This window comes from Roseateles sp. GW835-FHT13E02 (assembly GCF_058794035.1).
Genome location: NZ_JBXAGJ010000012.1, coordinates 57,672 through 113,235, shown reverse-complemented (window position 1 = coordinate 113,235; position 55,564 = coordinate 57,672). Strand labels below are relative to the sequence as shown.

General features: G+C 67.2%; 49 protein-coding genes and 1 tRNA gene (2 of these 50 only partly in view). 30 read left to right on the top strand and 20 right to left on the bottom strand.

Features of this window, described 5'->3' with window-relative positions; translation table 11 throughout:
• Nucleotides 1-637 carry the 3' portion of an RtcB family protein gene (locus AC1Q6P_RS13490; RefSeq protein ID WP_492664425.1) on the top strand. It extends 590 nt beyond the left edge of the window, so 637 of the gene's 1,227 nt are visible here — the last part of the coding sequence; its start codon lies beyond the left edge, outside the window; its stop codon occupies nucleotides 635-637.
• Nucleotides 638-959: 322 nt separating this feature from the next.
• On the top strand, nucleotides 960-1,601 hold the full coding sequence (locus AC1Q6P_RS13485; RefSeq protein ID WP_492664367.1) for an MBL fold metallo-hydrolase: 642 nt from the start codon (nucleotides 960-962) through the stop codon (nucleotides 1,599-1,601).
• A gap of 11 nt (nucleotides 1,602-1,612) precedes the next feature.
• Here the strand turns inward: AC1Q6P_RS13485 and AC1Q6P_RS13480 are convergent, their stop codons facing one another.
• Entirely contained in the window at nucleotides 1,613-1,939 is a 327-nt protein-coding gene (locus AC1Q6P_RS13480; RefSeq protein ID WP_492664366.1) for a DnaJ family domain-containing protein, read from the bottom strand.
• A 337-nt stretch (nucleotides 1,940-2,276) separates the two neighbouring features.
• Between AC1Q6P_RS13480 and AC1Q6P_RS13475 the strand changes: the two genes are divergently transcribed.
• Both AC1Q6P_RS13475 and AC1Q6P_RS13470 read left to right on the top strand, forming a co-directional pair.
• On the top strand, nucleotides 2,277-2,840 hold the full coding sequence (locus tag AC1Q6P_RS13475) for a PEP-CTERM sorting domain-containing protein (RefSeq protein ID WP_492664365.1): 564 nt from the start codon (nucleotides 2,277-2,279) through the stop codon (nucleotides 2,838-2,840).
• Between the two features lie 200 nt (nucleotides 2,841-3,040).
• Nucleotides 3,041-3,706 (top strand): MlaC/ttg2D family ABC transporter substrate-binding protein, encoded by a 666-nt coding sequence (locus AC1Q6P_RS13470; RefSeq protein ID WP_492664364.1) that lies wholly within the window; start codon nucleotides 3,041-3,043, stop codon nucleotides 3,704-3,706.
• A 2-nt stretch (nucleotides 3,707-3,708) separates the two neighbouring features.
• Here AC1Q6P_RS13470 and AC1Q6P_RS13465 read toward each other — a convergent pair whose 3' ends face one another.
• Nucleotides 3,709-4,302 carry an NADPH-dependent FMN reductase gene (locus tag AC1Q6P_RS13465; RefSeq protein WP_492664363.1) on the bottom strand — a complete coding sequence of 198 codons (594 nt, stop codon included), beginning with the start codon at nucleotides 4,300-4,302 and terminating at the stop codon, nucleotides 3,709-3,711.
• The gene (locus AC1Q6P_RS13460; protein ID WP_492664362.1) at nucleotides 4,299-5,078 is read right to left on the bottom strand and encodes an arylamine N-acetyltransferase family protein; all 780 of its coding nucleotides are present in this window, start codon (nucleotides 5,076-5,078) and stop codon (nucleotides 4,299-4,301) included. The genes AC1Q6P_RS13465 and AC1Q6P_RS13460 overlap by 4 nt, the downstream gene beginning before the upstream one ends.
• A gap of 154 nt (nucleotides 5,079-5,232) precedes the next feature.
• On the opposite strand from AC1Q6P_RS13460, the gene recC reads away from it, so the two are divergent.
• From recC to AC1Q6P_RS13435, 5 genes are read left to right on the top strand one after another with little or no spacing between them, the layout of a single operon-like run.
• Complete coding sequence (gene recC / locus AC1Q6P_RS13455; protein WP_492664361.1) at nucleotides 5,233-8,874, top strand: exodeoxyribonuclease V subunit gamma; 3,642 nt, start codon at nucleotides 5,233-5,235, stop codon at nucleotides 8,872-8,874.
• Entirely contained in the window at nucleotides 8,871-12,662 is a 3,792-nt protein-coding gene (recB, locus tag AC1Q6P_RS13450) for an exodeoxyribonuclease V subunit beta (RefSeq protein WP_492664360.1), read from the top strand. The genes recC and recB overlap by 4 nt, the downstream gene beginning before the upstream one ends.
• A gap of 2 nt (nucleotides 12,663-12,664) precedes the next feature.
• Nucleotides 12,665-14,638 (top strand): exodeoxyribonuclease V subunit alpha, encoded by a 1,974-nt coding sequence (gene recD, locus AC1Q6P_RS13445; protein ID WP_492664359.1) that lies wholly within the window; start codon nucleotides 12,665-12,667, stop codon nucleotides 14,636-14,638.
• Nucleotides 14,639-14,674: 36 nt separating this feature from the next.
• On the top strand, nucleotides 14,675-15,826 hold the full coding sequence (locus tag AC1Q6P_RS13440) for a metallophosphoesterase family protein (protein ID WP_492664358.1): 1,152 nt from the start codon (nucleotides 14,675-14,677) through the stop codon (nucleotides 15,824-15,826).
• Complete coding sequence (locus tag AC1Q6P_RS13435) at nucleotides 15,823-18,495, top strand: AAA family ATPase (protein WP_492664357.1); 2,673 nt, start codon at nucleotides 15,823-15,825, stop codon at nucleotides 18,493-18,495. Before AC1Q6P_RS13440 ends, AC1Q6P_RS13435 begins: the two co-directional genes overlap by 4 nt.
• 192 nt (nucleotides 18,496-18,687) lie before the next feature.
• Here AC1Q6P_RS13435 and AC1Q6P_RS13430 read toward each other — a convergent pair.
• Nucleotides 18,688-18,764: transfer RNA gene (locus AC1Q6P_RS13430), tRNA-Pro, on the bottom strand.
• 53 nt (nucleotides 18,765-18,817) lie between these two features.
• Nucleotides 18,818-19,747, bottom strand: coding sequence for an octaprenyl diphosphate synthase (ispB, locus tag AC1Q6P_RS13425; RefSeq protein ID WP_271010032.1), 930 nt, complete (start codon nucleotides 19,745-19,747; stop codon nucleotides 18,818-18,820).
• A gap of 377 nt (nucleotides 19,748-20,124) precedes the next feature.
• On the opposite strand from ispB, the gene rplU reads away from it, so the two are divergent.
• The 4 genes from rplU to proB all read left to right on the top strand — a co-directional run bounded on the left by rplU (nucleotide 20,125) and on the right by proB (nucleotide 23,131).
• Nucleotides 20,125-20,436: a 50S ribosomal protein L21 gene (gene rplU, locus AC1Q6P_RS13420; RefSeq protein WP_102767905.1), complete on the top strand. Its 312-nt coding sequence runs from the start codon at nucleotides 20,125-20,127 to the stop codon at nucleotides 20,434-20,436.
• A gap of 49 nt (nucleotides 20,437-20,485) precedes the next feature.
• On the top strand, nucleotides 20,486-20,743 hold the full coding sequence (gene rpmA / locus AC1Q6P_RS13415) for a 50S ribosomal protein L27 (RefSeq protein ID WP_102767904.1): 258 nt from the start codon (nucleotides 20,486-20,488) through the stop codon (nucleotides 20,741-20,743).
• A gap of 178 nt (nucleotides 20,744-20,921) precedes the next feature.
• Complete coding sequence (obgE, locus tag AC1Q6P_RS13410) at nucleotides 20,922-22,016, top strand: GTPase ObgE (RefSeq protein WP_102767903.1); 1,095 nt, start codon at nucleotides 20,922-20,924, stop codon at nucleotides 22,014-22,016.
• A complete protein-coding gene (gene proB / locus AC1Q6P_RS13405) occupies nucleotides 22,013-23,131 on the top strand; it encodes a glutamate 5-kinase (RefSeq protein WP_102767902.1) in 1,119 nt (372 codons plus the stop codon). Before obgE ends, proB begins: the two co-directional genes overlap by 4 nt.
• 125 nt (nucleotides 23,132-23,256) lie before the next feature.
• Here proB and AC1Q6P_RS13400 read toward each other — a convergent pair whose 3' ends face one another.
• Nucleotides 23,257-23,925: an RNA pyrophosphohydrolase gene (locus tag AC1Q6P_RS13400; RefSeq protein ID WP_492664356.1), complete on the bottom strand. Its 669-nt coding sequence runs from the start codon at nucleotides 23,923-23,925 to the stop codon at nucleotides 23,257-23,259.
• Nucleotides 23,926-24,089: 164 nt separating this feature from the next.
• On the opposite strand from AC1Q6P_RS13400, the gene AC1Q6P_RS13395 reads away from it, so the two are divergent.
• The 3 genes from AC1Q6P_RS13395 to AC1Q6P_RS13385 are packed head-to-tail and all read left to right on the top strand — an operon-like array spanning nucleotide 24,090 to nucleotide 27,671.
• Nucleotides 24,090-25,832 carry a proline--tRNA ligase gene (locus AC1Q6P_RS13395; protein ID WP_492664355.1) on the top strand — a complete coding sequence of 581 codons (1,743 nt, stop codon included), beginning with the start codon at nucleotides 24,090-24,092 and terminating at the stop codon, nucleotides 25,830-25,832.
• Between the two features lie 35 nt (nucleotides 25,833-25,867).
• Nucleotides 25,868-26,998 (top strand): DUF418 domain-containing protein, encoded by a 1,131-nt coding sequence (locus AC1Q6P_RS13390; protein WP_492703216.1) that lies wholly within the window; start codon nucleotides 25,868-25,870, stop codon nucleotides 26,996-26,998.
• A 34-nt stretch (nucleotides 26,999-27,032) separates the two neighbouring features.
• Nucleotides 27,033-27,671 carry a lytic transglycosylase domain-containing protein gene (locus AC1Q6P_RS13385; protein WP_492664353.1) on the top strand — a complete coding sequence of 213 codons (639 nt, stop codon included), beginning with the start codon at nucleotides 27,033-27,035 and terminating at the stop codon, nucleotides 27,669-27,671.
• Nucleotides 27,672-27,697: 26 nt separating this feature from the next.
• On the opposite strand, the gene AC1Q6P_RS13380 is transcribed toward AC1Q6P_RS13385, so the two are convergent.
• From AC1Q6P_RS13380 to hemA, 6 genes are all read right to left on the bottom strand, one after another.
• Nucleotides 27,698-28,267: a UbiX family flavin prenyltransferase gene (locus AC1Q6P_RS13380; protein WP_492664352.1), complete on the bottom strand. Its 570-nt coding sequence runs from the start codon at nucleotides 28,265-28,267 to the stop codon at nucleotides 27,698-27,700.
• A gap of 35 nt (nucleotides 28,268-28,302) precedes the next feature.
• Nucleotides 28,303-28,617, bottom strand: a complete 315-nt coding sequence (grxD, locus tag AC1Q6P_RS13375; protein ID WP_102767897.1) for a Grx4 family monothiol glutaredoxin — start codon at nucleotides 28,615-28,617, stop codon at nucleotides 28,303-28,305.
• 61 nt (nucleotides 28,618-28,678) lie between these two features.
• Nucleotides 28,679-29,314 carry a hypothetical protein gene (locus AC1Q6P_RS13370; RefSeq protein WP_492664351.1) on the bottom strand — a complete coding sequence of 212 codons (636 nt, stop codon included), beginning with the start codon at nucleotides 29,312-29,314 and terminating at the stop codon, nucleotides 28,679-28,681.
• 77 nt (nucleotides 29,315-29,391) lie between these two features.
• On the bottom strand, nucleotides 29,392-30,228 hold the full coding sequence (prmC, locus tag AC1Q6P_RS13365; protein WP_492664350.1) for a peptide chain release factor N(5)-glutamine methyltransferase: 837 nt from the start codon (nucleotides 30,226-30,228) through the stop codon (nucleotides 29,392-29,394).
• The gene (prfA, locus tag AC1Q6P_RS13360; protein ID WP_102767894.1) at nucleotides 30,225-31,310 is read right to left on the bottom strand and encodes a peptide chain release factor 1; all 1,086 of its coding nucleotides are present in this window, start codon (nucleotides 31,308-31,310) and stop codon (nucleotides 30,225-30,227) included. The genes prmC and prfA overlap by 4 nt, the downstream gene beginning before the upstream one ends.
• Before the next feature lie 77 nt (nucleotides 31,311-31,387).
• Nucleotides 31,388-32,698, bottom strand: coding sequence for a glutamyl-tRNA reductase (hemA, locus tag AC1Q6P_RS13355; RefSeq protein WP_492664349.1), 1,311 nt, complete (start codon nucleotides 32,696-32,698; stop codon nucleotides 31,388-31,390).
• Between the two features lie 125 nt (nucleotides 32,699-32,823).
• On the opposite strand from hemA, the gene AC1Q6P_RS13350 reads away from it, so the two are divergent.
• On the top strand, nucleotides 32,824-33,102 hold the full coding sequence (locus AC1Q6P_RS13350; RefSeq protein ID WP_263516974.1) for a hypothetical protein: 279 nt from the start codon (nucleotides 32,824-32,826) through the stop codon (nucleotides 33,100-33,102).
• Here AC1Q6P_RS13350 and miaB read toward each other — a convergent pair.
• The 4 genes from miaB to AC1Q6P_RS13330 form a co-directional block, all read right to left on the bottom strand.
• Nucleotides 33,086-34,462, bottom strand: a complete 1,377-nt coding sequence (miaB, locus tag AC1Q6P_RS13345) for a tRNA (N6-isopentenyl adenosine(37)-C2)-methylthiotransferase MiaB (protein ID WP_492664348.1) — start codon at nucleotides 34,460-34,462, stop codon at nucleotides 33,086-33,088. The two genes, AC1Q6P_RS13350 and miaB, sit on opposite strands and share 17 nt — an antisense overlap.
• A gap of 87 nt (nucleotides 34,463-34,549) precedes the next feature.
• Nucleotides 34,550-34,951 (bottom strand): hypothetical protein, encoded by a 402-nt coding sequence (locus AC1Q6P_RS13340; RefSeq protein ID WP_492664347.1) that lies wholly within the window; start codon nucleotides 34,949-34,951, stop codon nucleotides 34,550-34,552.
• Between the two features lie 150 nt (nucleotides 34,952-35,101).
• Entirely contained in the window at nucleotides 35,102-36,472 is a 1,371-nt protein-coding gene (locus AC1Q6P_RS13335; RefSeq protein WP_492664346.1) for a L,D-transpeptidase family protein, read from the bottom strand.
• Between the two features lie 78 nt (nucleotides 36,473-36,550).
• Entirely contained in the window at nucleotides 36,551-37,717 is a 1,167-nt protein-coding gene (locus tag AC1Q6P_RS13330) for a YybH family protein (RefSeq protein ID WP_492664345.1), read from the bottom strand.
• 184 nt (nucleotides 37,718-37,901) lie between these two features.
• On the opposite strand from AC1Q6P_RS13330, the gene AC1Q6P_RS13325 reads away from it, so the two are divergent.
• On the top strand, nucleotides 37,902-38,837 hold the full coding sequence (locus AC1Q6P_RS13325) for a type IV pilus assembly protein FimV (protein ID WP_492664344.1): 936 nt from the start codon (nucleotides 37,902-37,904) through the stop codon (nucleotides 38,835-38,837).
• 2 nt (nucleotides 38,838-38,839) lie between these two features.
• On the opposite strand, the gene arsH is transcribed toward AC1Q6P_RS13325, so the two are convergent.
• The 4 genes from arsH to AC1Q6P_RS13305 are packed head-to-tail and all read right to left on the bottom strand — an operon-like array spanning nucleotide 38,840 to nucleotide 41,146.
• On the bottom strand, nucleotides 38,840-39,574 hold the full coding sequence (gene arsH, locus AC1Q6P_RS13320; RefSeq protein WP_492664343.1) for an arsenical resistance protein ArsH: 735 nt from the start codon (nucleotides 39,572-39,574) through the stop codon (nucleotides 38,840-38,842).
• Complete coding sequence (locus AC1Q6P_RS13315; protein WP_492664342.1) at nucleotides 39,571-40,248, bottom strand: aquaporin; 678 nt, start codon at nucleotides 40,246-40,248, stop codon at nucleotides 39,571-39,573. Before AC1Q6P_RS13315 ends, arsH begins: the two co-directional genes overlap by 4 nt.
• A gap of 21 nt (nucleotides 40,249-40,269) precedes the next feature.
• A complete protein-coding gene (locus AC1Q6P_RS13310; protein ID WP_492664341.1) occupies nucleotides 40,270-40,776 on the bottom strand; it encodes an arsenate reductase ArsC in 507 nt (168 codons plus the stop codon).
• A 46-nt stretch (nucleotides 40,777-40,822) separates the two neighbouring features.
• Nucleotides 40,823-41,146, bottom strand: coding sequence for an ArsR/SmtB family transcription factor (locus tag AC1Q6P_RS13305; RefSeq protein ID WP_492664340.1), 324 nt, complete (start codon nucleotides 41,144-41,146; stop codon nucleotides 40,823-40,825).
• Between the two features lie 94 nt (nucleotides 41,147-41,240).
• Here AC1Q6P_RS13305 and AC1Q6P_RS13300 point away from each other — a divergent pair, with 94 nt between their 5' ends.
• The 12 genes from AC1Q6P_RS13300 to AC1Q6P_RS13245 form a co-directional block, all read left to right on the top strand.
• A complete protein-coding gene (locus tag AC1Q6P_RS13300; RefSeq protein ID WP_492664339.1) occupies nucleotides 41,241-43,553 on the top strand; it encodes a heavy metal translocating P-type ATPase in 2,313 nt (770 codons plus the stop codon).
• Nucleotides 43,554-43,625: 72 nt separating this feature from the next.
• Complete coding sequence (locus AC1Q6P_RS13295; RefSeq protein ID WP_492664338.1) at nucleotides 43,626-44,000, top strand: hypothetical protein; 375 nt, start codon at nucleotides 43,626-43,628, stop codon at nucleotides 43,998-44,000.
• 298 nt (nucleotides 44,001-44,298) lie between these two features.
• A complete protein-coding gene (locus AC1Q6P_RS13290; protein ID WP_492664337.1) occupies nucleotides 44,299-45,480 on the top strand; it encodes a TolC family protein in 1,182 nt (393 codons plus the stop codon).
• Nucleotides 45,477-46,784 carry an efflux RND transporter periplasmic adaptor subunit gene (locus AC1Q6P_RS13285; protein WP_492664336.1) on the top strand — a complete coding sequence of 436 codons (1,308 nt, stop codon included), beginning with the start codon at nucleotides 45,477-45,479 and terminating at the stop codon, nucleotides 46,782-46,784. Before AC1Q6P_RS13290 ends, AC1Q6P_RS13285 begins: the two co-directional genes overlap by 4 nt.
• Before the next feature lie 33 nt (nucleotides 46,785-46,817).
• Nucleotides 46,818-50,015: an efflux RND transporter permease subunit gene (locus tag AC1Q6P_RS13280; RefSeq protein WP_492664335.1), complete on the top strand. Its 3,198-nt coding sequence runs from the start codon at nucleotides 46,818-46,820 to the stop codon at nucleotides 50,013-50,015.
• Between the two features lie 514 nt (nucleotides 50,016-50,529).
• Nucleotides 50,530-52,008, top strand: a complete 1,479-nt coding sequence (locus AC1Q6P_RS13275; RefSeq protein ID WP_492664334.1) for a tyrosine-type recombinase/integrase — start codon at nucleotides 50,530-50,532, stop codon at nucleotides 52,006-52,008.
• Nucleotides 52,009-52,234: 226 nt separating this feature from the next.
• Nucleotides 52,235-52,834, top strand: coding sequence for a hypothetical protein (locus AC1Q6P_RS13270; RefSeq protein WP_492664333.1), 600 nt, complete (start codon nucleotides 52,235-52,237; stop codon nucleotides 52,832-52,834).
• Nucleotides 52,835-52,930: 96 nt separating this feature from the next.
• On the top strand, nucleotides 52,931-53,146 hold the full coding sequence (locus tag AC1Q6P_RS13265) for a DNA-binding protein (RefSeq protein ID WP_492664332.1): 216 nt from the start codon (nucleotides 52,931-52,933) through the stop codon (nucleotides 53,144-53,146).
• Complete coding sequence (locus AC1Q6P_RS13260) at nucleotides 53,143-53,514, top strand: hypothetical protein (protein ID WP_492664331.1); 372 nt, start codon at nucleotides 53,143-53,145, stop codon at nucleotides 53,512-53,514. The genes AC1Q6P_RS13265 and AC1Q6P_RS13260 overlap by 4 nt, the downstream gene beginning before the upstream one ends.
• A gap of 191 nt (nucleotides 53,515-53,705) precedes the next feature.
• The gene (gene mobV / locus AC1Q6P_RS13255; RefSeq protein ID WP_492664330.1) at nucleotides 53,706-54,647 is read left to right on the top strand and encodes a MobV family relaxase; all 942 of its coding nucleotides are present in this window, start codon (nucleotides 53,706-53,708) and stop codon (nucleotides 54,645-54,647) included.
• Between the two features lie 442 nt (nucleotides 54,648-55,089).
• Nucleotides 55,090-55,305, top strand: coding sequence for a hypothetical protein (locus AC1Q6P_RS13250; RefSeq protein ID WP_492664329.1), 216 nt, complete (start codon nucleotides 55,090-55,092; stop codon nucleotides 55,303-55,305).
• A gap of 101 nt (nucleotides 55,306-55,406) precedes the next feature.
• Nucleotides 55,407-55,564 carry the start of a type I restriction-modification system subunit M gene (locus AC1Q6P_RS13245; protein WP_492664328.1) on the top strand. Its footprint extends 1,684 nt past the window's final position, so the window shows 158 of its 1,842 coding nt (coding positions 1-158); the start codon lies at nucleotides 55,407-55,409; the stop codon falls past the right edge of the window.

Below are 55,564 nucleotides of genomic sequence, written 5' to 3'. Positions count from 1 at the left end.
TGCCATCGGCACCATGTTCATCGAACTGGCCAAGAAGGACGCGATGCGCCACCAGGCCAACCTGCCGGATCGCGACCTTGCTTACTTCGAGGAAGGCAGTCGCTACTTCGGCGACTACGTGCGCGCTGTGAGCTGGGCCCAGAAGTACGCGGCGATGAACCGCGAGGTCATGATGCGCCGCGTGATCGAAGCAGCGAAGACGGTGCTGCACAAGAGCTTCCAGAGCCATATCGAGGCGGTGAACTGCCACCACAACTATGTGCAGCGCGAGCAGCACTTCGGCGAAGACGTGTTCGTCACCCGCAAGGGCGCAGTGAGTGCCAAGGCTGGCCAACTGGGCATCATCCCAGGCAGCATGGGCGCACGCAGCTTCATTGTGCGTGGCAAGGGCAATCCGGAGTCTTTCGAATCCTGCTCACATGGCGCCGGCCGTGTCATGAGCCGTGGCGATGCCAAACGCAGCTTCACCCTGGCCGACCATCGTGCCGCCACTGAAGGTGTGGAATGCCGCAAGGACAAAGACGTACTTGACGAGACGCCGGCGGCCTACAAGGACATCGACGCCGTCATGGCCGCGCAAGCGGACCTGGTCGACGTGGTGCATACCCTGAAGCAGGTGGTTTGTGTGAAGGGCTGAACTTCTGGGTTGATCGATACCACCATACCGATGCAAAGGTCGCTCAACCCGCGCTCGGCCTCAGTCGGGCATGCGCCCTGGAATCGTTCGATGCTGCAGGGCGGTTTTGCGCTGGTTGGAGCCGGTTAACCAGTGGCCACGCTGAATGTGGCCTCAGCCGGCATCCATCACCGCAGCTGCCCCTCCCACACAGCTCCCCGCCCGCGTTCCCCAAGCGCGACAGCTCACTTCGAAACTTTGACTTCACGCCGTTCGCTGCCGCCCCCTGAGACTTCGATAATTTGCCAGTCACTTCGAAACTTTGTTCTCAGCCTCCTTCATCATGACCCTGCGCTACCAAATCATTCCCGTCACAGCGTTCCAGCAGAACTGTTCCCTGGTCTGGTGTGACGAGACGCTGGAGGCGGCGGCGATCGACCCTGGCGGCGATCTCGCGCGCATCCGGGCGGTGGTGCAGCAGCAGGGGGTGACGCTCCAGGCGATCTGGTTGACCCATGCACACATCGACCATGCCGGCGGCACGGGGCAGCTCTCGCGTGAGCTGCAGCTGCCCATCATCGGGCCGCATCCGGGCGATCAGTTCTGGATCGATGGGCTGCCGCAGCAGAGCCAGATGTTCGGTTTCCCCGCCGCCGAGCCCTTCACGCCGACACGCTGGCTGGCCGACGGCGATACCGTGCAGATCGGCCGGCAGACCTTGAACGTGCGCCATTGCCCGGGTCACACGCCGGGCCATGTGGTGTTCCATTCACCCGAGATTGCGCGCGCCTTTGTGGGCGATGTGCTGTTTGCCGGCAGCATCGGCCGCACGGATTTTCCCGGTGGAGACCACGCCACCTTGCTCGCCTCGATTCGCGAGCGACTCTGGCCCATGGGTGACGAGACCGTGTTCATCCCTGGCCACGGGCCGGAGAGCAGCTTCGGCGCCGAGCGGCGCAGCAACCCGCATGTGCGGGATCGCTGAGGCGTCTCAGCTCATAGCTGGCCGTGGACGCGCAGTGACTCCAGCCGCAGGCTCAGGCTTTGCTCCAGCTGGCTGAGCTGGGTCTGCAGATCGCGTCGCAGGGCCTCGTCTTCGCAGCTGGCGATGCGGGCTTGCAGCGCCGCCTTGTCGCGAAACAGGCCCACCTCGGCCGGCGCGTGGCCTGCGTTCTTCAGGATCTTGAAGCTCATGCGCAGGCTCTCCGGCGTGGCCTGCCAGGCCTCGTCCTCGGGCAAGGGTTGCCCAAAGCCTTGGGCTGATTGCAGTTCGCCCGACTTCAGTGCTGCTTGCAGGTGCTGGGCAATTTCCTCGTCACGCATGACTTGACCCTTCAGCTCTCGCTGGGTGACTGGCTTGGCAACAGGCCTTGCCAGCGCCCAGTGTAGAAGAAGACAAGACTTCGGGCGGGCGACATGCGCCCCGCGGCCGCGCTGCGTCGGCGCGTGAATAAACCCAGCCACCGAGTTGCGGGGGGTGTGGGCAGGCCAGGCGCCGGCAAAATCCGCATCCGGTCAAACCCGCATCCGGCGATGGGCGGCGCACCGTCCGGGGCTTGGGCTCAAGCCCTCTGCCGGAACCGCGGGGACCCAGAACAAGCCTGTGCCCGATCGAGCATGGCATCGATGCAGTCCACCCCTGAGGGAGAAAGAACCCACCATGTCCACGTCGAAATCCATCCTCCGCAAGACCTTGATCGGCGCCGCAGCGGCGCTGACGCTGATCTCTGCCCAAGCCGGCCCGGTGAGCCTGAGTTATTCAGGCGTGGGCACCAGCAGCTGGTGGGCTTCAGCCAAGGCCACTGGCACCGGCACTTTTGAAACCAATTCGGGCAGCTACAGCGGCGCGATTGCCCTGGCCGATCTGAAGAGCTTCAGCTTTCAGCTGAAGATTGAGCTGAGCGGTGCCACGGAAACCTACACCTACCAGCTGAGCGATCTGGAGGACTTCACGGCCGAGGTGAGCGGTGGCAGCTTCACCAGCCTGACGCTGGATTCGAACCTTGTGCACGGCACCCCGAATGGCTGGCAAAGCCTGAGCATCCTGGGCTTGGGCGTCAACCAAGCCCGCAGCCACCATTTCGACATTCCCGGCCCCTTCACCATCGGTCAGCTGAGCGCGACCCTGGGCCCGGACAACCATGTGCCCGAGCCGGCGACCCTGGCCCTGACCCTGGCCGCCCTGGGTCTGGCGGGTGTGGCCGGGCGCCGTAAAAAGGCCTGATCCTCTCGGGAGAGGGGGCCACGGGCGCGCCTGACGCTGCCCGAGAGCGCGCCGCGCGGCACTGCCGCCGGCGCGCTCATGTTTTCGGCAGCTGGCTTTCAGAATCGGCAGACCGCCGAGCCGCTGAGCTTGGGTTTGATGGCCGCTCCGGCCCCATCCGCGCTGCTGCGGCTCGCTGCTCAAGAAGGAAACCGTTCGCCATGAAAGACTTTGCTGCCTCCTCCACCCTGGCCCGCCGTGGCCGCGCCGCCCTGGCCTCGGGCTTGCTGGCGCTGATGGCCATCAACCCGGGCCTGTCGCTGGCAGCGGACGCCAGCGCGCCCGACATCTTGATCCGTGAGCTCTCGCAAGAGACGGTGGAAGCCATCAAGGCCGACAAGGCCATCCAGGCCGGTGACTTGCAGCGCATCGTCAAGCTGGTCGACGAAAAAATCATGCCGCACGTGGACTTCGACAAGACCACGCGCAGCGCCCTGGGCCGCCACTGGAACCAGGCCACGCCCGAGCAGCGCGAGCGTCTGAAGACCGAGTTCAAGGGCTTGCTGCTGCGTGTGTACGCCGGTGCGCTCTCGCAGTTCAAGGATCAAACCATCCGCCAAGCGCCGCTGCGCCCGGGCGCCACGGAGGGCGGCCAGGTCGAGATCAAGACCCAGATCGTCGGCAAGGGCGAGCCGGTGCAGCTGAACTACAGCCTCGAGAAGTCGGAGGCCGGCGTCTGGAAGATCTGGGACTTCAATGTGCTCGGCGCCTCCATGGTGCAGACCTACCGCAATCCCTTTGCGCAGGAAGTCAATGCCAACGGCATCGAAGGCTTGATCAAGATGCTGGCCGAGAAGAACAAGAAGCCGCTGCCGGCCAAGGCCTGAACTCAGCGGGTCAGGGGACGGCTGGCCACAAAGCCGGCCAGTTCGCCCATCAGCCGGCGCAGGCGGCGCTGTGCCGCTTCATCGCGCAGCGCCAGTGCGTCATCAAAGTCGCCGTCGTCCAGGGTCAGGCGCGTCGGCGCCAGCCAGGCACGCAGCTCCTGCACGCAATGGGCCATGCCGCCCAGGGGTGAGCTGTCGGACAGGCTCACCAGGCCGACCGCACAGCCTTGCAGATAGGGCCGCGGGTCGCGGGCCAGCAGCTGCATGAAGTCCAGCGCGTTCTTGAAAACCCCGCTCATGGCGCCGTGGTAGGCCGGGCAGGTCCAGAGCATTGCGTCGGCGCTGCGGAATGCCGCGACCAGGCGCTGCAGCGAAGCCTGGTGTTCGGCCGGGTAGTCCGCCAGCGCCCAGTCGGGCCGGTACATGGGCAGCTGCAGCTCGCGCACATCGAGGGTTTCACAATTCAGCCCCAGTTCAGCCGCCATGGCCATGCCGGCGCGCAGGGCCGCTGCCGACAGAGAGGCGGCTCGCAGGCTGCCGCCTAGGCCGACGATCTTGCCGCGCGGTTGATGTGTGGCTGGTTGCGTGTCACTCATGCTTGGATTCCGAAATGGTCGAGCAAGGCCTGTTGACAGGCCGCTTCCGAAGGCAGCAGGCTTTCGGTCTTGAGGCCTTCGGCCGAGGTGAGGATCAGGCGCAGATCGCTGAGGCTGATGCGGCCGCCATCGTCGGTGGCCCGCGAGCAGATGCGCTTGCGCGTGAAGTGCGAGTCGGGCGAGCTTTGGTGGAAGCGGCACATCGGCTCGAAATCACTCAAGTCTCGTGCCTGCAAGTTGAAGCGGTATTCGTCGCTCCAGCTCGCGCAGGCCTCGTGCTCAGCGGGGAGTTGCTGCAGTGTGCGAACGCCGCCCAGCGCCTGAATGCGGTAGACATGGCGGCCCTGCCGGCTCGGCGCTGCCTTGGGTTCAAGCGGCAGCGGCTGCAGAAAGCAATCGCCGAAACCGACATCGACCAGATGGTCGCCCTCGTCCAGATGCACGGCGAGGCAGAGGTGGTCGAACTCCGGCCCAAACGTGCTGTCGGCTCCTGCCACCTGCGCTGAGAGCAAGCTGACCCGGTAGCCCAGCTCACGCAGCAGCGCCGCGAACAAGCCGTTCAGCTCGTAGCAAAAGCCACCGCGGCGCTGCTCGACGATCTTGCGGAACAAGGCGGTCTCTTCGAGGACGATGGCTTCGCCCCGATGGATGCTGAGGTTCTCAAACGGGATCTGGCGCAGATGGGCCCATTGCAAGGCGGCCAGGGTGGCGAGATCGGGCTGGCGGTCGCCGCAGTAGGCCAAGCGCTGCAGATAGGCGTCAACGTTCATGCTCATGGGACACCATTGTGCGCAAGTGCGGCGCCCTCGCCCAAGGTCATGGCCGCTGGGCATGGCGGACTCTTTTCCAGAGCCGACCCAGTTCTGTGCTTGAATTTGGCCCGGCGCGAGGAACGCCGACCTTCGGCCAGAACAAGACCCTATCCCTTCCATGAGCGCACTCCCATCCACCGACATCACCCCCGGCCTGCTGGTCCTGCACGGCAACCGTGCCGAGCTGCTGGGCGATGCGGTGTTCGAGTGGCTGCGCCGCAGCCCTTTGCGCCCGCTGGAAGAAGAAGTGCTGCTGGTGCAGAGCAATGGCGTGGCCGAGTGGCTGAAGATGCAGCTGGCCAGCCAACGCGGCATTTGTGCCGCCACCCGCGTGGAGCTGCCCGCCCGCTTCATGTGGCGCAGCTACCGCCAGCTGCTGGGCCGCGAGACGGTGCCGCCGCAGTCGCCGCTGGACAAGCTGCCGCTGACCTGGCGGCTGATGCGCTTGTTGCCCGAACTGCTGGAATCAGCGGCAAGGTCCGATCCGCAAGCGGCCGAGGTTTATGCGCCCCTGGCCGATTTTCTGCAGCGCGGTGGCCTGGACCGGCGCCTGCAGCTGGCCCAGCGCCTGGCTGATTTGTACGACCAGTACCAGATCTACCGCAGCGACTGGCTGGACGCTTGGGGCCTTGGCCAAGATGTGCTGCCTGCCCAGCTGGCCCCGGCGGGCGAACAGCCGGACCTGCGCCAGGCCCCGCCCCTGGCGCCCGATCAACGCTGGCAGGCCTGGCTCTGGCGCGCCTTGCTGCAGCCGCTCTCGGCGGCCGAGCGGGCCGGCACGCGGCCGGTGCTGCACCAGCGCTTCATGCAGGCCTTGCAGGATGAGCGCCAGCCGCCGCGCGGCCTGCCGCGCCGCCTGGTGCTGTTCGGCATGACCCATGTGCCGCAGCAGACCCTGCAGGCCCTGGCCGCGCTGGCTCGCCATTGCCAGGTCATCCTGGCCCTTCCCAACCCCTGCCGCTACCACTGGGCCGACATCATCGACGGCCGCGAGCTGCTGCGCCAACAGCTTCGCGAGCAGCGCCGCCGCCAGCCCCTGCGCCAGGGCCGCGATCTGGCCGAGCTGCCGCTGGAGGAGATGCATGCCCACGCCCACCCCTTGCTGGCCGCCTGGGGCCGCCAGGGCCGCGACTTCGTGCGCGCGCTCGATGCCTTTGATGATGCGGCGCAGACCCAGGCCCGCTTTCCCGCGGCCAAGATCGACCTCTTCGATGAAGCTGCCGCTGAAGGCGAGGGCGGCAGCCTGCTGCAGCAGGTGCAGGCCCGCATCCGTGACCTGGTGCCCCTGGCCGAACATGCCGGCTACGGCCGCAGTGCGCCCGAGCCGGCCCTGCTGCAGGACCGCTCCATCGTCTTCCACATCGCCCACGGTGCCCAGCGCGAGGTTGAGATCCTGCACGACCAGCTCTTGAGCCTGCTGGCCGCGCCGCCACCGCCGGGCCTGCCGAAGCTGCAGCCGCGCGACATCGTCGTCATGCTGCCTGATGTCGAGGGCTTTGCGCCGGCCATCCGCTCGGTCTTCGGCCAGTACGCGCGCAGCGATGCGCGCCACATTCCTTTCGACATTGCCGACTTGAGCGAGCGCGGCAACAACCCGCTGATGGTGGCGCTGGAGTGGCTGCTGCGACTGCCGCAGGCGCGCTGCACCGCCAGCGAGCTGCGCGATCTGCTCGATGTGCCGGGCCTGGCCCAGCGCTTCGGTCTGGAGCCGGCCGATCTGCCGCGCCTGGCGCAGTGGATCAGCGGCGCCGGCATCCGCTGGGGCCTGAACGCCGAGCAGCGCGCCAGCCTGGGCCTGGCGGCCTGCGGCGAGCAGAACAGCTGGGCCTTCGGCCTGCGCCGCATGCTGCTGGGCTTTGCCAGCGGCCAGGGCGAGGCCTTCCAGGGCATCGAGCCCTACGGAGAAATCGGCGGGCTGGAGGCGCATCTGGCCGGGTCGCTCGCCGATCTGCTCGGCGCCTTGCTGGACTGGCAGGCGCAGAGCGCCAGCCTGGCCACGCCGGCCGAATGGGCGGCGCGCGGCCGCGCCTTGCTGGAGACTTTCTTCGAAGCCAGCGACGAGCGCGAACGCCTGAGCCTGGCGGCGCTGAACGCCGGCCTCTCGGCCTGGCTGGAGGCCTGCGAGGCGGCCGGTTTCGTGGATCAGCCGGTGGACCTGGCCGTGGCCCGCGAAGCCTGGCTGGACGGGGTGGACGAGCCGGGCCTGAACAAGCGCTTCCGCGCCGGTGGCGTCACCTTCTGCACCTTGATGCCCATGCGCGCCGTGCCCTTCGAGGTGGTCTGCCTGCTCGGCATGAACGATGGCGACTACCCGCGCCGCAGCACGCGCAGCGATTTCGATTTGATGGGCCTGCCCGGCCAGCTGCGCCCGGGCGACCGCTCGCGTCGGCTGGACGACCGCCAGCTGCTGCTGGAGGCCTTGCTCTCGGCGCGGCGCCAGCTCTACATCAGCTGGAGCGGCCGCAGCGCGCGCGACAACAGCGAGCAGCCGCCCTCGGTGCTGGTCTCGCAGCTGCGCGACTACCTGGCCGCCGGTTGGGGTCAGGGCTTGCCCGAGGCGCTCAGCACCGAGCACCCGCTGCAGCCCTTCAGCCGCCGCTATTTCGAGCAGCCGGCCGACCCGCGCCGTTTCACGCATGCCCGCGAGTGGCGCGATGCGCATCTGCAGGCGGAGCCCTTGAGCAGCGAGCCCATCGGCATGGATGCTGCGGCCGAGGAGGAGCAAGCGCCGCTCAAGCTCGCCACCCTGGTCAGCTTTCTGCGCAACCCGGTGCGCGAGTTCTTCCGCCGCCGGCTCAATGTGCATTTCGAGGATGCGGAGGACGAGGCCGGCGAGGACGCCGAGGCCTTTGCGCTCGATGGCTTGCAGGACCACAGCCTGCTGGCCGGCTTGCTGGACCAGGTGCTCAATGCCCAGGAGCAGCGCCTGCAAAGCGCTGCGCCGCCACTCAATCAGGGTGATCTGGCCGCGCTGATCTGCCTGCAGGCCGCCCGCCTGCAGCGCGCCGGCCGCCTGCCCATGGCCGAGCTGGGCCGGCGTGAGGAGCAACGCCTGGCCGAGGAACTCCTGCCCATGCTCGACCGCTGGCTGCGCCTGCAGGCCGACTACCCCGATGCCGCGCCCAAGGCCCCGCTGCGCCTGGGCCCGCTGGACGATTGGCTCGACGGGCTGCAACAGGCCGGCGAAGGCCTGTTTGCCGAGCGCGTGTGGCTGCAGCTGCTGCCCAGCCGCCTGTGCGGCAAGGCCGCAGCCAAAGGCAAGCCGCCGGCGCTGCGCATGGAGCGCCTGATCGCCCCCTGGGTGCGCATGTTGGCGGCCAGCAGCTGCGGGTTCGACACCGTGCCCGGCGTGCTGGTCGGGCGCGATGCCTGGTTGCAGCTGCAGCCGCTGGGCCAGGAGGAGGCGCAGCCCCTGCTGGCCGATCTGATCGCCCTGTGGCAGCAAGGCATGCAAGAACCGCTGCCGCTGGCGCCCAAGACGGCGTTGGCTTTCCTCGATGCGGAGAAAGGCAAGCCGGCCGAGGTCTTCGAGGGCGGCAGATTTGCCTCGGCGGGGCGCCAGGCCATGCCGGGCGAGGGTGAGGAGATGAGCCTCACCCGCGTCTACCCGAGCTACGCCGCACTCAGCGCCGACGGCCGCTTTGCCGATCTGGCCCAGCGCCTCTTCGGCCCACTGCGGGCCTGGGCTGAGCAAGGTGTGGTGATGCAGCTGCATGAAGCCGTGCAGGGCGATGTGTCGAACCTGGAAGCCCAGCCATGAGCGAGACCGTGAACACGCCGGGCATTGCACTCGACCCCCTGAGCTTCCCGCTCTGGGGCAGCCGCCTGATCGAGGCCAGCGCCGGCACCGGCAAGACCTGGACGATTGCGGCCCTCTACCTGCGCCTGGTGCTGGGCCATGGCGGCGAGGAGGCGGCGTTTGAGCGCCCGCTGCAGCCGGCCGAGATTCTGGTGATGACCTTCACCCGCGCGGCCACGCGCGAGCTGTCCGACCGCATCCGCGCGCGCCTGCTGGAAGCGGCGCGGGTGTTCCGCGGCGAGATGGCCGCCCCCGATGGGCTGCTGCAAGCCCTGCTGGAGGCTTACCCGGAGGGCCCCGGCCGCCGCGCTGCCGCCTGGCGCCTGGCCGCCGCGGCCGAGGGCATGGACGAAGCGGCCGTGCACACCATCGACGCCTGGTGTCAGCGCATGCTGCGCGAGCATGCCTTCGACAGCGGCTGCCTGTTCGACGAAGAGCTGGTGGCCAACGAGCGCCTGCTGCTGGACGGCGCCACCCAGGACTACTGGCGCCAGCAGGTCTACCCGCTGGCCGGCGAACAGCTGGATGCCGTGTTCGAGGTCTGGCCCGGTGTGGCAGCGCTCGGCGCCGATGCCCAGGCCTTGATGGACCAGGAGTTGGACCAGGCGAGTGAGGGCGTCGGTTTTGAGCAGGCGCTGCCGGGCTCGCTGGGCGGCCTGGTCGAGCAGCTGCAAACTCGGCGGCGCGAAGCGCTGGCCTTGTTGAAGGACGGCTGGGTGGAGCGCGCCGAGGCCATGCAGTTGTGGCTGGACCTGCAGCTTGCGTCCAAGGACTGCGCTTTCAACAAAACCAAGCTGCACCAGCGCTACTACACGCCCTGGCTACAAACCTTGGCCGCCTGGGCGCAAGACCCGGCGCAGGAGTCCATGGATCTGAAGAAGGGCAGCACCCGCCTGCTGCCCTCGGGCCTGGAGGAAGCCTTGAAGCCTGGTGCTGCGCTGCCTGAACTGCCGCCCGAGTTCGCCGCCTTCGAAGAGTTGCTCGCCGGCCTGGCCGCCTTGCCCTCGGCCAGCGCGCCCCTGCGTCTGCATGCGGCCCTGCACATCCGCGATCGCCTGGCCGAGCTCAAGCGCCAGGACGGCAGCTTCGGTTTTGCCGACATGCTGCAGCGCCTGGACGAGGCCCTCGATGAAGCGCGGCATGGCGAGCACGCGCGCCGCCTGCGCGAGCGCATGCGGGCCCAGTACCCGGCGGCCTTGATTGATGAGTTCCAGGACACCTCGCCGCTGCAGACCCGCATCTTCGATCGGCTCTACCGCATCGCCGACAACGCGCGCGACAGCACGCTCTTGCTGATCGGTGACCCCAAGCAATCGATCTACGGTTTCCGTGGCGCCGATATTTACAGTTATCTGTACGTGCGCCGCCAGACTGAAGGGCGCCACTACCTGCTGGGCACCAACCACCGCTCGACGCAAGCCCTGGTTCAGGCCGTCAACACCGTGTTCGCGCGTGCCGAGGCCTTTGACGCCGGCGCCTTCTTGCTGGGCAGCGCGGGGCAGGCCAGCCCCTTGCCCTTCCAGCCCGTGGCGGCGCGTGGCCGGGGCGAGGTGTTCGTCAGCAGCCGCGGTGCTGTGCCGGCACTGCAGCTGTGGCTGGACCTGGATTTGCAAGACGGCCGTGCCAGCCAGCAGCGCTTTGGCGAGGTCTGCGCCGAGACCATCGTCGGCCTGCTCAACGATGAGAAAGCCGGTTTCTTGAATGAAACCCAGGGCAGCTTCCAGCGCCTGCGTCCGGCCGACATCGCCGTGCTGGTGCGCAATGCCCGCGAGGCCTCGGCCGTGCGCGAGGCCATGCGGCGCCGTGGCCTGGCCTCGGTCTATCTGTCGGACAAGGACTCGGTCTTCGCCAGCGATGAGGCCCGCGACCTGCTGGCCTGGCTGCGTGCCGTGGCTTCGCCGCTCGATGCCCGCCTGGTGCGCGCCGCCCTGGCCAGCCCCACCCTGGGCCTGAGCCTGGCCGAGCTGGCGGAACTGGCCCGCGACGACGAAGCCTTTGATCTGCGCAGCGAGCAGCTCAAGGCCTTGCACAGCGTCTGGCAGCAGCAAGGCGTCTTGAGCATGTTGCGCCAGACCCTGCACCGCCTGCAGCTGCCCAGCCGCTGGCTGGCCGCGGGCCTGACGTTGCAGGTCAGCGGTGAGCGCCGCCTGACCAATGTGCTGCACCTGGCCGAGCTCTTGCAGGCGGCCAGCAGCCAGCTGGATGGCGAGCAGGCCCTGATCCGCTGGCTGGCGGCCCAGATCGCCGAGCCCGGCAGCTCCGGCGGCGAGGAGCAGATCGTGCGCCTGGAGAGCGATGCCGATCTGGTCAAGGTGGTGACGGTGCACAAATCCAAGGGCCTGGAATACCCGCTGGTCTTCCTGCCCTTTGCCGCCAGCTTCCGCGTCGTGGACAAGCGCCGCGCGCGCTACGTCAAGCTGGAGCAGCAGCTGCATCTGGAGCCCGACGCCGAGCAGATCGCCGCCGCCGATCTGGAGCGTCAGCGCGAGGACCTGCGCCTGTTCTATGTGGCCCTGACCCGCGCCCGCCATGCCCTGTGGCTGGGCGTTTCGGCCCTGAAGGTGGGGCAGAGCGACGATTGCCAGGTGCACCGCAGCGCCCTGGGCTATGTGCTCGGTGGCGGTGTGCCGCAGACACCGGAGGAGCTCTGGACCTCGGCCGAGGATCTGGCCGCAGGCGATCCTGCGGGCATTCACTTGAACCGCCTGATCTACCGCCCGGACTGGCCCCGCAGCGCCCTGCAAGCGCGCGAGTCGGCGCCGCCGCTGCGCGAGGCCGAGGTGTACGAGGCCCAGTTCGAGCGCCGCTGGACTGTCAGCAGCTTCTCGGCCCTGGTGCGCGCGCTGAGCAGCGCCAAGGCGCCGGCGCTGGATGCCGGCCGCCTGATCAGCGACGCCGCCGCGCGTGACGACGAAGACCGCCTGGCTGACCCCGAGGCGGCGGCCCTGGCGGCGCTGGCACCAGCCGAAACCCAAACCGCAAGCAGCGTCAGCGTGCTGCCCGCCTGGCACCGCTTCCCGCGCGGCGCCTTTGCTGGCAATTTCCTGCACGATCAGCTGGAATGGTTGGCCGGTGAGGGCTTTGCCCTGGCCGAGTCCCCAGCTCTGCAAGCCCAGCTGCGGGCGCGCTGCGAGCGCCAGGGCTGGGGCAATTGGTCGGACGAGGTCTTGAGCTGGTTGAATCGCCTGCTGCAAACGCCGCTGCCGCCGCTGAGCGAGGGCGCTTCGCTCGCGCGCCTGGACGCGCTGCTGCCGGAAATGGAGTTCTGGTTCCCCAGCAGCGGGCTGAGCTCGCAGTCTATCGACGCGCTCTGCCGCCAGCATCTGCTCAGCGGCCGGCCGCGCCCGGCCCTGCCCGAGCGGGCGCTGCAGGGTTTGATGATGGGCTTTGCCGACCTGGTGTTCGAGCAGGGCGGGCGTTTCTGGGTGCTGGACTACAAGTCCAACGCCCTGGGTGAGCGCGATGCCGATTACGACCATGAGGCCCTGGAAGCCGCCATGGCCGAGCACCGTTATGACGTGCAGGCCGCCCTCTACCTGCTGGCCCTGCATCGCCTGCTGCGCCAGCGCCTGGGCGAGCATTACGACCCGGCCCAGCACCTGGGCGGCGCGCTTTATCTCTTCATGCGCGGCATGGACGGGCCCGAGGCCGGCTGCCTGTGGGTGCGGCCGCCTCTGGCGCTGCTGGAGGGGCTGGAGGCCTTGATCGACATGCAGCACCAGGAAGAAGAAAAAGAAGAAGAGGTATGACCATGGACCCGATCACGCCCTCCGCGCTGCAGCAGGAGTTGAAGACCTGGGTGCAGCACAAGTGGTTGCGCCGCCTGGACGCGGCCCTGGCCGGCTTCATGCACGAGCTGGACCCGCAGGCCGATGCGGCCGTTTTGCTGGCCGTGGCCTTGCTCAGCCATCTGGAAGGGCGCGGCCATGCCTGCCTGCCCCTGGCGCAGCTCTGCGAGGATGCGCCTGATCTGCTGGGCTGGGGCGCCGAGCCGGCGCAGCGGCTGGCGGAGCTGGATCTCCCGAAAACCCCGGCCGAGTGGACGCAGTGTTTGGCGGCCAGCCCCCTGGTCTGGCAGCCCGGCGCACCCGACAGCCACAGCCCGCTGGTGCTGCAAGGCCAGCGCCTCTATCTGCGCCGCTACTGGCAGTACGAGCAGCGTGTGGCCAGCCAGGTGCTGGCGCGCGTGGCCGCGACCGAGCGGCTCGACACCTTGGCCTTGCGTGCCTGGCTGGGCCGCTTGTTCCCCACACCGGCCGCGGGCCTGGACTGGCAGCAGCTGGCCTGCGCCGTGGCCTTGCGCAGCCGCCTGGCCGTCATCACCGGCGGCCCGGGCACGGGCAAGACCTACACGGCCGCGCGCCTGCTCGCTCTGCTGTTCGCGGTGCACCCGCAGCGGCGGACCCTGCGCGTGGCCCTGGCCGCGCCCACGGGCAAGGCGGCGGCGCGGCTCAAGCAGTCCATCGAGTCGGCGCTGCAAGGCCTGGCCGAGGCGCTGGCGCCGGACTTTGATCTGCGCGAGCTGGCCTCCCACATTGGCCCCGCGCGCACCCTGCATGCCTTGCTCGGCGCGCGGCCGGACACGCGCGCCTTCCGCGCCGATGCGGCCCATCCGCTGGAGCTGGATGTGCTGATCGTGGACGAGGCCTCCATGGTTCATCTGGAGATGATGGCGTCCTTGCTGGAGGCCCTGCCGCCCGGTGCGCGCTTGATCCTCTTGGGCGACAAGGACCAGCTCGCCTCGGTGGAGGCCGGCGCGGTGCTGGGCGATCTCTGCCGCGAGGCCGAGCGTGGCGGCTACAGCGCGGCCAGCGCGGCTTTTGCGCAGGCTGCGACGGGTCAGGTCTTGCCGGCCGAGTACTTGCAGGCCGAGCAACCTCAAGCCCTGGCCCAGGCCACGGTGATGCTGCGCGAAAGCCGGCGTTTTGGTGGGCCGATCGGCCAGCTGGCCCTGGCGGTCAACCGCGGGGATGTGGCGGCGGCTCAAGGCTTGATGGCGCAAGCAGAAGATCAGGCCTTGCTGCAGCTGCCCGCGCCCGAGCCGTCTGATGTCTTGCGCCTGACCCTGCAGGGGCGGCCCGGTGCGCCGGGCGGTTATGCCTCCTACCTGCAGGCCTTGCGCCAGCGCCCGCCGGCGGAGGCCGGCCTGCTGGCCTTTGAGGACTGGGCGCGTCGGGTACTGGGCGAATTCGAGCGCTTTCGCCTGCTCTGCGCCGTGCGGGCCGGCGTCTGGGGCACCGAGGGGATCAATCTGGCGGTGGAGCGGGCCCTGGCCGAGGCGGGCTTGCTCAGCCGGCGCGGCGAGTGGTACGAGGGCCGGCCCCTCATGGTCACGCGCAACGACCCCAGCGTCGGTGTGTTCAACGGCGACATCGGCATCGCGCTCAAGCCACACAAGCTGCTCGATGCCCAGGGCCTGATTCCCCTGCGCGCCTACTTCCTCGACGGCCCGCAGCTGCGCTCGGTCGGCGTGAGCCGGCTCAACGATGTGGAGACGGCGTTTGCGATGACGGTGCACAAATCCCAGGGCTCAGAGTTCGAACACACGGTGCTGGTGCTGCCCGAGCAAGGCGGTAGCCATCTGAGCCGCGAGCTGGTCTACACCGGCATCACCCGCGCCCGCAAGTTCTTCACCCTGGTCAGCCCCCAGGCCCAGACCTTCCACCAGGCCTTGCGCCAGCGCACCCGGCGGGCCAGTGGCTTGCTGGACTTGCTGGCTGTTTGAGTCTTCCTCACTGAAATTTTTTCACCCCCGCAGCCCATGCCCAGATTCCTGCACACCGCCGATTGGCAGATCGGCCGCTTGTTCAGCAGCTTCGATCCCGAGGATGCCTTGCCCTTGGCCGAGGCGCGCTTGGCGGCCGTGGAGCGGCTGGCTGCTTTGGCCTGCACGCATGGGGTCGATGCCGTGCTGGTGGCCGGTGATGTGTTCGATGCGCAGACGGTGTCGGAGCGCACGATTCGCCGCATGTTCAATGCCATGGCGGGTTTCAGTGGGCCCTGGGTGCTGATCTCGGGCAACCACGATGCGGCCCTGGCTGAAAGCGTGTGGACGCGTGCCCAGCGCCTGGGCGCGGTGCCGGCCCATGTGCATCTGGCCCTACGGCCCGAGCCCTTGCTGCTGGAAGCCTGCCGCACCGCCATCCTGCCGGCGCCGCTGAGCCAACGTCATACCTACGGGGACAGCACAGCCTGGTTCGAAGCGGCCGAAACACCGGCGGGCTGGCTGCGCCTGGGCCTGGCGCATGGCAGCGTGCAGGGCATCCTGGCCGAGTCCATGGTTGACGCGACCAACCCGATCGCGCCGGACCGCGCAGCGCGCGCGCGACTGGATTACCTGGCCCTCGGCGACTGGCATGGCGGCAAGCGCATCGAGGCTCGCTGCTGGTACAGCGGCACGCCAGAGCCCGATCGGTTCAAGGCCAATGACTCGGGCCAGGCCCTGTTGGTGGAGATCGACGCGCCAGGTGCGGAGCCGCGCGTGCAGGCGCTGCGCACGGCGCAGTTCGATTGGCTGGAGCTGAGTGCCAGCCTGCGCGTGGCCAGCGATCTGGACGGCTTGCTGCAGCGCCTGGAGGCCTTGCCGGCCCACACCGTGTTGAGCTTGCAGCTCGAAGGCCAGCTGGCGCTGGACCTGCATCAGCGCTTGAACGCCGCACTGGCCGTCTTGCGCGGGCGCCTGCGCCACCTGAGCGTGGAGGCCTCGGCCCTGAGCTTGGCGCCGACCAACGAGGACATCGCCGCCCTGCAGGCCGATGGCTATCTGGCCGAGGTCATTGCTGAGCTGCGCGAACTGGGGGCGGCCGGACGGGCGCCGAGCTCAGAGGAGCCGGGCGAGGCCGAGATCGCCCGCGAGGCCCTGGCCTTGCTGACCGCCACTCTGGCCCAGCGCCGCACGGAGTTGTCGGCATGAGCGCGCCTCTGCAACTGAGCCGCCTGCGCGTCGAGCAGCTGCGGCAGTTTCGGCAAGGTTTCGAGCTGGCGAACCTGCAGCCCGGCCTCAACATCTTTTGCGGCCCGAACGAGGCGGGCAAGAGCAGCCTGGTGCGTGCCATCCGTGCCGCGTTTTTTGAGCGGCACCGCTCATCGGCCGTGGGCGATCTGCTGCCCTGGGGCGACAGCAGTGCCGCGCCCAGCGTGGAGCTGGACTTTGCGTTTGACGGCCACCAGTACCGCCTGGCCAAGAGCTTTGGCAAGCGGCCGCGCTGCGACTTGCGCATCGATGCTCGGGGCCTGGAGGGCGCTGAGGCCGAGGACCATCTGGCCCAGCTCTTTGGCTACGGCTTCGCCAGCCGCGGCGCCAGCAAGACCGAGCATTGGGGCATTCCGGGCCTGCTCTGGGTGGAGCAGGGCACGGGCCAGGAGCTGCGCGAGGCCGCCCAGCATGCCCGCGAACACCTGCACGGTGCCTTGCAAAGCCAGGCCGAGCGCTTGGGGCAGGGCGCGGCCGCCCAGGTCGCGGCCAGCGGCGGCGATGCGCTGCTGAGCGAGCTGCGCGCCCAGCGCGGCGAGCTGCTCACAGCCACCGGCAAGCCTCGCGCCGAGCTGGAGCAGGCCGCCCAGCGGGTGCAGGCTTTGCAACAGTCGCTGCAGGATCTGGATCTGCAGATCGCCCGTTACCGCGAGGATGTGGACCGCCTGGCCCAGCTGCGCAGCCAGCACCAGCGCGATGAGCAGGAGCGGCCCTGGGAGCAGTTGCAGCAGCAGTTGCTTCAGGCCCAGCAGGCGCAAACGGCCCTGCAGCAGAGCGAGCAGCAACTGGGTGAGGCCCGCCAGCGTCTGAGTCAACTGCAGAACCAGCAGCAACTGCTGCAGCGCCAGCTCCAGGCTTTTGCCGAACAGGAGCGGGCCGCCGCCCAGCGCGAGCAGGCCCTGGCGCTGGCCAGCGAACAGCTGCAGCGAGCGCAGGCTGGCCTGGCCCCGGCGCGCGAGCAGTTCAAGCACAGCAGCGCCCAGGTGCGCCAGGCCCAGGCCCAGCTGCAACAGTCCCGCCAGGCCGAAGCCGCGCGCCAGACCCGACAGCAGCTGGAGGCCGCGCAGCATCAGCAAGCCCGCATGACCGAGGCCTTGCAATATGCCGAGGCGGCCCAGCAGCGCGTGGCCGCGCTGCGTGCGCCGCAGGCGCAGCAGCGGCCGCTAACCAAGGCTGACCTGGATGCCTTGCGCAAGCTGGATCAGCGTCTGCGCGAGCTGAGCTTGCAGCGCCAGGCCTTGGCCACCAGGCTGGAGTTCAAGCTGGATGTGGGCCAGCAGCTGCGTTTGCGCCAGGAGGGGCAGGCCGAGGCGGAATCTCTCGCGGGCCAGGGTCAGGTCTTGCTGGCTGCGCCGGGGGTGCTCGATCTGCCGGGTCTGGGGCGCTTGCGCATCACGCCGGGCGGCCAGGATCTGGACGGCCTGGAGGCTCGCTGGAGCGAGGCGCGAGCGGAACATGCCCTGGCGATGGAGCGTTTGGGCGTGCAGGACCTGGCCGAGGCGGAGAGTCGGTTTGCCGCCCAGCAGGAAGCCTTGGCTCAGCTCAAACTGGCCGAGCAGGCTCTGGCCTTGAGCGCGCCGCAAGGCCTGGCGCGGCTGCAGCAGGAGCAGGCCGATCTGCAGGCCCGGCTCTTGGTCTTGCAGGATGCGCTGGCGCAGCAGGCCGCCGGTGAAGCGGCCACTGCGCTCAGCGTGGCTGAGGCTGAATCTGCGCTCGACGCGGCCCAGCGCGTGGAAGAGGCGGCCCGCCAGCAGCTCGGCCGCCTGGAACAACAGCACAGCGCGATGGAGGCCCAGCAGCTGCAAGCGCAGCGCGAGCTGGAACTGGCCCGAGCTCAGTTGGCCGAGCCCGGTCGATTGGAGCGGCAGCGCGAGCATCAGCAGCAGTGGCTGGCCGGGGAGGCTGAGTTGGCGGCCCTGATCACACGCATCGAAACTTTGCAAGCCAGCCTGGACCGCGCGCGGCCGGACATCGTCCGGCAAGACATCGCGCGCCTGCAGCGCAGCGTTCAACAACTGCAGCAGGCCCATCAGGAGCTTGCGGTGCAGATCCAGCTGATCGAGCAGAGCTTGCAGCAGGCGGGCGCGCAGGGCTTGGACGAGCAGCGGGAGCAAAGCGCCGGGGATCTGGCGCGCGCCCAGCGTCGCTGGCATGAGCTGCGCCTGCGTGCCGCCGCGCTCGATCTGCTCTGCTGCAAGCTCGACGGCAAACGTCAGGCCAGCCTGGCCCGCCTGCAAGCACCGCTGCAGCAGCATTTGCAGCGCTATGTGCAACTGCTGTTTCCGGATGCCCGGCTCGATGTGGACGAGGCCTTGACGCCGGGCTTGCTCCAGCGCGGCGTCGAGAGCGGCGACTTCGAAGCACTGAGCTTTGGCGCCCGCGAGCAGCTTGGCCTGATCAGCCGCTTTGCCTATGCCGACCTCTTGCAAGAAGCCGGCCGGCCGACCCTGCTCATCCTCGACGACGCCTTGGTGCACAGCGATGCCCAGCGCCTGGCGCAGATGAAGCGCGTGATCTTCGATGCGGCGCAGCGCCACCAACTGCTGCTCTTCACCTGCCACCCGGAGGACTGGCGCGATCTTGGCGTCGCCCAGCGCAGCTTGCGTTGATCGCCAGCGGCCCGCGCGTGCAGTCTTGTGCACGCCCGGGCACTGCGCGCGGTTGCACGCGCAGGCAGGCAAACAAAAAAGGGATCTGGAAACAAAAAACGCTGCGAATGCAGCGTCGGATGTGTGGGCCAGTGGCCGTGGATTGCGAGGAATCCGATGGACGTCGTCAAAGCGACTTGAACAAGAATCAACTGGTCGGGGTGAGAGGATTCGAACCTCCGGCCTCTACGTCCCGAACGTAGCGCTCTACCAGGCTAAGCTACACCCCGATTTGTCTTTTGACTTGTTCTGCCGCTCTGCGCGGGTGCTATTCAAACGAGGTTTAAAAAGACCGCTCAACCGACTGAGCCGCAAATTCTAGCAGAGATTCTTGCCATTTGCTAGCAGGCAGCAAATTCAGGCAATCGCGGGCCAGTTTGGCTTCGGCACGAGCGGCCTCCCGGGTGGCGTCTAACGCACCGGTTGTGCGGACGATTTCCACGATCTCGCTCAGGCGCTCCAGCTCGCCATGCTCGATGGCATGGCGGATGAGCGCGCGCTGCTCGGGCGTGCCGCGTTCCATGGCGATCAGCAAGGGCAGGGTGGTCTTGCCTTCGCGCAGGTCGTCGCCGACGTTCTTGCCCAGGGCCTGGCTGTCGCCTTCGTAGTCCAGCACATCGTCGATCAGCTGGAAGGCGGTGCCCAGGGCGCGGCCGTAGCCGGCGCAGGCTTCTTCGACTTCGGGCGAGGCATCGGCCAGCACGGCGCCGAGGCGGGCGCTGGCTTCGAAGAGCTTGGCGGTCTTGTATCGGATCACGCGCAGATAGCTGTCGACGGTGATGTCCGGGTCGTGCATGTTCATCAGCTGCAGCACTTCGCCTTCGGCGATCACATTGGTCGCCTCCGCCAGCACTTCCAGCACGCGCATACGGTTCACCGACACCATCATCTGGAAGGCGCGCGAGTAGAGGAAGTCGCCCACCAACACGCTGGCAGCGTTGCCGAACAGGGCGTTGGCGGTCTGTTTGCCGCGGCGCAGCGAGGATTCATCGACCACGTCGTCATGCAGCAGCGTGGCGGTGTGGATGAATTCGATCACGGCGGCCAGCTCGAAACGCTCCGGCTTGTCGTAGCCGAGGGCGTTGGCGAACAAGAGCACCAGCTTGGGGCGGATGCGTTTGCCGCCAGCGTGAACGATATAGCCCGCGATCTGGTTGATCAGCGCGACGTCAGAGCCAAGCCGGCGGCCGATGACGGCGTCGACTTCGAGCATCTCGGCGTTCAGCGTGGCAAGGGCCTCGCTCAGCACGGGCTTGGGGGAGGGGGACGAAGCAGGCGCAGCGTGCACTCTCGGCTCTCAATTTGGCGAAGCTGCGATTATAGGAACAGCGCTGGCGCCCTTTCGCTTAGCGGTGCAAGTCTTGCTGCGCTGGAGCGATGGAAGGCAGGTCAGAGGTATCGCCAAGGAAACGCTGGGAGCTTGGCGCTTGTGATCTACGCTGCCCCGTGCTACACTCGCGGGCTCTGCGCAGTTCTTGCTGCAGAGCTTAGGCCTGTGCTGGTGCGTGAGAGGTAGGCGTCTTCTGGAGGCCTGCCGAAATCCGCAAGGGGTGCGCAACAAGCGCAGGTGGTTCAATTGAAAGGGCTGATATGTACGCGGTCATAAAAACCGGCGGCAAGCAATACAAAGTTGCGGCTGGCGAAAAGATCAAAGTAGAACAGATTGCTGCGGATGTTGGCCAAGAGATTGTGATCGACCAAATTTTGGCTGTCGGCAACGGCGCTGAACTGAAGGTTGGCACTCCCTTGGTTGCTGGCGCTAGCATCACTGCCACGGTTGTGGCCCACGGTAAGCACGACAAAGTGCGCATCTTCAAGCTGCGTCGTCGTAAGCATTACAAGAAGAGCCAAGGCCATCGCCAGACTTACACCGAGCTGCAAATCAGCGCGGTGAACGGCTGAGCAGCGGTCAAACGCTAACTTCTTCGCCAACAGTTCAAGGAGCTAATCCATGGCACAGAAAAAGGGCGGCGGTTCCACACGGAACGGCCGCGACTCCAAACCCAAGATGCTCGGTGTGAAGGCCTTCGGCGGCCAGACCATCTCTGCAGGTTCCATCATCGTGCGTCAGCGCGGTACCAAGTTCCATCCCGGCACCAATGTCGGTATCGGCAAGGACCACACGCTGTTCGCGCTGGTCGACGGCCAAGTGTCGTTCGCCATCAAGGGTGAGAACAGCCGTCAGACGGTGTTCGTGACTCCGGTCTGATCGTTTCCGAACGAGCACATCGAAGCACAGCGCGGGTGGAGGGCAGCAGCCGGCCACCCGTTGCCCAAAGCCCCGGCTTGCCGGGGCTTTTGCTTTTTGAGGCTGCATTTGCGATGCAGGGTTTTCACCCGCATTGCCTTACCATCGCCTCAAAAGGCACGGAGCAAGCGACAAGCTTATGAAGTTCATAGACGAAGCCACCATCGATATCGTGGCCGGCAATGGTGGCGCCGGCTGTGCGAGTTTCCGCCGCGAAAAGTTCATTCCTTTCGGCGGCCCGGACGGTGGTGACGGTGGGCGCGGCGGCAGCATCTATGCCGTGGCCGACAGCAACCTCAACACCCTGATCGATTACCGCTACGCACGCCGCCACGAGGCGCGCAATGGCGAAGCCGGCCGTGGCTCCGATTGCTACGGTGCTGCGTCCGAGGACGTGATCCTGCGCATGCCGGTCGGCACCATCGTGCGCGATCTGGAAACCGACACCGTCATTGCCGAGTTGCTTGAGCCCGGTGAGAAGATCTTGCTGGCCAAGGGTGGCGACGGTGGCTTTGGCAATCTGCATTTCAAGACCAGCACCAACCGCGCTCCGCGTCAGAAGACGCCCGGCTGGCCCGGCGAGGCCAAGAAGGTCAAGCTGGAGTTGCGGGTGCTGGCTGACGTGGGCCTGCTCGGTCAGCCCAATGCCGGCAAGTCGACGCTCATCACGGCCGTCTCGAACGCGCGCCCCAAGATTGCCGACTATCCCTTCACCACCTTGCATCCCAATCTGGGTGTGGTGCGCGTCGGTCCGGAAAAGAGCTTTGTGGTCGCCGACATTCCCGGTCTGATCGAAGGTGCGGCCGAGGGCGCCGGCCTGGGTCATCAATTCCTGCGTCACTTGCAGCGCACGCGTCTGCTGCTGCATGTGGTGGATCTGGCGCCGTTCGACCCCGCGGTCGATCCGGTGGCGGAGGCCAAGGCCATCGTCAACGAACTAAAGAAGTACGACCAGGAACTGCACGACAAGCCGCGCTGGTTGGTGCTGAACAAGCTGGACATGGTGCCCGAGGACGAGCGCGCCAAGCGCGTCAAGGATTTCATCAAGCGCTACAAGTGGAAGGGCCCGGTCTTCGAGATCTCGGCCCTGACGCGCGAGGGCTGCCAGCCGCTGATCCATGCGATCTACGACCATGTGGCCACGGCGCACAAGGTCCATGTCGAAGCCGACCCGCGCTTCCCCGACGGCAAGCCGGCCGCCGAGCTGGACGAAGCCGCGGAACAAAAGGCATGAGCCGCGCGCTTGCGGGCGCGCGCCGCATCGTCGTCAAGGTGGGCTCCAGCCTGGTGACCAACGAAGGCCGCGGCGTCGATGCCGAGGCCATTGGCAACTGGTGCCGGCAGCTGGCTGCCCTGGCGGCCGAAGGCCGCGAGGTGGTGATGGTGTCCAGCGGCGCCATTGCCGAAGGCATGAAGCGCCTGGGTTGGAGCACGCGACCGAAAGAGCTGCATGAACTGCAGGCCGCAGCAGCTGTCGGCCAGATGGGCTTGGCCCAGATGTACGAGAGCAAGCTGCGCGAGCATGGCATGGGCAGCGCCCAGGTCCTGCTGACGCATGCCGACCTGGCCGACCGCGAGCGCTATCTCAATGCCCGTTCGACCTTGCTGACCTTGCTGCAGCACCGCGTGCTGCCGGTCATCAACGAGAACGACACCGTCGTCAACGACGAAATCAAGTTCGGCGACAACGACACCCTCGGTGCGCTGGTGGCCAATTTGATCGAGGCGGATGCCCTGGTCATCCTGACCGACCAGAAGGGCTTGTACTCGGCCGATCCGCGGCGCGACCCGAATGCGCAGTTCATTGCCGAGGCGGTGGCGGGCACGCCCGAGCTGGAGCAGATGGCCGGCGGTGCCGGTTCGTCGTTGGGGCGCGGCGGCATGATCACCAAGATCCTGGCCGCCAAACGTGCGGCCGGCAGTGGTGCCAACACCGTGATCGCCTGGGGCCGCGAGCCTGATGTCTTGCTGCGCCTGGCTGCCGGCGAGGCCATCGGCACGGCCTTGCTGGCCAGCCTGCCCAAGCTGACAGCGCGCAAGCAATGGATGGTGGACCATCTGCAGCTGCGCGGCGCGGTCTCGGTGGATGCCGGTGCCGTGCTCAAGCTGCAGGCCGAAGGCAAGAGCCTGCTGCCCATCGGTGTGATGGAGGTGCAGGGTGAGTTCCATCGCGGCGATGTCATTGCCGTGCGCGACCCGGAAGGGCGCGAACTGGCGCGCGGCCTGAGCAACTACTCCAGCGCCGAAGCCCGCCTGATCGCCCGCAAGCCCTCGGCCGAGATCGGCCGTGTGCTCGGCTACGCGGCCGAGCCAGAGCTGATCCATCGCGACAACCTGGTGCTTCGCTGATTCGACTGAGTCAGGTTCACGCTTCAAAAGAAAAGCCTGCGGCGACCGAAAGGTCGGGCAGGCTTTTTTTAGGCTAGCGTTTGCATTGCGCCGCTCGATCTTGCGAGCGACTGAGCGCCGTGGGCTCAGTCCGGCTGGGCTTCCTGACCTTGCGTGTCCGCAGAAGGGTGGGGGCCGGCCGGCGAAGCCGAGGTGGGCGCCGCGCGCGTGCGCGAGTCCGCGCCGCCGGCGCGCTCCTCGGCATGACCCTCGCCCGTCGGGCCTTCCTGGCGGCCATGCTGTGGGCGCATGCCCGAGCGCAGGTAGCGGTTGTGGTGGTTGATGCGCGGCAGGTAGCGGGCCAGTTCGGTCAGCGCGTTCTCGTACACCCCGCGCTTGAACTCGATCACGGCATCCAGCGGCACCCAGTATTCGTTCCAGCGCCAGGCGTCGAACTCCGGGTGGTTGGTAGCGCGCAGATTCATGTCGGAATCGCGGCCGAGCAGCTGCAGCAGGAACCAGATCTGTTTCTGGCCGCGGTAATGCCCGCGCGCATCGCGCCGAATGAAGTGATCGGGCACCTCATAGCGCAGCCAGTCGCGCGTGCGCGCAATGATGCGCACATGCTCGGGAACGAGCCCCACTTCCTCGTGGAGCTCACGGTACATCGCCTGCTCAGGCGTTTCGCCATAATTGATGCCCCCTTGCGGGAACTGCCAGGAATGGGTGCGAATGCGCTTGCCCCAGAACACTTCATTCCTGTGGTTGAGCAGGATGATGCCGACGTTGGGGCGGAACCCTTCACGGTCGAGCATAATCAACCTCGAATCTATAGTTGGTTTGATTATTGCATTGCGGTGCCGCCTTGGCATCACTGTCTAACCCGCAAGCCAGCTGCGAGTCGACCCGCGCGGTCCGCGCGCGTTTCCATCCACTTTTGAATCCGGTTTGGCCCTTGTGGCCCAGCCCCGCCGCCGCCATGAAAGCCAGTCAGTTTTTCGTCTCCACCCTCAAGGAAGCACCGGCCGACGCCGAGGTTGTCAGCCACAAGCTGATGATGCGCGCCGGCATGATCAAGCGTCTGGGCGCCGGCATTTACAACTACATGCCCATGGGCTTGCGGGTGATCCGCAAGGTCGAGGCCATCATCCGCGAGGAAATGGTGCGCGCCGGCGCGGTGGAACTGCTGATGCCGGTGGTGCAGCCGGCCGAGCTGTGGCAGGAAACTGGCCGCTTCGACAAGATGGGCCCTGAGCTGATGCGCGTGAAAGACCGCCACGGCCGCGACTTCATCATTCAGCCGACCTCGGAAGAGGTGATGACCGACATCGCCCGCCAGGAGCTGCGCAGCTACAAGCAGCTGCCCAAGAACTTCTTCCACATCCAGACCAAGTTCCGCGACGAGCGCCGCCCGCGCTTCGGCATCATGCGCGGCCGCGAGTTCACCATGAAGGACGCCTACTCCTTCGACCGCGATGTGGCCACCGCCACCGTCAGCTACCAGAACATGTACGCGGCCTACCAGCGCATCTTCGAGCGCTTCGGTCTGCAGTTCCGTGCCGTAGCGGCCGACACCGGCGCCATCGGCGGCGAGGCCTCGCATGAGTTCCAGGTCATCGCCGATACGGGCGAAGACGCCATCGTCTACTGCCCGAGCAGCGAGTACGCCGCCAATATCGAGCTGGCCGAAGCCCTGCCGCTGCTGGCCGAGCGCGCCGCCGCCAGCCAGGCCTTGAGCAAGACAGCGACCCCGGGCAAGAGCACCTGCGAAGACGTGGCTGCTCTGCTGGGCCTGCCGCTGACGCAAACGGTCAAGTCCATCGTGCTGGCGGCTGACGAGCTGAATGAGCACGGCGAGGTCGTCAAGACCACCGTCTGGCTGCTGCTGCTGCGCGGCGATCATGAGATGAACGAGGTCAAGGTCGGCAAGCTGCCGGGCCTGAAGGCCGGTTTCCGCTTCGCCACCGTCAGCGAGATTGAAGCCCATTTCGGCAGCAAGCCGGGCTACCTGGGCCCGATCCAGCTGCTCAAGCCGGTCAAGGTGGTGGCTGATCGCACGGTCGCGCTGATGAGCGATTTCGTCTGCGGCGCCAACGAGGCCGATTTCCACTACACCGGCGCCAACTGGGGTCGAGACCTGCCCGAGCCGGACCTGGTGGCCGACATCCGCAATGTGGTGGCCGGTGACCCCTCGCCGGACGGCCAGGGCGTGCTCGCCATCCAGCGCGGCATTGAGGTCGGCCATGTCTTCCTGCTCGGCACCAAGTATTCGGCCGATATGAAGGCCACCTACCTGGACGAAAACGGCAAGCCGCAGCTGATGGTGATGGGCTGCTACGGCATCGGTGTGACCCGCATCCTGGGTGCTGCCATCGAGCAGAACCATGACGATCGCGGCATCATCTGGCCCGAGTCCATCGCTCCCTTCCGCGTGGTGGTCTGCCCCATCGGCATGGACCGCAGCGAAGAGGTCAAGGCCGCCGCTCACAAGCTGCACGAGGACCTGCTGGCCCTTGGCGTGGACGTGCTGCTGGACGACCGCGGTGAGCGCCCGGGCGCCATGTTTGCCGATTGGGAGCTGGTCGGTGTGCCGCACCGCGTGGTGATCTCGGACCGCGGTCTCAAGGAAGGTCTGGTCGAGTACCAGGGCCGCCGTGATGCCGAGGCGCGCAAGCTCAGCCTGGCCGAGGTGCTGGATCTGCTCTCGCCCAAGACGGCGTGACCCTCGCGGCGCTGCCTGCCGCGCCGCCTCGGGGCGTGCCGTCGGGCATTCAAGTGCCGCAGCGCCACGCGCCCCTCGATGGCTTGCGGGCGCTGGCCCTGCTGCCGGTGATTGCCGTCAACTGGATCGGTTATGCGGCGCTGCCGGACGGTGGCCCCCTGGCGGCACCGCAGCCGGCAGACTCCCTGGTCGCTCAGGCCGTGCTTGCGTTGGTGGCGGCTTTGCTGGCCGGCAAGGGGCTGGCCCTGCTGAGCTTTCTGTTCGGTTACAGCCAGGCAGTGTCCTTCCGTGAGCGGGGTCGGCATGCTGCTTCGTGCGCGGAGCCGGATGGGCATCGCAGCCGGCGCATGCGCCGGCTCTTGTGGATCGGCCTGGCTCATGGCCTGCTCGTGTATTCCGGCGACATCCTGACGGCCTATGCCCTGTGCGGCCTGCTGATGCTCCGTGCGCCCACGATGCGCTTGCGCCAGCTGCGCCGGCGCATCTGGGTGTGGGCCGGTGTTGCGGCGCTGCTCCTGATGCCCAGCCTATTCTGGCTCGTGTTCGACCACAGTTCGTTTGCGCCCGAGGCCCCGCGCTCGCTGGCTGCGCCCGCCTCATGGGCAGACTGGTGGGTGCTCAACGCGGGCCATTACCTGCTGATGCAGCTGGGTTTCGTGCTGCAGGGTCTGCCCTTGTTCGTGGCCTGGATGCTGGCAGGGCTGATGGCGGGCCGCCTGCGGCTCTTCACCCATGCGCGCTGGCGCCCCTTGCTCAAGCGCTGGGCCGGGCGTTGGCTCCTGCCCGGCTTGCTGCTCAATGTTATTTTTGGCTGGGCTTGGTCTCAGGCTTTGTGTGACCAGAACCATCAGCTGGATGCGGTGTACGGCCTGCTGTCCCTGTTTGTCGCCGTGCTCATGCTGATTGGCCTGGTGCCTTGGCTGCTGCTGCACGGCCAGCGCTGGCTGCTCGCGCTGGCGCCCGCGGGGCGCCACACCTTGAGCCTGTATTTGGGCAGCTCGCTGCTGAGCCTGGCATGCTTCAGCGGCGTGGGCTTGGCGCTGCCCTGGGGCACGCTGGCGCTGGTGGCGGCGAGCTTGCTGTACTGGGCGGGCTGGATCATGCTGGCCCGGCGCCTGGGACCGCGCCGGCGCTTGCCTCTGGAAGCCTGGCTGGCCTCAGCTTGATTTCAACCTCTTTCTTGCCTTGAACTTGCACGCCATGAACTCCCTCGGCACACCGCTCGCGCCCGGCCGACGCAGCCTGCTGCTGGCCGCCGCCGCCTTGCTGTGCCTGCCTCGCTCGGCCCAGGCGGGCGCCCAGGTGGAAGAGCCCTTGGCCGATGCCGTGCGCACGGCCCTGGCGGCTTCGGTCGCCAACAGCGCCCCCCCGCGCCCGCGTTTCGATCAGATCGACGATCGCCTGGCCTACCTGCGCTGGCTGGGCGAGATGAGCGAGAAGCTCAAGAAGCGCAAGAGCGAGGCGCAGATCCGCATCGAGTTTCTGGAGACGCTCTGGTACGAGGCCAAGCGTGCCGGTCTGGAGCCCAGCCTGGTGCTGGGTCTGGTGCAGGTGGAGAGCGGGTTTCGCAAATATGCGATCAGCATTGCCGGCGCGCGCGGCTATATGCAGGTGATGCCCTTCTGGGCCAAGCTGATCGGTGATGGGCAAGCCTCACGGCTGTTCCATATGCAGACCAATCTGCGCTTTGGCTGCGTGATCTTGCGCCACTACCTGGACCGGGAGCAGGGCGATCTCTACCTCGCCCTGGGTCGCTACAACGGCAGCCGCGGCCGGCCGGAGTACCCGCGCGCGGTGTTTGCCGCACGCAAGCAGTGGTTGATGCCGGGCGAGGTCTGAGCCGTTGCCGGCGCGCTGCTCAGAGGTCAGGGCTTGAGGCCGGCCCAACGCTTGGGTTCGGCGCCGCTCACACCCGCCAGCTCCAGCACCCGTTCGGCGCTTTCGTTGACCAGTTCCTCGATGCTTTGCGGGTGGTGGTAGAAAGCCGGCAGCGGCGGAAAGACGATGGCGCCCATCTCGGTGGCGGCCACCATATTGCGCAGATGGGCCAGGTTGAAAGGCGTCTCGCGCACCATCAGGATCAGGCGGCGTCGCTCTTTCAGCGTGACATCGGCCGCCCGGGTCAGCAGGTTGTCGCCAAAGCCGTGGGCCACCGAGGCGAGCGTCTTCATCGAGCAGGGGGCGATCACCATGGCCGCCGTGGCAAAGCTGCCGCTGGCCACGCAGGCGCCGACATCGCCGGGCGCATGGGCATAGGACGCCTCTGCTTCCAGCGCCTTGCGATCCAGGCCCAGCTCATGGTGGGCATTGAGCACGCCCGAGGGCGTGACGATCAGATGCGTTTCCAGGCCCAGCTCGCGGCCGCGCCGCAGCAGGCGCAGCGCGTAGGCAGCGCCAGTGGCGCCGGTGATGCCGACGACCAGTCGTTGTGTCATGGGAGAAACGGAAGGCGCAGAAGCGGGGCGCGTGCTTACTCAGCGCCCAGCAGGGCTTGCAGCTCGCCGGCTTCGTACATCTCCATCATGATGTCCGAGCCGCCGACGAATTCGCCCTTGATGTAGAGCTGGGGGATGGTGGGCCAGTTGGCGTATTCCTTGATGCCCTGGCGCACGCCTTCGTCTTCCAGCACATTGAAGGTCTTCAGATCGCTGGCGCCGCAGGCCTTGAGGATCTGGATGGCGCGGCCGGAGAAGCCGCACATGGGGAACTGGGCCGTGCCCTTCATGAACAGCACCACACGGTTGTTCTTGACCAGATCGTCGATGCGCTGTTGAACGTCGTTCATTGTCTTCTTGCCCCAAAGTGAAAAACTGAGGCAATTATCGGCCAGGCCGCCGAAGGCCGACTCAATAGCTGTAGGACAGCCCGAGCTGCAGTACGGGTTTGAGGCGCAAATCACGCAGCAATTCTTCGGCGCCGCTGTTGCGGCTCGCCCCCAAACGCAAACCCCCCAGCGACAGGGCGCTGACCAGACCCAGGTCCGCGCTGAAGCCCCAGCCGCCGCGCAAGGACTGGCCGCTGTAGCCGATGCCCAAGTAAGACAGCGACGCACCGGCATCTCCCATGCCGGCCTCGGGCACCATCATGCTAAGGCTGCGCTGACCTACGGCCAGACGTTGCCGGAAATCTCGGTTTAATGCCAAGCCGGCGCTGCTCAAGGACGCGCTGGGCGCGCCCATCAACATGCCGCCAGTGGCGCGCAGGCCGCCGCTGAAGCCACCCAGGCCCGAGCCGGTCAGGTAGTAGTCGCCCAGCAGATTGGCGCTCAGCAAACGGGCGCCACGGCCTTCCAGGCTGCTCAGCTGCACCCGCGCCTGCCAGGGGCTGGTCTCCAGCTGCAAGCCATTGCCATCCAGCGCCAGAGCGGGCTTGGTTGCGCCGGCCAAGGCGTAAGCCAGGCCCAGCTGAAGGGCAAGGATCGGGCGCATGATGCGGGCGTGGAACATGGCGGTCTCCCAGAGCGGTTGGGGTTTGGAACCCATGCTACTGCTTGCCGCGGACAAGCGACATGTCAAATTGCCAGCAATAACCCGGCAAATGAAACTTTGTGTGGTGTGAATCAGCCAGGCCAGCGACCACCGCTGACGCGCGGCTGGCTGCCCAGGTCGCGGCGCAGGCTGACATCGACAAAACCGCGGCATTCCAGTGCCAGGGCCACCGGCTCGGCCTGGTCGTAGCCATGCTCGAGCAGCAGCCATCCGCCTGGGCTCAGGTGGGCCGGTGCACCTTCGATCAAGGCCATCAGGTCGCTCAGGCCGTCGCCGCCCGGGGTGAGGGCGCTCAGCGGCTCGTGGCGCAGGGCGGGCAGGTGCGGGTCCTGGCCGGCGATGTAGGGCGGGTTGCTGACGATCAGCTCGAAGCTGCGGCCGCGCAGCGGGTTCCACCAGCTGCCCTGCACAAACTCCACCGCCAGGCCCAGACGCTCGGCATTGCCGCGCGCCACCTCGAGCGCCCCGGCGCTCAGGTCCACGGCGCTGAGCGTGGCGGCCGGATGGCCGGCCTTGATCGCCAGGGCGATGGCGCCGCTGCCGGTGCCCAGGTCCACCACGCGCGGCGCGGTGCTGAAGCCCGGCAGCAGCTCCAGCGCCCAGTCGACCAGGGTCTCGGTGTCGGCGCGCGGGATCAAGGTGTCGCGGCTCAGGCGCAGGCGCAGGCCGTGGAACTCCTTTTCGCCCAGCACATAAGCCAGGGGCAGGCCCTCGGCCATCTGCTGCATCTCACTCGCCAGCTGGGCGGCCAGGGTGGGGTTCAGGGCTTCGTCGTCATGGCTGATCAGCCAGGCGCGGCTTTGCTGCAGGCGCTCGGCCAGCAGGGTCTGGGCATCGCTGCGCTCCAGGCCCAGCTGGCGCGCCAGGGCCAGGGCGGACTTCACATCGGTGAGTGCGCCTTGGCTCATGCCCGGCCCTCCTCCAGCAGGGCCAGCTGCTCGGCCGCTTGCGCGGCTTGCAGGCCGGCAGCCACATCGTCGAGGTCTCCGTCCATGATGGCGCCGAGCTTGTACAGCGTCAGATTGATGCGGTGGTCGGTCAGGCGGCCTTGCGGGAAGTTGTAGGTGCGGATGCGGTCGCTGCGGTCGCCGCTGCCGATCAGGCCCTTGCGGGTGGCGGCTTCCTTGGCGGCGCGTTCGTTCTTGTCCTTGTCGCGCAGGCGGGCGGCCAGCACGGCCATGGCCTTGGCCTTGTTGCGGTGCTGGCTGCGGTCATCCTGGCATTCGGCCACCAGGCCGGTGGGCAGGTGGGTGATGCGGATGGCCGAGTCGGTCTTGTTGACGTGCTGGCCGCCGGCGCCGCTGGCGCGGAAGGTGTCGATGCGCAGCTCGGCCGGGTTCAGCGTCACCTCTTCGGCCTCGTCGGGCTCAGGCATCACGGCCACCGTGCAGGCGCTGGTGTGGATGCGACCCTGCGATTCGGTCGCGGGCACACGCTGCACGCGGTGGCCGCCCGATTCGAACTTGAGCCGGCCGTAGACCCGCTCGCCCTCGATGCGCACCACCAGCTCCTTGTAGCCGCCCAGGTCGGACTCGCTGGCCGAGAGGATCTCGCTGCGCCAGCCCTGGCGTTCGGCATAGCGCAGGTACATGCGCGCCAGATCGCCGGCGAACAGGGCCGATTCATCCCCGCCGGTGCCGGCGCGTATTTCCAGAAAGGCCGGGCGTTCGTCGTCGGGGTCGCGCGGCAGCAGGGCCAGTTGCAGAGACTCATGCAGGCGCGTGATGTCGGCCTCGGCTGCCGTGATCTCCTCGCGTGCCATCTCGGCCATCTCGGGGTCTTGCAGCAGGCTGCGGGCCTCGGTCAGGTCGGCCTCGCGCTGCAGGTATTGGCGGTACTGGCCGACCAGCTCGGCGGCCTCGGCCTGCTCCTTGGTCAGGGCGCGGTAGCGCTTCATGTCGGCGGCCAGGGAGCCGTCGGCCAGCAGCGAATCGAGCTCGCTGAGGCGGAAGGCAAGGCGGTCGAACTGCTGGCGCAGGGAGTCTTTCATGGGGGAAACAATCGGCAATCAGAACATGCGGAAGTGGGCTCAAGACCCACGGGGCAGGGGCGAAACCTGCGGGGCCGCTAATGTTCGGAAGCCGATTTTTCCGGGCTGCGTGCGCTGTTGCGCAGGAACAGGCGCGAGACGGTTTGCGCCAGCTGCAGGCGCTGCTCGCCGTCGACGCTGTGCAGCTCGGCCAGGGCGCCGTGCAGCATTTTTTGCGTCAGGCCGCGGGCCAGGGCTTCCATGACCTCGTCGATATCGGCGCCCTTGGCCAGCAGCTTGCGCGCGCGGCTCATCTCATGCTCGCGCCAGTCTTCGGCCTGGGCATTGAGGGCCTGGATCAGAGGCACGGTGTGGCGCTGACCCAGCCAGTGCACAAAACTCTGCACACCGGTTTCGATGATGGCCTCGGCCTGCTCGACCGCGGCCTGGCGCTTTTCACCAGCCGATTGCACCAGGGTGGCGAGCTCGTCGACGGTGTAGAGGTAGACATCGTCGAGTTGCGCCACTTCGGGCTCGATGTCGCGCGGCACGGCCAGGTCGACCATGAACATGGGGCGGTGGCGGCGTGCTTTCAGCGCCCGTTCGACGGCGCCGAGGCCGATCAGGGGCAGGCTGCTGGCGGTGCAGGAAATCACCGCGTCGAATTCATGCAGGCGCTGCGGCAGGTCGGCCAGGCGCACGGCCTCGGCGCCCAGCCGGGTGGCCAGCTTCTCGCCGCGCTCCAGCGTGCGGTTGGCCACGGCCATGTGCAGCGGTGTCTTGGCGGCGAAATGGGTGGCCACCAGCTCGATCATCTCGCCCGCGCCAACGAAGAGCACGCGGATCTTGCTCAGGTCTTCAAACAGCTGGCCGGCCAGGCGCACCGAGGCGGCCGCCATGCTGATGGAATGCGCGCCGATTTCGGTTGAACTGCGCACCTCCTTGGCCACCGAGAAGCTGCGCTGGAAGAGCTGGTGCAAGGTGGTGCCGACCGTGCCGGCATCGGTGGCCTCGCGCACGGCCTGTTTCATCTGGCCGAGGATCTGCGGCTCGCCCAGCACCATGGAATCGAGCCCGCTGGCGACGCGGAAGGCGTGGCGCGCCGCGGCGCTGCCCTCGCGCACATAGGCGTGGTCCATCAGCGCGGCCGGGCTGACGCCGCCGACCTGGGCCAGCCAGTCCACGGCCGGCTGCACGCCGGCGCCCGAGCCGGCGACATAGATCTCGGTGCGGTTGCAGGTGGAGAGGATGGTGGCTTCGGCCGGCGCGTTGCTGCTGCGGGCGCCGCGGCTCAATTGCTCGCGAAAATGCAGCAGGGTTGGCGCCAGCTGGTCCAGCGAGAACGCAAAACGTCCGCGCAGGTCCAGGGGCGCGGAGTTGTGGTTCAGACCGAGGGCGAAGACCGTCATGGGCGGATTATAAAATTGACTGCTGCGATGCTTGTGGCTGCAAGGCCATGGACGCGCCGGAAAAGCTTGATGCACATCAAGCAAACCCCGACCCAATGAACTGCCAGCTTGCGAGAGCCGCCACCTTGAATCCCCTGGACGCCTTCTGGCACCTGAGCAATTTCTTCCTGCCCGCCTGGGCCGTTGCCGCCTTGATGGCGGCTGGCGCCAAGCTGCTGTGGCGGCGTGAGCTCAAGGCCCTGGCCTGGCGGCGCCTGACGGTCTGGGGCGGCTGGGGCGGCAGCGCGGGCCTGATCCTGGCCCTGGTGCTGCTCGGTCGGGACGGCAAGATGCTGGGCTACGGGCTGATGCTTCTGGGCATCAGCCTGCCGCAATGCATCCTGAGCTTCAGGCCGGGGCGCTGACGGTCTCCGCGGTCAGCACCTCGGCGCGCAGCGAGTGCGCGAAGGCCTGGGTGATGCGCACATCGACCAGCTGGTTCATCAGGCGCGGCTGACCCTTGAAGTTGACGATGCGGTTGCACTCGGTGCGGCCCATCAGCTCGCTGGCGTCCTTGCGGGCATTGCCGGTCACCAGGATGCGCTGGGTCGTGCCGACCATGGTTTCGCTGATGGCCAGGGTGTTGGCCTCGATCACGGCTTGCAGCTCCTGCAGGCGCTTGACCTTCACTTCGTAGGGTGTGGTGTCTTCCAGGGCCGCGGCCGGCGTGCCGGGGCGGGGGCTGAAGATGAAGCTGAAGGACGCGTCGAAGCCGATGTCGTGCACCAGCTTCATCAGCTTGGCATGGTCCTCCTCGGTCTCACCGGGGAAGCCGACGATGAAATCGCTGGCGATGCGGATGTCCGGGCGGATGGCGCGCAGCTTCTTGATCGTGCTCTTGAACTCGAGGGCGGTGTAGCCGCGCTTCATGGCCATGAGGATGCGGTCGCTGCCATGCTGGACCGGCAGGTGCAGGTGGTTGACCAGCTGCGGCACACGGCCGTAGGCCTCGATCAGGCGCTGGCTGAACTCGTTCGGGTGGCTGGTGGTGAAGCGCAGGCGCTCGATGCCGGGGATCTCGGCCGCGTATTCGAGCAGCAGGGCCAGGTCGGCGTACTCGCCCGTGTCGCCCATCTTGCCGCGGTAGGCATTGACGTTCTGACCCAGCAGATTGAACTCGACCACACCCTGGTCGGCCAGGCCGGCGATCTCGGTCAGCACATCGTCAAAGGGGCGCGAGACCTCTTCACCGCGGGTGTAGGGCACGACGCAGTAGCTGCAGTACTTGGAGCAGCCTTCCATGATGGAGACGAAGGCCGAGGCGCCTTCGACCTTGGCCGGCGGCAGGTGGTCGAACTTCTCGATCTCGGGGAACGTGATGTCCACCTGCGGGCGGCGCTCTTCGCGGCGCGCGGCCAGCATCTGCGGCAGGCGGTGCAGGGTCTGCGGGCCGAAGACCACGTCCACATAGGGTGCGCGTTCGATGATGGCCGCGCCCTCTTGCGAAGCCACGCAGCCGCCGACGCCGATCAGCACGCCTTTTTCCTTCAGGTGCTTGACGCGGCCCAGATCGCTGAACACCTTCTCTTGCGCCTTCTCGCGCACCGAGCAGGTGTTGAAGAGGATCAGGTCGGCCTGCTCGACATCGTCGGTCTTCTCGTAGCCCTGGGCGGCGCCCAGCACATCGGCCATCTTGCCCGAGTCGTACTCGTTCATCTGGCAGCCGAAGGTCTTGATGAAGACTTTTTTGCTGGGCGGGGTGGCGTTGTCGTCGTGGCTGCTCATGGCGGTGGCTCGCAGAAAAAATGGGGTGGCCGGCCCGTGCAGGCCAGCCAGATCAAACAATGGAAAGAGGCGTGCTGAAGCGCGGGCTCAGCGCTTGAGCCAGGTCTGGGTGCCCGGCTCAAAAGCCCAGCTGGCCGCTTCCAGCGGCGTGCGGGGCCAGGTCTTGTTGGCCAGCTCCACCGGGTTCAGCACCCAGACATCGAGCACCTGGCCATCGGGCGCCACGGTGTAGTGCACGGTCAGCTTCTGGCCGGCCAGGCTGGCCGGCTGCTGCAGCAGATTGTTGGGGCCGTAGACGCGCGTGCCGGGCGAGAGCCGGGCTGGCTGGCCGTTGAGCAGCACATCGGGTGTTTGCACCAGCTGGAACTCGCCGCGCAATGTCTGCGGGCTGAACTGGCGGTGCGTCTGCGCGTGCGCGGCGTATGGCGCACTCAGCGCCAGACTGGCACCCGCTGCGAGCAGCAGGGCATGGGGAACACAGCGTTGCATGGTATCTGTCCAGGGGCTGCGTGAATCGGATCGGCTGCGCGGCGGCGGCCAGGTGGGCGGCGCCTGCGAAGGCGCAACCGTGCATTTTAGTTCAGACGAGGCTCAGGGCTCCTGCCGGCCGTGCCGGTTCGTCGCCAGTCCTTCACGGCATCAGCCGACCACACCGTCGAAGAAGATCTTCCATTGCCCGTTCTGCTCACGCCAGTACTGGCGCTTGAGGCGGGCGCGCTCGTCCTGGGCGCTCTGCTCACGGTAGGTGACGATGAGCACCGGCTCCGCATGCTGGCCCGGCAGCACGCTCAGGCGCTCCAGCGATTGCACCGGCAGCTCCTGGCGGGCCATGCGCGCCAGATTCGTTTCCAGCTTGTCGCTGCTGCTGTCCGAGCCGCGTTGCAGGCCCGGCTCGTAGAGCTGGCGCAGGGTGGCGGCATCCTGGCGCAAGCGCGCCTGCTGCCATTGCTCGAAGGCCGACTCGAAACTGGCGTCCAGCGCCGGCGGGCTGCTGACGCTGCTTTTCTTGACCCAGCGGATCTTGTCCATCACCAGCACCGGTGTTTCGCGCGGCGTGACGGTTTCGGCCAGCAGGCGCATTTCGTCATTGCTGAGCACGATGCAGCCGTCGGTGGACTGCGGGCTGCGCGCGTAATTGCCGGCGCGCTCGCCATGCAGCCAGATGCTGGTGCCGCCGCGGCCGGCCAGGCGGTCGATTTCGTTGGGGTAGTTCAGCGGCAGGGCGGCGGCGCCGTAGCGCGAGGCCGCCTCGTCGCGGCGCAGGCCCACATAGTAGGTGCCCAGCGGCGTGCGCTGGTCGCCTTCGACCAGCTTGCCGGTGCCCAGCTTGCCGATCGAGATGTAGCTGTCGCGCACCAGGCGCACGCCCTGTGCGCTGTTTTCGAAGAGATACAGCCGGGCGCGGCTGGTGTCCACCATGATGGCGTGGCGCACGCTGGGCGAGAGCCCGAACATCTGCTCGGGCAGGGCGTCTTGCGGCGGCCGCTCGACCAGGGCGGCCAGGCGCAGGCGCGCCTCGGTGCGCAGCAGCGCCGCCGGGTCCGAGCTCTTGGCGCCACCGGCCGCGGCCAGCTGGCGCTCGACCGCCTCGCCCTGGCCGCTGCGGGCCAGCAACAAGGTGCCGTAGACCATTTGCGCCAGGGCGAAATCGGGCTGCCGGCGCACCAGCTGCTCCACCAGGGCAAAGGCCTGGCCTTCTTCGCCGCGGGCCAGCAGCTGGTAGGTCTGGATCAGCTGGCCTTCGGGTGTTTGTCCGTCGATCTGGGCCGTCAGCAGGTCGGGTGTCTTGCTTGGTGAGGTGTTGCTGGCCTTGCTGTTGGCGCTCTTGCCGCTCAGCGCCGCCGGCACGCTCAACTCCACCCGCGCCGAGACAAAACCGACGGCGCCGATGGCGCCCAGCACCGCAGCGGCCAGGCCGGCGATCAGCAGGGGGCGGCGGCGGCCGGCGCGACGGCGCCGGGAGGACAGGCGCTCGGCCAGGCGGTCAAGATCGGAATTCGGAGCCGGCATGGGACAGCAGATTCGCAACAGTGCAGACGGAAACGGGGCGCAAGAGGAAGGGCAGGGCGATGTGGCTTCAGACCGGGATCAGCGGTTGGTCTCGTCCGAAATCTGCCAGCGGCCGTTGCGGCCGCGGTTCAGGGTGAAGCTCTTGCTGCTCTTCACGCTCAGGGCGTCGGAGTTGTAGTCCTGGCGCAGGCTGACCGTGGCCTTGTCGCCGCTGACCTTGACCTTGATGTCGCTGAGCGTGACCTTGATGCTCTTCTTGCTGGTGATGCGGTCGCGGCGCTCCTGCTCCCAGGCCTTGCGGCTGGGCGATTTGCCCTTGAAGTCGGGCGCGTAGGCGGCGTAGTAGCCGGTCATGTCACGCGAGCTCCAGGCCTTGGCCCAGCCCAGCATGGCGTTCTCGACCGCCTGGCGGTCGGCAGCGGCGCTGTTCTCGGCCTTGCTCGCTTCAGGCTTGGCGGCGGGCGCAGGCGCTGGCTTGGCGGTCGGTGTCGGAGTAGGCGCCACGACGGCCGGGGCCGGAGCAGGGGCTGGCGCGGCGACCGCAGGTGCCGGTGCGGGCTTGGCCGCCGGCGCCGGGCTTGGTGCTGCAGCAGGTGTTGGCGCTGGAGCCGGAGTCGATGCGGGAGCAGGAGCGGGTGCAGGCGCAGGTGTCGCGGCCGGTGCTGTGCCCGGCTTGGGCGCCTTGCGCGGGTCCACGCTCGATTCAAAGATGTTCTGCACCACGGCCAGCTTCAGCGGCAGCACGCCGTCGTTCTTGTCCAGGGCCAGGGCTTTCTTGTAAGCCTGGCCGGCCAGGCGGGCATAGACATCGCCGAGGTTCTGGAAGGCGGTCGCGTAGGCCGGGTTGGTGCGGATGGCCAGCTCCAGAGCCTGGCGGGCCTTTTCGTACTCGCCCTGGTTGCCGTAGAGCACGGCCAGGTTGTTGTAGGGGCCGGGTAGCTCGGGGTGGGTCTCGATCAGCTTCTGGAACACGCCGATGGCCTCGGCATTGCGGTTCAGCAGCGAGAGTGCAATGCCGCGTTGCAGGCGCAGGCGCGGGTCCTCGGGCTTGGCGGCCAGCAGCTGATCGACTTTTTTCAAGCCCTCGGCGGCCTTGCCGGCGGCCAGGATGGCCTGCACCTCGCTGACCTCGTCGGCGCGAGCGGGACCGGTGCTCATCAAACCCAGCGACAGGGCCAGCAGGCTGGCCAGTACGGTCGGGCGGAACGCGGTGCGTGTCACGGACAAGAGCTTGGAGGAGGGCATGGTCGCGGCCGAGTGGGAATTGGCGCCGATTGTAGTGGGCCGACCCCGGCGTCGCCCGGGCCGGCTGGCACCGGAACTACCCGGGTTTCCCGGCCTTGCTGGGGCTCTTGACCCTGGGGCTGCATGCTAGAGTCAGTCGCAGTTTCTGCTGGAGGCCCAGCATCCTTGAACCGCCCTGGTGTGCATGCTGTATAACGTCGATTTTCACGAACGGATGTTCCCTCGGGCTCGCGGCCTGGCGCTGCCGGTGCTGTGCTTGCTGGCGCTGGCCGCCGGCCCCAGCCGGGCGCTGGACATCAGTCCGCCGCGCCTGCATTCGGCCCTGGGTCAGCCGCTGGAAGTGCAGATCGGCCTGCGTCTGAGTCCCGGCGACAAGATCAGCAAGACCCTGACCGACCCCTGCTTCAAGGTCGAGTTGAGCGTCGGTGAGCGCACGCTCAAGACCGCCGAGTTCATGCGTGCCATCGATTGGCAGGCGGCCGACGGCAGCATCCAGATGCGCTTGCACACCGCCGCGCCCGTGACCGAACCCCTGGTGCAGCTCAGCCTGGGCTGCCCACGCCAGCAATTCAGCCTGATGCTGGATCCTGCCCTGGCCTTGCCGCCGACGGCGGCCGGCCCGCTGCAGTTGGCGCCTGAGCGCGCGGCCCCTGGCCAATCGCCGGCCAAAGCCTCGGCACCGGCGCGGGGCCATCGCGGCGGCCCTGCCTTGCGCCTGGATGCCTCGCTGTCCGAGCGTGCCCCTGACACACCGGCCGCCGCCGCCGGCGCCGACTGGTTTGCCCCGCTGTCTGGCATTCGTCTCTTGCTGGCTCTGGATGTCGGTGGGCCGGAAGGCGCCACGCCCGAGACCCATCCCGGTGTCGAAGGCCCGCGGCCCGATCGCATCAAGCAGGCTGAGGCGCAGTTCGTCTCATTGCAAAACGAGCAGAAGCAGTTGCAGGCCGAGATGGCCCAGCTCAGCAGCGAGTTGCTGGCTCGTGAGCAGCGTCGTGCCGCCGGTCCAGATGGTTTCGCCTTGCGGCAACTCGGCTTGATTGCCCTGCTCGTGCTGGCTGGATTGGGGGGCTGGTTCTGGCGCTTGCGCCGTGCGAGCGCGCAGCCCTTGCGCCAGCGCTGAGCTCACAGCTTGGGTTGCTGCACCCGCCGTGACAGGGCTTCGGCGCTCTCCTTGCGCTCGCTGTAGCGGTCCACCAGGCATGGGCCGATGTCTCGGGTCAGCAGGGTGAATTTGTAGAGCTCCTCCATCACATCGACGACACGGTCGTAGTAGCTGGAGGGCTTCATGCGGCCTTGCTCGTCGAACTCCTGCCAGGCCTTGGCCACCGAGCTCTGGTTGGGGATGGTCAGCATGCGCATCCAGCGGCCCAGCACGCGCAGCTGGTTCACCGCGTTGAAGCTTTGCGAGCCGCCGCTGACCTGCATCACCGCCAGGGTCTTGCCCTGGGTCGGGCGCACGGCGCCGCTGGTCAGGGGGATCCAGTCGATCTGCGCTTTCATCACACCCGTCATGGCGCCGTGGCGCTCGGGGCTGCTCCAGACCATGCCCTCGCTCCACAGCACCAGCTCGCGCAGCTCCTGCACCTTGGGGTGGCTGTCGCTGCTGTCGTCCGGCAAGGGCAGGCCGCTCGGATTGAAGAATCGCACCTCGCCGCCCATGGCTTGCAGCAGGCGGCCGGCCTCTTCGGCCAGCAGGCGGCTGAAGGAGCGCTCACGCAGCGAGCCGTAGAGGATCAGAAAGCGCGGTGCATGCGCGCTGAGCTGGGCAGGGCGCAGGGCTTCGAGACTGGGGCGCTGGAACAACTGTGTGTCCAGAGCTGGGAAGTCTTCGGGCTTGATGGGAAGAGCGTCAGTCATGGCGTGTGGGTCGAGGTGAGAGCGCGGGGTAGGAGCGCATGGTGCAGCGCCAGGCCCAGCCCGGCGCCCAGCAACTCGGCCAGCACAAAGCCGGGCGCGCTGGCCGGGGCGATGCCGGCGAAGCTGTCGCTGAACATGCGGCCGAACACGGCGGCGGGGTTGGCAAACGAGGTGGAAGCGGTGAACCAGTACGCCGCGCCGATGTAAGCGGCCACCAGGGACGAAGCCCGGCCCGCCGGCGCGCGCAGGATCACCAGCAGCAGGCCGGCGGTGGCGATGCCCTCGGCCAGCCATTGCGCCGGCCCGGCGCGCAGCTTGGCCGAGGTCTGCAGCAAAGGCAGCTCGAACATCGCGTGGGCCGCCCAGGCGCCGAGCAAAGCACCGAGCAACTGGGCGGCGATGAAGGGCGCCAGGCTGGGCCAGGGCAGCTCGCGGCGCCAGGCCATCACCAGGGACACGGCCGGGTTGAAATGGGCGCCGCTGATGGGGCCGAAAACCTCGATCAGCACATAGAGCCCGCCCACGGTGGCGGCCGTGTTGGCCAGCAGGGCGAGGGCGACATTGCCGCCGGCCAGGCGCTCGGCCATGATGCCGGAGCCGATGACGATGGCCAGCAGCAGGGCCGTGCCCAGGGCTTCGGCCAGCAGCTTTTGAGATGACAGGCGGTGGTGCATGGTGAAGCAGACCCCGTCAACTCAGTTGCGTGCGATCTGTTGCAGGGCCGCGGCCAGCTCGGCGCCGTGCAGGCGCTCCAGCGGCAGGGCCAGCAGCTGCAGCATGCGGTAGGCAATCGCCTGGCGGGTCAGCTCGAAAGCACGGCGCTTGCCCTCCTCACCACCCTCGGCGTTCGACGGGTCGGGGTAGCCCCAGTGCACCTGCACCGGCGGCTGCTCGCTGCCGGAGAAGAACACCGGGCAGGTCTCGGCCGCAGCGCTGTCGCAAACCGTGATGACGATGGACAGCGGCGGCGCCTCCAGGCCCGTGAACTCGTCCCAGCTCTTGCTGCGGTAGCCCGCGACATCGACGCCGGCATTCGTCAAGGCTTCCAGCGCGAAGGGGTTGAGCCGGCCGCTGGGCGCGCTGCCGGCGCTGTGCGCGCGTACATCCCGGCCGAGCTTTTGGGCCCAGTGATTGAGCATGCCTTCGCTGAGCACGCTGCGCGCGGAGTTGTGGGTGCAGAGGATGAGGACGTGGGTGGTCATGGCGTAGACGAGAGGGTGGTGGGGCAGGCTTGATGAGGGTGCGGGATCAGCAGCCGCAGTCCAGCGGCTTGGGCTGCAGGCAGTCCTGGCCTTGGCAGCAGTTCTCGCCGAGGTAGGCCAGCAGGCTGTTCATCTGCGCAAAGTCGGCGCGGTAGACCAGATTGCGGCCCAGGCGCTCCTGGCTGAGCAGTCCGGCGTTGCTGAGTTCCTTGAGATGAAACGACAGGGTGGCCGCCGGCAGGCTCAGGGCTTCGGCCAGGGCACCGGGCGTCAAGCCGTCCGGCCCGGCGACCACCAGCAGGCGAAAGATGCGCAGGCGGTGGCTTTGGGCCAGGGCGGCGAGGGCGCGGATGACACGTTCTTCAGGCATGGAATTTATTATTCCATATCTATGGAAATATCGAAAAGTAAAAACCATCGATGCGCTTGACTCTGGACTCACTCCAGGGTTTCCAATGCAAGCCATGGACACACGCGCCCCTTCTGCTTCCCGCTCCGCGACTCATGCTCATGGCCACAGCCATGACCATGACCATGACCATGACCATGAACACGGTCATGCCCATGCCCCGGCCACGCCGGCCGCCCACGGCGACTGCTGTGGCCATGCCTGCGAAACGGCCGAGCCGGTGCTGCCGCCGGCCGCGCCCGCAGCGCTGGCCGGCTACACCCGCTACCGCATCGCCAGCATGGACTGCGCGGTCGAGCAGGCCGAGATCCGCGCGGTGCTGGAGCCGCTCGCTGGCATTGAAGCGCTGCGTTTCGATCTGCCGGAGCGCCAGCTGGCCCTGAAAGCGCCGGAGGCGGTGCAGGACCAGGCCGTTGCCGCCATCCGCCGCCTCGGCTATGAGCCGCAGCTTTTGTCCCAGGATGCCGAGCCGGGCGCTGCCGCAGCCGAAGGCCTGGGTGCGGGAATCTCGCGACTGATCGCCTCCTTGCTGGCGGCATTGGGCGCCGAAGCCCTGGCCTTTTTCGCGCCGGACACGCTGCCCTGGCAGATCGCCTCCATGGCCCTGGCCCTGACGGCCATCGGCCTGGCCGGGCTGGAGACCTACAAGAAGGGCCTGGCGGCGCTGCGCGTCGGCCGCCTCAACATCAATGCCTTGATGGCCGTGGCCGTCACCGGCGCCTTTGTCATCGGCCAATGGCCCGAGGCGGCTATGGTGATGGCGCTGTATGCCCTGGCCGAGCTGATCGAAGCGCGCGCCGTGGACCGTGCGCGTCATGCCATCCAAAGCCTGCTGGCCCTGGCACCCGAGGATGCCGAAGTGCTGCAGGCCGACGGCCAGTGGCGCCGCTTGCCCAGCGGCGATGTGCCCCTGGGCGCGACCGTGCGCCTGAAGCCGGGCGAGCGCGTGCCGCTGGATGGCCGCGTGCTGCGTGGCCAGAGCGCGGTGGACCAGGCCCCGGTCACCGGCGAGAGCCTGCCAGTGGACAAGCGGGCCGGCGATGCGCTGTTTGCGGGCACCATCAACCAGACCGCGGCGCTGGAATTCGAAGTCACGGCCCTGGCGGCCGACAGCACCCTGGCCCGCATCATCCATGCCGTCGAAGAGGCGCAGTCCAGCCGCGCGCCGACGCAGCGCTTTGTCGATCGCTTTGCGGCCATCTACACCCCCGCGGTCTTTGTGCTGGCGCTGGCGGTGGCGCTGCTGATGCCCTGGCTGGCCGGCTGGACCTGGCTGCAATCGGTCTACAAAGCCCTGGTGCTGCTGGTGATCGCCTGCCCCTGCGCCCTGGTGATCTCGACGCCGGTGACGGTGGTCAGCGGCCTGGCTGCGGCGGCGCGGCGCGGCATCCTGATCAAGGGCGGGGTCTATCTGGAAGAGGCCCGCAAGCTCAAGGTGGTGGCGCTCGACAAGACCGGCACCCTGACCGAAGGCCGGCCGGTGCTGACGCATTTTGAGCTGCTGCGCCCCGGCGCCGAGCTGGCGCGCGTGCAGGCCTGGGCCCAAGCCCTGGCTTCGCGCTCGGACCACCCCGTGTCCAAGGCGATTGCCCATGGCCTTTCGGTCACCGTGGTGCCCGAGGTGCAAGGCTTCCGCGCCGAAGCGGGTCGAGGCGTGGCCGGCCAGGTCGAGGGCCAGGCGCTGGTGCTGGCCAACCACCGCTGGATCGAGGAGCGCGGCCAGTGCTCGCGGGAACTGGAGGCGCAGATGGCGCTGCATGAGCAGGCCGGCCGCAGCGTCAGCCTGCTGGCCGATGCCGGCGGCGTGCTGGCCTTGTGCGCCGTGGCCGACACGGTCAAGCCTTCCAGCCGCCAGGCCGTGGCCGATCTGATCGTTCTGGGCCTGACCCCGGTCATGCTCTCGGGCGACAACCCGCGCACCGCGCAGGCGATCGCGGCCCCGCTGGGCATCACCGAGCTGCGCGCCAATCTGCTGCCCGAGGACAAGCTGGCCGCCATCACCGAGCTGCAGGCCCGCCTGGGCCCCACGGCCATGGTCGGCGACGGCATCAACGACGCGCCGGCCCTGGCCCGCGCCGACATCGGTTTCGCCATGGGCGGCGCCGGCACGCACACAGCCATGGAGGCGGCCGATGTGGTGGTGATGAATGACGACCTGTCGCGCCTGCCCGAGACCATCCGGCTCTCGCGCCGCGCCCGCGCCGTGCTGTGGCAGAACATCGCCCTGGCCCTGGGCATCAAGGCGGCGTTTTTGCTGGCTGCCTTGTTCGGTAGCGCGACCATGTGGATGGCGGTGTTCGCCGATATGGGCGCCAGCTTGCTGGTGGTGTTCAACGGCCTGCGCATGCTGCGCGGCGCGCGCCGCTGAAATTCAGCGTTTACCCGCATCCGCTTCGCTCCCGCTGGCTATACTGCGCCCGCTTCTGTTCAAGCCTTCTCCATGCGTCGTCTCTTCCTTACCTTGCTGGCACTGTTGATGCTGGCCCAGTCCAGCTGGGCTGCGGCAGCGCTGTGCTGCATCAAGGAGTTCCAGGCCAGCGCCCTGGAGGCGGCCGTGCATCTGCAAGGCCAGGCCCATGCCGAGCCGCGTGAGCCTCAAGTGCTCGGCGATGACGGTGATGCGCTCGAGCTCAAGGCCCAGGATGTCTGCGCCCTCGGCCACTGCCATTGCAACCATTCACCCCTGGCTCTGTCGCCCGACGCCGATCTGGATGCCCAGGCCGACGGCGCACAGCGGCGCCCGCCGCCGCGCTGCGCAGCCGCGCGCTCGCACATCCCCGAAGGGCGCGACCGCCCCAACTGGCTGCGCGCCTGAGCGGCGCGTCGTCCAAGACTCTTTTCCACCTTTTGCTTGTCCTCACGCGGCCTGGCCGTGTGAGATGAGCTCGGCCTGAACGTTTCTTTTTCAGGCCCGCCGGACGCTGCGCCGACCACCCGTATGTGCTGTTTTTCCACACAAACCGGAGTGTTCGATGCGAACCCCTTTTTCCAATTCTGTTGGCCCCGTGCCGCTGCGGATGACACGCGCCGCGGCGCTGCTGTCGCTCTGCGCCCTGGCGCTGCTGAGCCCGTGCTTGCGGGCGCAAACGCCTGAACCTGTCCCCGCGGCGAGCTTGAGCCTGCCGCAAGCCCTGAACCTGGCCCTGAGCCACAACCCCGATCTGGCCGCTGCGCGCCTGGAGCTGCAGGCTCAGGAAGCGGCCGAGCAGCAAGCCGGTGTCGGCCCCAACCCTGAGCTCAGCCTGCTGATCGAAGACACGCGCCGTGCCAGCCGCAGCAGCACCGTGCAGTGGAGCCAGGCCCTGGAGCTGGGCGGCAAGCGCGCCGCCCGGGTGGCCGCGGCCGCCCATGCCCGCGAGCAGGCGGCCGTGGGCTTGCTGGCGCGGCAGGCCGAGCTGCAGGCCGCTGTCAGCACGGCGTTTTTTGAACTGCTGGCAGCGCAGGAGCAGCAGCGCCTGAGCGAATCGGCCATGCAGCTGGCCGAGCGCAGCGTGCAGGCGGTGCAGCTGCGTTTGCAGGCCGGCAAGGTGGCGCCGCTGGAGCTGCACAAAGCCCAGGTCGCCGCCGGCACCGTGCGTGCGGACCTGGCCCAGGCCCGCAGCGAGCTGAGCCTGGCCCGCCAGCGCCTGGCTGCGCTCTGGGGCGGCGCCGGGGCCCGCTTCGAGCGCGCCGAGGGCCAGGCCGAGCAGATGCCGCCCATCAGCGCCGAAGCCGCGCCCAGCAGCACGGCACTCGATGAAGCGCCAGCCCTGCGCCTGGCCCGCCTGGACATCGCCCGCCGCCAGGCCTTGACGGCCGGCGAGCGCGCCAAGCGCGTGCCCGATCTGACCGTCAGCCTGGGCGCCAAACGTGAGGCGGAAACGGGGCGAAGCATGGCCGTGATCGGCCTGTCTCTGCCTTTGCCGCTGCGCGATCGCAACGAAGGCAATCTGCTCGAAGCGCTGAAGCGCGAGGAGCAGGCGCGCGAGCAACTGGCCGCCGCGCAAGTGCGCCTGCGCCTGGACCTGGCGCAAGCCCAGGAGCGCCTGCGCCAGACCCGCCTGCAGCAGCTGAGCCTGCGCGAGCAGCAGCTGCCGCTGGCGCAGACGGCGTTTGACACCGCGCTGCGCGGCTATGAGCTGGGCAAGTTCGCCTTCATCGACGTGCTCGATGCCCAGCGCAGCCTGTTCCAGCTGCACCAGCAAGCCCTGCGCCAGAGCGCCGAAGCCTGGCGCGCCGCCGCCGAGATCGCCCGCCTTCTGGGGCTGCCGCCGTTTGCTGCGCAGCCCACCACCCCACAAGACCGCACATCATGATGAAGAACAGCAGCAACACAGAATCGACATATCCCCGCCCGGCAGCGCGCCCCAAGAAGCAGGCCCTGGCCGTGGCCGTGGTGCTGGCCCTGGGCCTGGCCGGCGGCTGGGCCATCCTGCGCGGCGGGCCGGCCGTGGCCGGGGCTGAGGCCCATGCGCACGGCGAAGGCGAGGCGGCCCACGAAGAAGCGCAGACCAAACCTGCCGCGGCTCCGGCCTCCGCCGCGGCGGACGGCCATGCCGACAGCGGCGAAGAGTCCATCGAACTCAGCGACGAGCAGCTGCAGCGCCAGGCCATCCGCCTGGAAGCCGCCGGCCCGGCCAGCCTGGCCCGCAGCCTGGAGCTGCTGGGCGAGGTCAAGCTGAACCAGGACCGCAGCGTGCTGGTGACGCCGCGCCTGGCCGGCCAGGTCGAGGCGGTGCGCGTCAGCGCCGGGGACCGGGTGCAGGCCGGCCAGGTGCTGGCCGTCATCTCCAGCCAGGCCCTGGCTGACCAGCGCAGCGAGCTGCTGGCGGCTCAAAAGCGCCTGGCCCTGGCGCGCGGCGTCTACGAGCGCGAGAAGAAGCTCTGGGAAGAAAAGATCAGTGCCGAGCAGGACTATTTGCAAGCCCGCCAGGCCTTCCAGGAGGCGGAGATCACCGCCGAAAACGCGCGCCAGAAGCTGCAGGCCCTGGGCGCCGGCGCGGCGGCCAGCGGCACCGCGGGCCTGACCCGTTACGAGGTCCGCGCCCCGATGGCCGGCGTGGTGGTCGAGAAGAAGATCAGCGTGGGCGAGGTGCTCAAGGACGATGCGCCCATCTTCCAGCTGGCCGATCTGGGCACGCTGTGGGTAGAGCTGAGCTTGCCGGTGCAGACCCTGGGCCAGCTGCAGATCGGCGCGCGCGGCCGCATCCAGGGCGCACCGGCCAGCGAGCCGGCGCTGACGCTGAGCCATATCGGCAGCACCGTGGCCGAGCAAAGCCGCAGCGCCATGGGCCGCTTGCTGCTGCCCAACCCGCGCGGCCTGTGGCGGCCGGGCCAGCCGGTGACGGTGGCGCTGCAAACCGGCCAAACGGGCGCCTCGGCTGAGGTGACGGTGCCGGTGGCGGTGCGCAACGAAGCGCTGCAAAGCCGTGAAGGCCGCGACGAGGTCTATGTGCGCGAAGGCCAGCGCATGGTGGCCCGCGCCGTGCGCCTGGGCCGCAGCGACGGCCGCCACACCGAGGTGCTGCAAGGCCTGAGCGCCGGGGAGCGCTATGCCTCGGCCAACAGCTTTGTCGTCAAGGCCGATCTGGGCAAGTCGGCCGCGGCCCACGCGCACTGATGAGCAAAGAACAGCGAGAGGACGCAAACCATCATGTTTGAAAAACTCATACGAGCCGCCATCGCCCAGCGCTGGGCGGTGATGCTGGGCGTGCTGGCCATGGCCTTGTGGGGCGTGTACAGCCTGCAGCGCCTGCCCATCGACGCCGTGCCGGACATCACCAATGTCCAGGTGCAGATCAACACCGAGGCGCCCGGCTACTCGCCGCTGGAATCCGAGCAGCGCGTCAGCTTCCCCATCGAGACGGCCATGGCCGGCCTGCCGAATCTGGAGCAGACGCGTTCGCTCTCGCGCTACGGCCTGTCCCAGGTGACCGTGGTGTTCAAGGACGGCACCGACATCTACTTCGCCCGCCAGCTGGTGAGTGAGCGCATCCAGCAGGCGCGCGGCCAGCTGCCGGCCGGCCTGGCGCCGGCCCTCGGCCCCATCGCCACCGGCCTCGGTGAAATCTATATGTGGACGGTGGAGGCCAAGCCCGAGGCACGCCGGCCCGATGGCCAGGCCTACACGCTCAGCGATCTGCGCGAGATCCAGGACTGGATCGTCAAGCCGCAGCTGCGCACCGTGCCCGGCGTGACCGAGATCAACACCATCGGCGGCCATGCCAAGGAGTACCTGGTGGCGCCCCGGCCCGAGCAGCTGGTGGCCCATGGCCTGAGCCTGGCCGAGCTGGTGCAGGCGCTGGAGCGCAACAACAGCAATGTCGGGGCCGGCTATATCGAGCGGCGCGGTGAGCAGTATCTGATCCGTGCGCCGGGTCAGCTGGGCTCGATCGAGGACATCGCCAACACGGTGATCCAGACCCGTCAGGGCCTGCCGCTGCGCGTGCGCGATGTGGCCGAGGTGGGCCTGGGCCAGGAGCTGCGCAGCGGCGCGGCCACCGAGAACGGCCGCGAGGTGGTGCTGGGCACGGTCTTCATGCTGATGGGCGAGAACAGCCGCGTGGTCGCGCGCGCGGTGGACCTCAAGCTCAAGGAGATCGCCCGCAGCCTGCCCGAGGGCGTGATCGTGCAGACGGTCTACGACCGCACCGTGCTGATCGACAAGGCGATTGCCACCGTCAAGAGCAATCTCTTCGAGGGCGCGCTGCTGGTGGTGGCGGTGCTCTTTCTCTTCCTCGGCAATTTGCGCGCGGCCCTGATCACGGCGGCGGTGATTCCGCTGGCCATGCTGTTCACCTTCAGCGGCATGGTGGCCAACCGCGTCAGCGCCAATCTGATGAGCTTGGGCGCGCTCGACTTCGGCATCATCATCGACGGCGCCGTGGTCATCGTCGAGAACTGCGTGCGCCGCCTGGCCCATGCCCAGGCCCTGGCCGGCCGACGCTTGAGCCGCAGCGAGCGCTTTGCCGAGGTGTTTGCCGCTGCGCGCGAGGCGCGCCGGCCGCTGCTCTACGGCCAGCTCATCATCATGGTGGTCTACCTGCCGATCTTTGCCCTCAGCGGGGTGGAGGGCAAGATGTTCCACCCCATGGCCTTCACCGTGGTGGCGGCCCTGGCCGGCGCCATGATCCTGTCGCTGACCTTTGTGCCGGCGGCCGTGGCCTTGTTTATCGGCAATCACGTGGCCGAAAAGGAAAACCGCCTGATGGGCTGGGCCCGCCGCGGCTATGCGCCGGCCCTGGACTGGGCCTTGCTGAACAAGCCCCTGGTGCTGGCGCTGGCGGCGGTGTCGGTGAGCCTGAGTGGCCTGATGCTCAGCCGCATGGGCAGCGAGTTCGTGCCCAGCCTGGACGAGGGCGATATTGCTTTGCATGCCTTGCGCATCCCAGGCACCAGCCTGAGCCAGTCGGTGGCCATGCAGGCGGAGCTGGAGTGGGTGATCCAGACCTTCCCCGAGGTGCAGCGCGTCTACGCCAAGCTGGGCACAGCCGAGATTGCCACCGACCCCATGCCGCCCAATGTGGCCGACACCTTTGTCATGCTCAAGCCGCGCGCCCAGTGGCCCGACCCCAAGCGGCCCACGGCCGACTTGGTGGCCGCGCTGCAGGCGGCCGTGGCCCAGGTGCCGGGGCAGAACTACGAGTTCACCCAGCCCATCCAGATGCGCTTCAACGAGCTGATCTCGGGCGTGCGCAGTGATGTGGCGGTCAAGGTGTTTGGCGATGAGATGGCGGTGATGGAGCGCAGCGCCGAGGCCATCGCGGCCGTGCTGCAGCGCATCCCCGGTGCGGCCGACGTCAAGGTCGAGCAGACCACCGGCCTGCCCATGCTCAGCCTGCAGCTGGACCGCGCCAAGCTGGCCCGTTTGGGCCTGAGCGTGGCCGAGGTGCAGGAGAGTGCGGCCATTGCCATCGGCGGCCAGGAGGCGGGCACCCTGTTCGAGGGCGACCGCCGCTTCGACATCCTCGTTCGCCTGCCTGAGACCTTGCGCAGCGATGTGGAGGCGCTCAAGCGCTTGCCGCTGCGTCTGCCGCCCACGTCTGCCAATGCCGCGCCGGCCTACGTGACCCTGGGTGAGGTGGCGCAGTTCGACATGGCGCCGGGCCCGAACCAGCTCAGCCGTGAGCAGGGCAAGCGCCGCGTGGTCGTGACGGCCAATGTGCGCGGACGCGACATCGGCTCTTTTGTGGCCGAGGCGCAAGCCCGGCTGCAGGCCGAGGTCAAGATCCCGCCGGGTTACTGGACGCAGTGGGGCGGCACCTTTGAGCAGCTGCAGTCCGCCAGCCAGCGCCTCAAGATCGTCGTGCCCCTGGCCCTGAGCCTTGTCTTTTTGCTGCTGTTCGCCATGTTCCGCGATCTCAAGGACGGTCTGCTGGTCTTCACCGGCGTGCCCTTTGCGTTGAGCGGCGGCATTGCGGCCCTGTGGCTGCGCGACATCCCGCTGTCCATCTCGGCCGGCGTGGGCTTCATCGCGCTTTCAGGCGTGGCGGTGCTCAACGGCCTGGTGATGATTGCCTACATCCGCAGCCTGCGCGAAGAGCAGGGCATGGCGCTGGACGAGGCCGTGCGCGAAGGCGCGCTGACCCGTCTGCGCCCGGTGCTGATGACCGCCCTGGTCGCCTCGCTCGGCTTCGTCCCTATGGCCTTGGCCGTGGGCACCGGCGCCGAGGTTCAGCGCCCGCTGGCCACGGTGGTGATCGGCGGCATTCTCTCCTCGACGGCGCTGACCCTGCTGGTGTTGCCGGTGCTGTATCGCTGGGTGCATGGGCGCGCGGCCGCGCGCCATGCCTTGGCTCACGGAGAGCAACAAGCGCACCGCAACGCAAGTGCCGCTGATTTCAGCGCTTAGTCGGTGCCGCTCTCACGTCCCGGCACTGCGCCGCCATTGACGCCGAGGGGGCGAATCCGCCCCTTCGGCTGAAGGCTGTGTCGCGCTGCGGAGCGCAAGCGGGTGCTTGCGGCGTTTGAGGCGCAGCCTGCCATCTGTGCCTGAGGGCGCCTGAGAAAGCGTTGGAGCGAAGCGTCGGCATGGCCGGCGCTTTTTTTGCCTCTGCGCTCGGGTTCTCATTCGCCGGCCCGGCTGTTTGGAGCCGCGCGGGCAAAGAAAAAAGCCCGCAACCTTTCGGATGCGGGCTTTTCATGTTTTGGTGGCGCTTCAGGGATTCGAACCCCGGACCTGCGGATTATGATTCCGCTTTACATGGAATTTGCCTGAGTTGAGTTGTGTTGATACACTCTATATAAATCAATGACTTGCATTGTTTTGCTGGATTTCCATACAGCGCAGACGTTGATTGGAATTCAGCTAAATAGAGAAAAAGTGGCTACATGGTGGCTACATGGCTAAGTCGGAGTGACTCAACGTGGCGCGTCCAAGCAAATCCGCCGTTCTTGACCTGACACAGGCAATCGACCTGACAGCTGGCGCCATTGAGCGCCTGAGCTGCCCGCCGGGGAAGGCCCAAGCTTTCTTGCGGGACTTGAAGGCGCCCGGCTTGCGGGTGCGGGTAACGGCTTCCGGCGCGAAGTCGTTTGTCTTTGAGGCGAAGCTGAGTCGTCAGACCATCCGTCGCACCCTCGGTGATGTGCGAGCCTGGACCATCGATGCGGCTCGCATCGAAGCAAATCGCTTGCGTGTTGGCATCGACGCCGGCAGTGACCCCCGTGAGGTTGAGCGGGCTCAACAAGCTGCTGCCTTGCAGCGGCAGGCTGAAGCCGCAGCGCGGGTTGAGGCGGAAAAGGTGGCTGCTGCGACCGTGGGTGAGGTTTGGGCCGTCTATGTGGAGGACCGCCGCCCGTTTTGGGGTGAACGGCACTACGCCGACCACCTGAAGATGGCCAAGCCTGGCGGCGAGGTGGCGAAGCGGGGCGTGAAGGCCGGCGCTGACGGCAGCAAGCCAAAGACGGTGCCAGGCCCTATCCATGCACTTCTGGCGCTGCCGCTGCGAGACCTGACCCCGGACAAGGTGGAGGCCTGGGCCGCTGAGCAAGCCAAGTCCCGGCCGACCTATGCCCGGCTGTGCTGGCGCTGTCTCAAGGTTTTTCTGAATTGGTGTGCCGAGCATCCTGACTATGCACGCTTGCTTGCAACCGCAAACCCCGCACGCACCAAGCGCACACGCGAAGTGTTGGGTCGACCCAGCGTCAAGGACGATGCCTTGCAGCGCGAGCAGTTGGCCGTCTGGTTTGCTGCGGTGCGGCAGATCCAGAACCCGGTGATTGCGGCCTATTTGCAGACCATGTTGTTGACCGGCGCGCGGCCGGGCGAGATCCTGACGCTGCGCTGGGAGGACGTAAATATCCAGTGGAAGGGCCTCACCATCCGCGACAAGGTGGAGGGCGAGCGCGTGATCCCATTGACGCCCTACGTCGCCAACCTATTGGCGGGTCTTCCCCGTCGCAATGAGTGGGTCTTCTCCAGCACGCGGGCACTGAGCCTGAATCCAGAAAGCTTGAAGCGTCGTCAAGCCAAGCACGCCCGGCGCGGCTCGGTTGCCCCGGAAGGGGAACTGGTGCAGGCCAGTGCGTCCGGCCACCTCACCGACCCCAGCAGCGCCCATCGCTGTGCGTGCACCGCTGCGGGCTTGGCGGGCTTGACCCTGCATGGCCTGAGGCGCTCGTTTGCCAGCTTGACTGAATGGCTGGAAATTCCGTCGGGTGTCGTTGCGCAGATTCAAGGGCACAAGCCCAGCGCGACGGCTGAGAAACATTACAAGCGACGCCCACTCGACCTGTTACGTGTCCACCATGAGCGCATTGAGGCTTGGATTCTTGAGCAGGCCGGTCTTCCTTTCATCAGTGCGTCGGCACCTGGCTTGGGCTTGCAGGTGGTCCGTGGTTGAAAATCTTGGTGCTGGTGCCTGGCATGAGAATCTTGGCGGAAGGGTAGGGCTTGGGGAGGCCCCGCACTGAACGACCAAGGACTGGCAGCACGCAATCGGAGTGCATATCTGTGGAGATTTTTAAAATTAGGAGCAGCATGGGGAGCGCTGCCGAGAGGACTTCGTACGTACGAAATGGCGCGCCCGACACGCAGGGGCTTCTGCTATTCGCAGTGGGGGTGTCGGCATGAAGGTCTTGCCACCCATCCTGCGCGATAGGCTTGTGACGGCACGCAAACGATGCACTGAATTGGGCATCCGCCATCCTCTTGAGCTGGCTGCGACAGCCAACTGCGAGCTGACCCTGGTTCAACACATCGCCGAGTTTGGAGTCTGGGGCGAGTCAGCCTCTGAGTTCCCTGAGTTCGCGGCTTTGCCAAAGCATCACCGTAGGGCAGTTGCTGAGTTTGCGGCGGTCGTTTGTGACATCGAAAAGTATTGCTCCGAGCCGCGGTCATTTGAGGGACGCTTGACGGTGAGCGAAAAGCAGCGGGGCGTGCGTGCCAAGAGGACCGAAAAACAGGCCAAAGCAAAATCTGCTAAGCGGGCGAATCGGGCCGAAAGCCGCAAGGGCAAGTCCACAAAAGACCGCGATGCAATCGTTGCGTTTATGGTTAGTAGAGGCTATGCCGGCAATGTATATCGCGGCAATGGGAAGGCGTTGGTTTTGGACGCCATGAGGGACTTCAACTGCGGCGAAACCAAGGTCAAGTCTGCAATTCGTTACGGGCAAGAGCAAGGCATTCTTCCCAGGGGCAGAAAACAACGCCGGGTTGGAAAAATTTAGGTCGCTGAACTGCGGCCAACCGGTAGAGGGGATTTCGGCGACTTTTGCGGTAAGAAATTTACGGCTCATTCAATCAACAGCCCGAAAGGGCCATTCATGATGAGCGTAAAAGGCAAACAGCCCATTCCGATTTCTGAAGAGACCCGTACCCATCTGCCGACCCATGAGGCGGCCTACTATTTGCTCCGCCAAGTGCAGACTTTGCGCATGTGGGCCTGCCGTGAAAACGGTCCGGTGCGCCCAACCCGCATCAATGGCCGCTTGGCCTGGCCCGTCGATGGCATCAAGGCCGCGCTGGGGGTAGAGCAATGAGGCAGCTCTCCATCTCCGAGGTCGGTGACAGCTCCGCCAAGGTCGCGCGCTTCTACGGCACCAACAAACCACGCCATTTGCGTGCACTTGATGCACTGTTGTCCGGCGCCAAAGTGTCTCGTGAGGCCATGGACCGCATCACGGGGGCCAGCAACAGCCCGCACGTCATTTCTGAGCTGCGCAAGCTCGGCTTGCCGGACAGAGTCTGCCTCGGGTGCGTGCGTCGCGCCAAAGAGGACCGGGATGGGAAGACCGTGCGTCCTGGCTACTTCTACCTGACGGCTGAAGGGCGCCGCCGCGTCCAGTTGTGGTTGTCTGAGCAGAGCAAGACGCTGGCCGAAATGCTTGCCGAAGCCGCGGAGGGTTAGGCAATGACTGGCCTGCGCAGAAGTAGCACCAAGCGAGTGGGGCCATCAGCAGCTTGGTTTGCTTTGCCCATCAACCAATTGCTCTACGGAGTGAACCGGCTTGGTGCCGACGGCATCCCTTGTGTGATGGGGCGGCTTGGCCTCCAAAGTTTGAGCAGGACTGAGTCGCTGACGGGGCCAGGGGCAGGTCAATGAGCGCGGCAGCGCTCCTTCGAGTCGGCAAGCTCAAGGGGCCCAGGCATTTGCGCGATGCGGTTGCGCACAATCGCCGCGTCATCCAAGCCGAGCGTGGAGCGGACAGCCACATCGACGCGGCCCGAAGTCACCTCAATGAGTGCCTTGCTGGCTCGGGCAGCCCTGATGAAGTTCAGTTGCGCGCAAAACTGTTGATGGAGGCTGCTGGCATCCAAAAGCTGCGCAAGGACGCAGTTCGTGCCCTTGAGTTCATCGTGAGCTTGGCGCCCGGCCAATGCGCGAACCCGCGTGAGCTGTTTGTAGACGCATTGCGTTGGCTGGCCAAGCGATATGGTGGCGACGCCAACATCCTGGCGGCCGATATTCATCACGACGAAAGCGCGCCGCACATGCATGTTTTGGTGCTGCCGCTTCTCGAAGGTCGAATGGTCGGCTCGGATGCCATTGGCGGTCGCAGCCAACTGCGGGCCATGCAAAGCGAGTTCTTCGAGGAGGTCGCCAAACCCTATGGTTTGCGTCCGCATCAGACGCGCATGGTCGGTGCCACCAAGGCAACGGTTTGCGCCGCTGTGCGCGCAGAGCTCAAGCGGAGGTGTGACCCGAGCATGAACAGTGTGCTTTGGCCCCAGATACGCGCTGCCATTGAAGCCAACCCGGGCCTCTATGCGGCAGCTCTTGGCCTGGATGTGAGCGCGCTCGCAAAGCCGAAGAGGCTGCGTGGCATGACGGAGATTTTCACCAGCAAGGGCAAAGGCAGCCAGCGGCGCGAAGACGACAACCCTATAGGGTTTGGCGGGCTGAAAACTCCTGCGCCCGATGGTGTTCTCAATCCCCCGGACACGCAAACCCTAGCTCTGTGTAGGGTTCATGTTCCTCCGCCGCACGTATCGGGGCCCAACGAGCTCACGGCCAGCAATAGGCTCGTCAACGCTGCATAGCCCAATACCCTTCGGGACCGGGCGATGGCCAAATCGGTGGACGACCTGCCTCCGTAGTTCCAGTGACCTGACCCGAGCGATGCGCAACGCTTCGCGCGCATGCGCGAGCCCGGCATCGAAATGCTCAAAAAGACCTGCCAGCCCAGCCATTGCAATGCGAGCTGCCGGCCCCAATGGGCGAGAGCTTCGGTTCCGCCAGTGTCCCGAGTTCCTCGGTACTTGTGTCCAACGCCCCCGGCGGGCTTTCATAGCACTCGCTGCTGAGTGAATCCATGGGGCGCAATGGTTGGCACCGGCTGTTCCATCCGCCTTGGGTGCATGCGCTCGACATCAAGCCTTGATGGCGTGTGCGAACTGAGAGCTTTTGAGAACCTGAGAAAACCTGAGCTTCGGGACACAGCCTCGCCTTGCCGTAGCATGGCCGCGAACAGACGGGAGCATCATGAAACACACCGAGCCACCGCTGCTCGATGCCGACATAGAGGCCGACTTGTGCCTGCTCGGCATGCATATTCTCTTTTCGGACGACGCTCATGAGGCGCGTGAGTCCTTTTGGCAAGCCCAGGCCGAGGCCAAAGCCAGGCTCCAGGCGCGAGGCCTGCTGCCGCCTGACGCTTCGCCCTCGCTCCACGATCCCCGCGGCCCGATGGTGTTTTAGCGACCGGCCCGCCCGCACACCCAAGCGTTCCATGGCCGGATGTGGCTTGGCCTCACAATGCCGGCCAGATTCCTCCCATTGCCAACGCCCTTGCTCGCCGAATGAACCATCAAGCCTTGTCTTCCTTTATCTGGTCGGTTGCCGACCTGCTGCGCGGCGACTACAGACAGTCCGAATACGGCCGCGTTATCCTGCCCTTCACCGTGCTGCGCCGGCTGGACTGCGTGCTGGAAGCCACCAAGCCGGCCGTGTTGGCTGA

Coding starts and splice junctions, on each gene's coding strand:
- AC1Q6P_RS13385 (WP_492664353.1), top strand. CDS start 27,033: ATGAACTCCCTCGGCACACCGCTCGCGCCCGGCCGACGCAGCCTGCTG.
- AC1Q6P_RS13380 (WP_492664352.1), bottom strand. CDS start 28,267: ATGACACAACGACTGGTCGTCGGCATCACCGGCGCCACTGGCGCTGCC.
- prfA (WP_102767894.1), bottom strand. CDS start 31,310: ATGAAAGACTCCCTGCGCCAGCAGTTCGACCGCCTTGCCTTCCGCCTC.
- AC1Q6P_RS13465 (WP_492664363.1), bottom strand. CDS start 4,302: ATGAGTGACACGCAACCAGCCACACATCAACCGCGCGGCAAGATCGTC.
- AC1Q6P_RS13340 (WP_492664347.1), bottom strand. CDS start 34,951: ATGCAACGCTGTGTTCCCCATGCCCTGCTGCTCGCAGCGGGTGCCAGT.
- recC (WP_492664361.1), top strand. CDS start 5,233: ATGAGCGCACTCCCATCCACCGACATCACCCCCGGCCTGCTGGTCCTG.
- prmC (WP_492664350.1), bottom strand. CDS start 30,228: ATGAGCCAAGGCGCACTCACCGATGTGAAGTCCGCCCTGGCCCTGGCG.
- AC1Q6P_RS13315 (WP_492664342.1), bottom strand. CDS start 40,248: ATGCACCACCGCCTGTCATCTCAAAAGCTGCTGGCCGAAGCCCTGGGC.
- AC1Q6P_RS13400 (WP_492664356.1), bottom strand. CDS start 23,925: ATGCTCGACCGTGAAGGGTTCCGCCCCAACGTCGGCATCATCCTGCTC.
- miaB (WP_492664348.1), bottom strand. CDS start 34,462: ATGAGCAGCCACGACGACAACGCCACCCCGCCCAGCAAAAAAGTCTTC.
- AC1Q6P_RS13475 (WP_492664365.1), top strand. CDS start 2,277: ATGTCCACGTCGAAATCCATCCTCCGCAAGACCTTGATCGGCGCCGCA.
- proB (WP_102767902.1), top strand. CDS start 22,013: ATGAGCCGCGCGCTTGCGGGCGCGCGCCGCATCGTCGTCAAGGTGGGC.
- AC1Q6P_RS13330 (WP_492664345.1), bottom strand. CDS start 37,717: ATGCCCTCCTCCAAGCTCTTGTCCGTGACACGCACCGCGTTCCGCCCG.
- AC1Q6P_RS13270 (WP_492664333.1), top strand. CDS start 52,235: ATGAAGGTCTTGCCACCCATCCTGCGCGATAGGCTTGTGACGGCACGC.
- recD (WP_492664359.1), top strand. CDS start 12,665: ATGGACCCGATCACGCCCTCCGCGCTGCAGCAGGAGTTGAAGACCTGG.
- AC1Q6P_RS13265 (WP_492664332.1), top strand. CDS start 52,931: ATGATGAGCGTAAAAGGCAAACAGCCCATTCCGATTTCTGAAGAGACC.
- ispB (WP_271010032.1), bottom strand. CDS start 19,747: ATGCTCGAAGTCGACGCCGTCATCGGCCGCCGGCTTGGCTCTGACGTC.
- rpmA (WP_102767904.1), top strand. CDS start 20,486: ATGGCACAGAAAAAGGGCGGCGGTTCCACACGGAACGGCCGCGACTCC.
- AC1Q6P_RS13285 (WP_492664336.1), top strand. CDS start 45,477: ATGATGAAGAACAGCAGCAACACAGAATCGACATATCCCCGCCCGGCA.
- AC1Q6P_RS13460 (WP_492664362.1), bottom strand. CDS start 5,078: ATGAGCATGAACGTTGACGCCTATCTGCAGCGCTTGGCCTACTGCGGC.
- AC1Q6P_RS13280 (WP_492664335.1), top strand. CDS start 46,818: ATGTTTGAAAAACTCATACGAGCCGCCATCGCCCAGCGCTGGGCGGTG.
- AC1Q6P_RS13395 (WP_492664355.1), top strand. CDS start 24,090: ATGAAAGCCAGTCAGTTTTTCGTCTCCACCCTCAAGGAAGCACCGGCC.
- AC1Q6P_RS13295 (WP_492664338.1), top strand. CDS start 43,626: ATGCGTCGTCTCTTCCTTACCTTGCTGGCACTGTTGATGCTGGCCCAG.
- AC1Q6P_RS13305 (WP_492664340.1), bottom strand. CDS start 41,146: ATGCCTGAAGAACGTGTCATCCGCGCCCTCGCCGCCCTGGCCCAAAGC.
- AC1Q6P_RS13260 (WP_492664331.1), top strand. CDS start 53,143: ATGAGGCAGCTCTCCATCTCCGAGGTCGGTGACAGCTCCGCCAAGGTC.
- AC1Q6P_RS13250 (WP_492664329.1), top strand. CDS start 55,090: ATGAAACACACCGAGCCACCGCTGCTCGATGCCGACATAGAGGCCGAC.
- grxD (WP_102767897.1), bottom strand. CDS start 28,617: ATGAACGACGTTCAACAGCGCATCGACGATCTGGTCAAGAACAACCGT.
- hemA (WP_492664349.1), bottom strand. CDS start 32,698: ATGACGGTCTTCGCCCTCGGTCTGAACCACAACTCCGCGCCCCTGGAC.
- arsH (WP_492664343.1), bottom strand. CDS start 39,574: ATGACTGACGCTCTTCCCATCAAGCCCGAAGACTTCCCAGCTCTGGAC.
- obgE (WP_102767903.1), top strand. CDS start 20,922: ATGAAGTTCATAGACGAAGCCACCATCGATATCGTGGCCGGCAATGGT.
- AC1Q6P_RS13310 (WP_492664341.1), bottom strand. CDS start 40,776: ATGACCACCCACGTCCTCATCCTCTGCACCCACAACTCCGCGCGCAGC.
- mobV (WP_492664330.1), top strand. CDS start 53,706: ATGAGCGCGGCAGCGCTCCTTCGAGTCGGCAAGCTCAAGGGGCCCAGG.
- AC1Q6P_RS13335 (WP_492664346.1), bottom strand. CDS start 36,472: ATGCCGGCTCCGAATTCCGATCTTGACCGCCTGGCCGAGCGCCTGTCC.
- AC1Q6P_RS13370 (WP_492664351.1), bottom strand. CDS start 29,314: ATGGGTTCCAAACCCCAACCGCTCTGGGAGACCGCCATGTTCCACGCC.
- AC1Q6P_RS13435 (WP_492664357.1), top strand. CDS start 15,823: ATGAGCGCGCCTCTGCAACTGAGCCGCCTGCGCGTCGAGCAGCTGCGG.
- AC1Q6P_RS13485 (WP_492664367.1), top strand. CDS start 960: ATGACCCTGCGCTACCAAATCATTCCCGTCACAGCGTTCCAGCAGAAC.
- recB (WP_492664360.1), top strand. CDS start 8,871: ATGAGCGAGACCGTGAACACGCCGGGCATTGCACTCGACCCCCTGAGC.
- AC1Q6P_RS13480 (WP_492664366.1), bottom strand. CDS start 1,939: ATGCGTGACGAGGAAATTGCCCAGCACCTGCAAGCAGCACTGAAGTCG.
- AC1Q6P_RS13470 (WP_492664364.1), top strand. CDS start 3,041: ATGAAAGACTTTGCTGCCTCCTCCACCCTGGCCCGCCGTGGCCGCGCC.
- rplU (WP_102767905.1), top strand. CDS start 20,125: ATGTACGCGGTCATAAAAACCGGCGGCAAGCAATACAAAGTTGCGGCT.
- AC1Q6P_RS13300 (WP_492664339.1), top strand. CDS start 41,241: ATGGACACACGCGCCCCTTCTGCTTCCCGCTCCGCGACTCATGCTCAT.
- AC1Q6P_RS13440 (WP_492664358.1), top strand. CDS start 14,675: ATGCCCAGATTCCTGCACACCGCCGATTGGCAGATCGGCCGCTTGTTC.
- AC1Q6P_RS13325 (WP_492664344.1), top strand. CDS start 37,902: ATGCTGTATAACGTCGATTTTCACGAACGGATGTTCCCTCGGGCTCGC.